Below are 56,948 nucleotides of genomic sequence, written 5' to 3'. Positions count from 1 at the left end.
GGTGTGGGTCGGCTACGCGTGGGCCGACGAGCCCCGGTGCCACGCCACGGTGATCGTCACCGGCGATGACCCCGCCCTGATCTCCCGCGAGGCGGAGCGGCTGGGGCAGCGGTACTGGGACGCCCGCGCGGACTTCGTCTTCGTGGGCCCGACGGCGACGCTCGACGAGGCGCTCGACCAGGCGCTGGCCGACGACGCGCCGCGGCCGTACGTGATCTCCGACTCGGGCGACAACCCCACCGCGGGCGGAGCCGGCGACGTCTCGTGGACGCTCGGCCGCCTGCTCGAGCGGGCAGACCTCGAGGACGCGTCGCGCACCGTGATCGCCGCATCCGTCTTCGATCCGGAGGCGGTGCGCGGCGCGTGCGAGGCGGGGATCGGCGCCACGGTCACCCTGCACGCCGGCGGACGCGTCGACCCCGGCCCGCGCGGACCGGTCGCGCTGACGGGCGAGGTGTTCTCGATCACCGACGGCGATCCCGTGGCGGGCACTCAGGTCGTGGTGCGCCGCGGCGCCGTGCACGCGATCGTGACCGAACGCCGCAAGCCCTTCCACCACCTCGACGACTTCCGCATGCTGGGGCTCGACCCCGCGACGGCCGACGTCGTGATCGTGAAGATCGGATACCTCGAGCCCGAGTTGTACGACCTCGCCGCCGAATGGACGCTCGCCCTCACGCCCGGAGGTGTCGACCAGGATCTGCTGCGGCTCGGCCACTCGCGCCTGCGACCCGGTACCTACCCCTTCGCCACGACCGACGACGAGCCCGACCTCGCAGCGCTGGTCACCCGCCGCCGCGGCATGGAGGCGCGCGCATGAACTTCGAGACCCGCACCGGCCCCGACCTCGGCGCGGCGGCACCCGAGTACCCCGAGACGCCGGTGCCCGAGTGGTATCGCGACGCGAAGCTCGGCTTCTTCGTGCACTGGGGCCTGTACTCGGTGCCCGCGTGGGCACCGGCGCATCCTCCCGGGGGCGTACCGACCGAGGACGCCTACGCCCACCACCAGTACGCCGAGTGGTACGCGAACACCGTGCGCATCGCGGGGAGCCCGACGTGGGAGCGGCACCAGGAGCGGTACGGCACCGGCACGAGCTACGAGGACCTCGCGGACCAGTGGGACGCGAGTGCGTTCGACGCCGACGCCTTCGTCGGCGCGCTCGTCGACGCGGGCGCGCGCTATGTCGTGCCCACGACGAAGCACCACGACGGCTTCTGCCTGTGGAACACCGCGACGACGAGCTTCAACGCCGTCCGCCGCGGCCCGCGCCGCGATCTGATCGCCGAGCTCCACGACGCGACGCGCCGGGCGGGCACGCGATTCGGCGTGTACTTCTCGGGCGCGCTGGACTGGCACGTCAGCGACTACCCGCCGATCGAGTCCGACACCGACCTGTTCCGGTTCCGGCGCGCCGACGAGTGGTTCTCGCGCTACGCCGCCGCGCAGCTCGACGAGCTCGTCGAACGCTTCCGTCCCGATCTGCTCTGGAACGACATCGAATGGCCGGACGGCGGCAAAGGTCGCGACGATCACGCGGTCGCCGCGTTGCTGCGTCGCTACCTCGCCGCCGTGCCTGACGGCACCGTCAACGACCGCTGGGGCGTGCCCCGGCACGGCTTCCTCACGCGCGAGTACACGCACGTCGCCGACATCGTGGACGAGCCGTGGGAGTCGACGCGCGGGCTCGGGTACTCGTTCGGGTACAACCAGGCGGAGGACGCGCGTCATTCGCTGTCGGGCGCCGCGCTCATCCGACTGCTCGCCGACGTGGTGAGCAAGAACGGCAATCTGCTGATCAACGTGGGCCCGCGTGCCGACGGCTCGATCCCCGAGCTGCAGGCGCAGGCCATGCGCGAGCTCGGCGCGTGGCTGCGCCGAGACGGCGAAGCGATCTACGGCACGCGCCCGTGGGTGCGCGCGTACGAGGAGACCGGGGCGCCGCGCGCTTACACCGCCGGCGACGGCGTCGTGAACGTCATCGCGCTGGATCCCGCCGCCGGCGAGATCGACCTCCCCGACGAGCTGTCGCACGGGCGCGGACAGTGGGCGGGCGGCGCGGAGGGGGCGTTCGAGCGGTCCGCCGACGGCCGCGTGCGCGTCGCGATCCCCGCCGCGCTGCGCGCCGAGCCCGCGACGGCGCTGCGGGTCGTGCGGTGACGGCCGCCGTCGTCGAGGTCGCCGTGCAGGACGCCGCCGGCGCCCGCGTCGCGATGGACGCCGGAGCCGACCGGCTGGAGCTGTGCCAGGCGCTCGGCGTCGGGGGCCTCACGCCGTCGATCGGACTCATCGAGGCCGTGTGCGACGCGGTGGGCGCCGCGCGCGTCAACGTGCTGGTGCGACCGCGCGGCGGCGGATTCGTGTACGACGCCGACGAGGTCGCGGTCGTCGCGGCCGACATCCGCGCGTGCGTCGCCCGCGGCGTGGGCGGCGTCGTGGTCGGCGCGCTCGATGCGGACGGCCGCGCGGATCGCGAGGCGCTGAAGCGGTGGCGGGATGCTGCGGGCCCGGCCGCGCTCGTCTTCCACCGCGCGATCGACGCCTCGCCGCGCAGCGCCGAGGTGTTCGAGGCACTCCTCGTGGCCGGCGTCGACCGTGTGCTCACCTCGGGCGGTGCGGCCCGGAGCATCCAGGGCATCGACCGCCTCGAGGCCTACGCGCGGCTCGCGGGAGCGGATCTCGAGGTGACGGCGGGCGGGGGAGTGGCCCCGGCCGACATCCCGCACCTCGTGCACGCCGGCGTCGACGCCGTCCATCTCTCGGCGCGTCGGCGGGCCGGGCTCGGCGCGCCTGCGGGCCCGGGCGGTGGCACGGACGGCCATGACGTGACCGATCCGCGGATCGTGGCGGAAGCGGTGGCCGCCGCTCGTCGCTGATCGCGGCGGGCTCACCCCAGGAGGATGTCTGCGCAGATCGGATGCTGCGCCCCGAGGTCGCCGAGATACGTCGACCATTCTTCGGCGGTGAGCTCGCGGCCCGCGATCCGGCACGCGGCCGCGGCGTGGGCGTCGGGGTCGAGCGTCCAGTGCGCGACGTGGCGCGCCCCCGAGGCGAGGAAGCCGGTGCCGTCCGCGTCGGGCCAGACGATCGTGGCGCTCGCATTGGAGGGGATCCAGCCGCCGAGCTGGCGGCGGGACTCCAGATCGATCACGGCGATCCCCGGATCGCGCGACCACGCGAGGAGGGTGGACCCGGCGGTGCTCAGGTCCATGCCCTGGTTGACGCCCGCGGGAAGGGGGCCGAGCGGCTCGAGGTCCAGAGTGTAGCGGCGCAGTTCGGTCATCGTGTTCGCGACGATCTCGCCGGCGTCGGTGACGGTCGACCGCGACGAGGTCGGCAGGCCGGCGGCGCGCTGCGTGCCGTCGTTGTCGTAGACGGCGGTGAGCCACCCGTCGCCGATCCACATCGTCGCGACGATACCGGAGCCGTCCGGCAGCGGAGTGAGCGTCTGCAGCCCGCCGTCGAGGGCGATCTCGCCGTCGAGTCTCGCCAGCGTGCGGGCATCGATGCGGACGACGTGCTGGGGGCCGTTGGGATCCCCGTCGACGGAGAGGACGAGCCCGTACAAGCTGTCGCCGCCGGGCGCCGGCCAGTACGCGACGATGTCGTCGACCTGGGGAGCATCGAGGATCCGCCGACCGGCCACGTCGAAGACCACCCGGTGCTCGGCGTCGGCGGCGGGGTCGTAGACGATCACCGAGAGGACGCCGGGGCGGATCCAGCTCGTGTCGACGGCTGTGCCGTCGTCGACGCCGGGGAGACGGACGATCTCGTCGAGTCGGCCGACCGGTGCCTCGTTCCGCATGTCCCAGAGCAGCAGGTCGCGCTCGAACACGTCGGCAGCGGCCTGGCTGTTGAGGACGATATAGCGCCCACCGGGGTCGGGCCCCGTGGCGGCGACCATGCGCGGCGGCCCGATCGATCGGCTGACCGGCCCGCCGTCCGCCGCATCGAAGCGCGAGATCATCGGGGTGACCGAGGCCATGACGATGACCTCGTCCTGCGCGGCGGTGAGCGCGATGTCGCCGCCGCCCTGCTGGTGTTGCACGACGCCGCCGACGAAGGCACCCGACTCGAGATCGCGGCGCAGCAGCCTGCCGTCAGGGCTCAAGCAGAAGAGCAGCTGCTGCACCGGGGAAGCCGCCATGCTGCGGCAGTCGTCGGCACCGATGTGGTCTCGTCGCCACAGTTCCGTGCCGGTCGCGGCGTCCACGGCGGCGACCATGCGGATGCCGTCCGTAACGATCACGTCCGGCGTCGCGACCACGCTCCAGCCGCCCGCCTCCGCGGGCACCGTGAAGGACATGGTCGTCGCGAGGGTGGCCGGATCCAGGAGCGCGCCGTGCCCGTCGACATCGGTCACCACGATCCTGCCGTCCGGGGTGAACGACGAGGTCGCCAGCGAGGGAAGGCTCTCGAGCGGCCGGTCCGCCGCGAACGGCACGCGGGTGACGACGCCGTCGCCGGTGCGCACGACGACCACGGTGCCGTTCGATGCCCAGGTCACCAGACGCCCGTCCGGGGAGATCTCCACGCTCTCGCCCCATTCGGGCACGGCGATCGGCCGGCCGATGCGCCGACCCGACTCCACGTCGAAGACGTGCAGCAGCTCGTCGCGCTCCATATCGTCGATCACGTCCTCCGCCGGGATCTCATCGGCGTGCTGCATGACGACGATCGTGCTCCTGTCGGCGCTCACCCTGACCCATGGGCGGACGAGCTGCTTCATGGCCGGGAAGTCGTCCGCGATGGGGCGCATCACCGCTCCGCTGGTCAGGCTGCGGATCTCGAGCACGGACTTGTCGCGCACGACGGCCACCTCTTCGGTGCCGGGGATCGGCCATGCGCCGATGCGCTCGTCGGTGCCCGCGACGAACACGCTGCCCTCGAAGCCGCCGGCAGTGGTCACCGATGCCATCAGCGCATCGCGGGTGCGGGCGTCGTCGGGCCAGCGGTGGTAGGCCTCGACCGCCATCAGCGCGGCGACATCGCGGTCTGTGCCGACCAGGCTCTTCGCGCGGCTCGTGATCGCCTCGACCAGCTGTTCCTGTCCCGCGGCTGCCGCGTCCTGCCCCCGGACGACCGCGATGCCGCCGGAGATGAGGGCGACGACGAGCAGTGCGCCCGCGCCCGACAACGCCCACCGCAGCCGGGTGTTGCTGCGCGACTCCCGCGCCGCGTGGTCGGCGAGCGCGCGCATCTCGTCCTGCTCGTAGGCGGTCGAGGCCGCCACGTACTCGCGCTCCACATCGGTCAGATCCCCGGCGGAGGCCTCGAGCCATTCGGCCGCCGCCTGGAGCCGCGCACCGCGCAGCAGGTCCTCGTCGCGGCGGCCATCGGCATCCCACAGCTCCGCCGCCGTGGCGACCGACGCCATGACACGGGCTCCCTCGACGTCGTCCTCGAGCCAGCCGTCGAGGCGCGGCCACGCCTCGGCGACCGCCTCATGAGCCACGACGACCGTCTCGCCGTCGATCGTGAGCAGGCGCGCAGCGACCAGGCGGTCGAGCACATGGCGTCGTGCGTCGTCGGTGACGAGCGGCTCGAGGTGGGCGACACGGCGTACTGACGCGCCGTCGGGCGGACGCTGGACGAGCCGGAGCAGCAGCGCCCGGCACGCGGTCGCCTCCCGGTCGTCGAGCGAGCGGTAGAGGGTCTCGGCGGACTGCGCGATCCCTCCCGCGATTCCGCCGGATGCCTCGTACCCGGCGACCGTCATCGTCGAGCCCTCGCGCCGCACCCACGTCTCGACCAGGGCATGCGAGACGTGGGGCAAGGTCGCGCGGCGGTCCCCGGCATCCCTCACGATCAGTTCCACGAGTCCTGCTTCGAGGCGGAGCCCCGCGCGTGCGGCGGGGCGCTCGATCGCCTCGCGCAGTCCGTCGGCGGACAGCGGACCGATGGCGTACACCGCTCCGCCCACCAGCGCGCCGACGTGCGGCAGCCCGGTCGCGCGGTCGAGGAAGTCGCTGCGCAGCGTGATGATCACCGCTGCCCCGGCGGCCAGCATTTCCGCGACGAGCAGGCACAGCTGCGCCTGCTCGGGCTCGGCGAGCTGAAACACCGCCTCGGCCTGGTCGACGATCACGAGGTCGGCGATGTCGTGCTCGGCGATCCGCGCCCGGAGGTCGACGGCGGCGTCCCGCCCCGCAGTCACGACGGCGACGCGCCGGCCTTCCGCGGTGCGCGGGAGCACCCCGGCCAGCACCAGAGAGGACTTGCCCGACCCGGACGCCCCGACCACCACGAGCATCTCGCCGGGGCGGATGCGATCGCGGATCGCCTCGATCTCGCGCTCGCGGCCGAAGAAGTCCTCGGCGTCGGCGGGGGAGAAGGCGGTGAGCCCGCGATACGGGCAGGTGTCGCTGACGCGATGGAGCGCTCTGACCGCGGCGAGGGAGGGATCCTGGCGGAGGATCGACGACTCCAGCGCCCGGAGGCGCTGCCCGACGTCGATGCCCAGTTCGTCGGCGAGGCGTTCGCGCGCGGCGCGCACGGTCGCGAGGGCTTCCGCCTGACGCCCGGCGCGGTAGTTGGCGATCGCGAGGATCGCCGCGCGGTCCTCGCGGAGGGGTGCCGCGCGCACGAGGCGCTCGGCGTCGGCGATGACCGCGCGGTGCTCGCCCTCCGCGAGGCACGACTCGAGCAGCTCCTCCTGCGCGCTGTCGCGGATCGCCGCCAGCCGTTCGGCCTCGGCCGCGGCCGGCTCCCATTCGTCGAGCTCGGCATATGGCTCGCCGCGCCACAGCCCGAGGGCACGGCGGTAGGCGTCGACCGCGCGGTCGTGCTCGTCGTGCAGGGCGTGCTCTCTCGCCGCCGAGACCAGACGCTCGAACTCGAACGCGTCGATCGTCGCCGGATCGAGGCCCAGGGTGTAGCTGGAGCCCCGCGTCACCACCGCGGAGCTGCCGAGCCCGGCTCGGATGCGCGCGACCGACGTCTTGACCTGCTGGGGCCAGGTGCGCGGTGCATCCGTGCCCCAGCAGGCCTCCGCCAGTTCCCCCGGCGCGACGGCGCGCCCCGTCCGCACGATGAGTGCAGCCAGCATCACCCGCTCCCGCGGACTCAGCCTGCGCTCGGTCCCCGTGTCGAGCGGCCCCAGGACCCTGATGGCCATGGATGCAGTGTGATGGCCGGGATATCGGGCGTCAACGGTTCGCGCCTCCGACGGATACCGGCTGGATACCGGCAGCCGTGCCCCGCGGATACCGGCTCAGTCGCCGGCGGCCGACCCGAGCGCCGCACAGGTGGCCACCTGCGCCTCGCCGGGGAAATAGGTCGACCACTCGTCGGGGGTGAGTTCTCGACCGGCGAGCGCGCAGGCGGAGCCCGACTGCTGTCGTGTGCGCAGGTCCCAGACACGGATGCCGTTCGGCAGCGCTTCGATGAGCCGTTCCCCGTCTGAGGTGAGGAATCCGCCGGCGATGCGCGTCGCGTCGGCGGTTCCGTCGACCGGGCTGGCGAGCGCGATGTTGCCCGCCACGTCGTACAGCGTGAGGGTGTTGTTGTACCCGACGTTCAGGAGCGTGCGCCCGTCGCCGCTGACCCCGATCCGGTTGCCGCCGCCCGCCGCCCGGGCGAGAGCCGCGATGGGCTCGAGGGTGCGGATGTCGTACGCGCGTGCATAGTCCTCCGCGACGCCGATCACGCGGTCGTCGTCGAGGGCGAGGCTGCCTTCGAGGCCGAAGAGGCCGCGGGCGATGAGCGCTCCCGTGGCGATCTCGAAGACCCCCGTCTCGTAGACGGCGCGCTTCGTACTCCACCAGTTGAGCACGACGCGAGTGCCGTCGGGGGTCTCACTGACCGACTTCACGTCGGTGAAGCCTTCGGGGATCGTCATGATGGGTCCGAGTGCCTCGCCCGTCGACGGATCGAAGGCCACCACGCCGCCCGGCCATGCGGCGAAGGCCGGCATCGCCCAGCCGCCCGGGTAGACGTTCACCGAGTCCGGCAGATCGCGGATGCGCAGCGGGATCTCCTCGCCCGTCGCGACGCGCTCGAGCGTCGGCCGACCCCATTGACGCTCGTACCGCGCGAAGAGCGGACCCGGCTCGCGCTCGGTGAAGCGGGCGACCACCCCGCTGCCGAGCGGCACGATCCGCGCCGACTCCTCGCCGACGGGGACGTCGCGGTCGATGTCCCACAGTTGCATCGGCCCGCCGCCCGACGGCTGCGTCACGACGAGGGGGCTTCCGGCCTCGGGGCCCTCGAGAAGTTCACGTCCTTTCGCGACGACGTCCGCACCGGCACCGCCGCCGTCGATCCGCCAGCGCAGCCACACCGCCGGGACGGTGGGGAAGGCGATCAGCGATTGATCGTCGATGCTGTCGAAGAACGCCTTCCGGTTGTACTGCAGCGGCGCGGCCGGGCCGACGGGCTCGCCGGTGTCGAGATCGAGGATTGACACCCCTCCGTATGATCCGCAGGCGATCGTGTCGGGGCTCGCGAGGTACACGGACACACAGCTCACCGTCCCGTTCACGTGCTGACGCCACACGATGGTCCCATCGGGGGCGATGCGCGCGCTGCCGTCCCACCCCGCCGCCACCAGCCCGCCTCGACCGTCGGTGATGAGCCCCTCGGTCGATCTGTCGTCTTCGAGCGCGATCCTCCGCACCAGCGCGAGCGTCGTCGTGTCGTAGAGCCGGATCTCGCGGCCGGCGCCCACGGCGACGAGCTGGTCGTCGATCACGGCCGGCGGGGCGTAGAACTGCACGTCGTCCATGGGGGACTCGCTGGACGGCGCCCACCCGCTCGATGCGCGAATGGTCCCCGACGTGACGTCGATCGCCAGGAGCTCAGCCGAGTTCGTGTCGGCCACGAAGAGGGTGCGGCCTTGCGCATCCCAGGTGGCCGGGGTGGTCAGCACCGTGGGAACGATGTCGATGGGCGGTCCGGATCGCCCTGTCGCGAGGTCGATGACGGAGAGCTGGGTCCCGCAGCATCCGGCCCCGGTCTGCGGATCGGGTGGGACGAACACGCTGATCGCCGCCATGGTGCCGTCGGGGCTGACGGCGACGCTGCGCTCGGATGCGCCCTCGGCAAGCGGCAACCGGGTATCCAGCGCGCGCAGCGAATCGCCGGTCGCGAGATCGACGATGTCGATCACGGACGCGGTGGGATCGGTGGGAGCCACCGACGCCCGAACCGCCGTGCCGGTGCCCGGGATGACGTCCAGCCACGGCACGGAGGCGCTCTCTCCGTGATGCACGGCGACGACTCCCCCCGAGTTCGTCACGACCCCCCAGAGCGCGGACCGCGTCCTCGGGTCGTCCGGCCAGCGGCGGTACGCCTCGGCCGCGAGCAGCGCGGCGACCTCGCGATCGTTGTCGATCAGCGAGAGGGAGGTCGCCACGAGCGCCTCGACGCTCGCGTTCTCGGCGGCGACCTGTGCCTCCCCACCCCGCACGACCGCGAGGCTTCCGCCGACGACCGCCGCGACGAGCAGCACTCCTGCCCCTCCGACCGCCCATCGCAGCCGCCGGTTGTTGCGCTTCTCGCGGGCGGCGCGCTCGCCGAGCTCGCGCACCTCGTCCTGCTCGCGCTCCGCCGACGCGTCGAGCAGCTCGCGCTCGACAGCAGTGAGATCGGGCCGTGTCTCGTCCCTCCAGTCCAGGGCGGCCTGCAGTCGAGCGCCCCGCAGCAGGTCCTCCTCGCGCCGGCCGGAGCCGTTCCACAGCTCCGCCGCGGTCGCGACGGCCGACACGAGCCGCGCGCCCTCGGCGTCCTCCTCGAGCCAGCCGTCCAGTCGTGGCCACGCCGTCGCGACCGCTTCATGCGCCACCGTCACCTCGTCGCCGTCGGTGGCGAGCAGCCGCGCGCCGACGAGGCGGTCGAGCACTCTGCGGCGTGCCGGATCGGCGATGAGCGGAGCCAGCTGAGCGGTGCGCCGCACCGAGGTGCCGTCCGCACCGCGGTGCACGAGGCGCAGCATGAGGGAGCGGCACGCCTCGGCGGCCTCGGGCTCGAGCGAGCGGTAGAGGCTCTCCGCCGACTGCGCGATGGCGCCGACGATGCCACCGGATGCCTCATATCCGGCGACCGTCAGGGTCGCGCCCTCCCGGCGGATCCAGGTCTCCACCAGCGCGTGCGAGACGTGCGGCAGGGTGCCGCGGCGGTCGTCGGCGTCCCTCACGATCACTTCCACGAGTCCGGGTTCGAGTCGCAGGCCCGCGCGGGTGGCCGGGCACTCGATCGCCTCGCGCAGCCCCTCGAGGGTGAGCGGACCGATGGCGTAGACGCCGCGGCCGATCCGTGTTCCGATGTGCGGCAACCCTGTGGCGTGATCGAGGAAGTCGCTGCGGAGGGTGAAGACCACCGCCGACCCGCGCTCGAGGACGCTCGCCACGAGCGCGCACAGCTCCTCCTGCTCGCCTTCCGTGAGTTGGAACACCGCCTCCGACTGGTCGACGACGACGAGGTCGACGGCGCCCCGCTGCTCGAGCCGCGCCCGCAGCCGCGTCGCGGCCTCGCGCCCGGCGGTGACGACGGCGACGCGACGGCCCTCCGAGGCGTGCGGGAGCAGGCCCGCGAAGACCAGCGACGACTTCCCCGAACCGGACGCCCCCACCACCGCGGTGAGCGTTCCCGGCCGCACCCGCTGCAGCAGCGCCTCGACGTCGCCCTCGCGCCCGAAGTACTCGTCGACGTCCGCGACCGAGAAGGCGGCGAGGCCGCGGTACGGGCACGCGTCGCTCACGCGGTGCAGCGTCTTGACGAGGGTGAGCGTCGGATCCTGCTGCAGCATCGACGCCTCGAGCTCGCGCAAGCGCTGCCCGACGTCGATCCCCAGCTCGTCCGCGAGCCGCGTGCGCGCGGCGCGCACGGTCGCGAGGGCTTCCGCCTGACGCCCGGCGCGGTAGTTGGCGATCGCGAGGATCGCCCAGCGGTCCTCGCGGAGGGGTGCCGCGCGCACGAGGCGCTCGGCGTCGGCGATGACCGCGCGGTGCTCGCCCTCGGCGAGGCGCGCTTCGAGCAGCTCCTCCTGGGCGCTGTCGCGGATCTCGATCAGACGCTCGGCCTCGACCGCCGCGGGGGCCCAGTCGACCAGGTCCACGTAGGGCTCGCCGCGCCAGAGGTCGAGCGCTCGCCGGTAGGCGTCGACGGCCCGGTCGTGCTCGTCGTGCAGGGCGTGCTGTCGCGCGCTCGAGACCAGGCGCTCGAACTCGAACGCGTCGATCGTCGCGGGGTCGATCCCCAGCGTGTACTCCGAACCCCGGGTCACGACGGCGGCGCTCCCCAGCCCCGCCCGGATGCGGGCGACGCATGTCTTCACCTGCTGCGGCCATGTCCGCGGCGGATCCTCGCCCCAGCACGCCTCTGCGAGATCGCCAGGCGCGACGGTGCGTCCCGCTCGCACGATGAGTGCGGCGAGCACCACCCGCTCCCGCGGGCTCAGGGTCTGCTCGGTCCCCGTGTCGAGCGGCCCCAGAACCCTGATGGCCATGGATGCAGTGTGATCTCCGCGCAAACACGCGTCAACGGCATCCGTCCCCGACCAGTACCGGACCAGTACCGGGCGCACCCGATTCCGATACCGGATGCCGCGATTCTGGGTTCACCGGCCCGGCGTATCACCGCACCGCGACCGCGACTCACATCACACAACCCTCGCCAACCCGGGCGAGCATCAGGAAAGGAACGGCCATGGACGGGAGCACCCTGACCTTCACGGCCGACCGGCTCGATCGCGAGCGGGCGGCCGCCCTGGATCGCGAGAATGAGATTCTCCGCAGCATCGCGGACCGCGGTGCGACGGTCACGCCCGAGAGCCCGGCGTCTCATGTCATCGCCGGCCTCGGCGTGTGGTTCCGCCACCTCTTCACGAGGCCGCGGCAGGTGCGATTCTCGTGAATCCTCCGAGACCCGCCGCCCGGGAGCGCGGCGGGTCTCGCCATGTCTGCGGGCGGGTGATCGCCAGGGCTAGGCTCACGACATGCCCGCATCACGCCCTGTCGAGATCGCCGTCCAAGACCCTGCCGGAGCGCGCACCGCGCTCGCCGCGGGAGCGGCTCGTCTCGAGCTGTGCCAGGCCCTGGACGTCGGCGGACTGACCCCGTCGCTCGCGACGCTCGAGGCCGTGCTGGCGGCGGTCGATCCCTCGAACGTGAACGTGCTCGTGCGTCCCCGTGGCGGCGGCTTCGTCTACGCGCCCGACGAGGTCGCTGTCGTATCGGCCGACATCCGGGCGTGCGTGGATCGTGGCGCGGGCGGCGTGGTCGTCGGCGCCCTCACGTCCGCGGGCGGTCTCGATGTCGATTCCCTGCGCAGATGGCGGGATGCTGCGGGCCCGGCGACGCTCGTGTTCCACCGCGCCGTCGACGCCGCCGCCGATCCGTCGGCGGTCTTCGACGCGCTGGTGGCCGAGGGCGTCGACCGCGTCCTCACCTCGGGCGGAGCGCCGCGCTCCATCGACGGCCTCCCGATGCTGACGGCGTTCGCCGAGCGTGCGGGCGACGTCGAGGTCATGGCGGGCGGCGGCGTGCGGGCGGCCGACATCCCGGCGCTGTTCGCGGCCGGTGTCGATGCGGTGCACCTGTCGGCGCGCTCGCGCGCCGGTCACGACGCGCCGTCAGGCCCGGGCGGCGGCTCTGCGGGGCACGACGTCACCGACCCTGCGCTCGTGGCGGAGGCCGTCGCCGCCGCCGGCTGAGGCAACCGTCCTGCAGCTGTACACCGGATGATCGCCGCCGCGCCCGTGCCGGTTCACCTCGCCGGGTCACGGTCGCCTCGTGCGCGCCACGAACCGTGTGACCACATTCCTTGCGGCATCCGTCGTCCTCGTCGGGGTCGCGGTCTCCCTGGGTGGCCCCGCCGGAGCGGCGGCGTCAGCCGCGGCGGCGCCGGCCGCACCCGCGGCGGCGACGACGCGGGTGTCACCTGCGGCGACGGCGTCGGGCACGGTGTCGCTCGTCGAGGTGTCGCCGGCCGGTGTGCGCGGGCGGGACGCCGGCTTCTTCGAGCTCGCGAACCCGGGCGATCGGCCGGTCGACCTCACCGGGTACGGGGTGTTCCGCTGCGACGACGAGGGGCTGCGCGCCCGGTCGACGGATGCCGAGGCCGATCTCGCCGGCGTCATCCTCGCCGCGGGGGAGCGGCGCGCGTTCCCCACTGCCCGCCTCGCGGAGCGCGGGTACGGTCTCATCGTCGTCGCGCCCTCCGGCCAGACGGTCGATGCGCTGGCGGTCTACTCCGACGACCCGGCGCCGACGACGTCGGAGTGCGGCGGCGGGGTGGAGCTTCCGGTGACGACGGCCGCCGCGCTCGGGGAGAGCTGGCAGCGCGTCGGCTCCTCCGACGCCCGGTGGGTGCGGGCGGTCGCGACCCCCGGCGAGGCGAACCGCCTCCCCGAGGGCTCCGCTGAGCTGGTGCGCGTCTCGGAGATCGCCGCGGCGGGCCCGGCCGGCCGCGGCGACGGCCTGGTCGAGCTCGTCAACGACGGCACGGCAGGTGTCGACCTCGCGGGGTGGCGGCTGTATCGCTGCACCGCGAGCGGCGCCGCGCCGACCGAGGCGCTGCAGCACGTGTTCGCCGCGGGCTCCACGCTGGCGCCGGGCGAGCGGCTCGTCATCGGCGGACCGGCGTTCGCCGGCGAGCCCGACGTGCGCGTCGGCACCTCGCTCGCCGACACCGCGTACGGCGCCCTCCTCGTCGACGCCGACGGGCGCCGGGTCGACGGCGTGGGCGTGTCGTCGCGGGAGGACACCGCCTGCCAGAGCGGGCGCGACAAACTCCCCTCGACGCTCGACTACCGCACCGGCCAGAGCTGGCAGCGTCAGGCAGACGGGGGCTTCGCGATCGCACCCCGCACGCCCGGCGAGCCGAACGCGGCGACACCCGCCGACGCCGAGCCCGCCGTCGCCGCCGCGTTCGTGTACGGCGACCGGCCCGGAGTCGCCGTGAGCGAGATCGCGACGGATCCCGAGATCGACGGGACGCCCCGCCGCAACTTCGTCGAGCTCGCGAACTTCGGCTCGCGCGCGGTCGACATCTCGGGGTGGATGCTCATCGCGTGCGGCGCAGACGGCTTCCGCCGGTTCGACGACCTCGCCGTCGTGGCCGAGGGCACGGTGCTCGGCCCCGACGACACGTGGACGGCCGCCCTCGCCGGCACGCCTGCCGCCGGCGGCGCCGACGCCGCGTACGACGAGGCGCTCGAGCTCGAGGGCGCGGGCGTGTGGGTGCAGGACGCCGACGGGCGCCGCATCGACAGCGTCGGGATCTATCACCGCAACGAGATGGACAGCAGCGTCGACCGCGAGAGCGCCTGCACGAAGGGTCTCGCCCTGTCGACGTTCGCGGTCGACAGGCTCCGCGGCGAGACGCTGCAGCGCATCGCGTTCACCGGCGACGACGCGAGCGACTTCGCACCCGCTCCCGCGACCCCTGGCGGTGCCGCCGCACCTCGCTCGCGCTCGACCGGCGACGTCATCGAGCGCGCGCTCGACCGCGCCCGCATGGACGCCGCCGATGCCGCGCCCGGCCGGGCCGCAGCATCCGGAGCCGTTCTCCGAAGCGCGGACGAGGCGCCTCTCGAGGTGATCTCGGCGTTCGCCGGGTCGTCGGTCTCACCGCTCACGAGCCGCACCGCGCGCGGCGAGCGGCAGGTCTCGACCGCGGCGCTGACCGCACGCGACGACGCGTACGACCTGCCGTACGTGCGGATGCGGGTGCGTCTTCCCGATGGCGGCGGCACCGTCGCCTGGACCGGCCGCACCGTCGGGCGCGCCGAAGTGCGTCTGTCGGTGTCGGCTCCGGCGGCGGGGCCCGCCGGCCAGGCGGGGTGGCGCACGCTCGATGACGCGGCAGGCGCCATGACGGCTCCGGATGCTGCGGCCACCGCACAGGTGAGGCTCGAGGGCGTCGTGCGCGGCGAGGAGGTCGCCGGCGGCACCGCCGACCTGCTGGTGCAGGTCGTGCCACGGGCGGCATCGGCGGCCGCGGACGCGGACGGGATCGCCGATCCCGCGGACTACGACATCGCGGTCGGGCACCTCACCGACACGCAGTACTACTCCGAGGCGTACCCGGAGGTCTACGCCGGCGAGGTCGCCTGGCTCGCCGAGAACGCCGACGCCCGCAAGCTCGCGTTCGTCACCCATACCGGCGACCTCATCCAGAACTGGGTCGATCCCGGCCAGACCGAGGAGCGCGCGCGGCGCGAGTACGAGGTGGCGTCGCGGCTGCAGGGCGTGCTCGACGCGAGCGGCGTCGCCAACAGCGTGCTCCCGGGCAACCACGACAACAAGCGCGGCGTGAGCAACGACCTGTTCAACGAGTACTTCGGCCCCGAGCGGTATCGCGACCGGCCGTGGTTCGGCGGATCGCTCAGCCCCGACGACAACAGCGCGAACTGGTCGTCGTTCGAGGCCGGCGGCGCGCGGTTCGTGATGATCTCGCTGCCCTACGCGTACGGCGAGCGTGAGATCGCGTGGGCGGAGAATGTGGTCCGCTCCCACCGTGACGCGAACGTCGTCATCTCGACGCACGAGCACGTCACTCCCGCGACCGCCACCGACGATGCGGAGCGCTCGACCACGTCGCGGTGGCTCTCGCGCGGCGACCTGCTGTGGGAACGCGTCGTCGCGCCGCACCGCAACGTCGTGCTCGTGCTGTCGGGGCACTTCCACGGGCTGGGCGCGATCGTCACCGAGAACGCCGGCGGCATCCCCGGACACACCGTGCTCGAGGCGCTCGCGGACTACCAGGAGTTCCGTACGCCCACGGGCGAGCGCGCGACCGGATTCCAGCGGCTCCTCCAGGTCGATCTCGCCGCGGGCGTGCTGGCCGTCGACACCTTCTCGGTGCCGCTGAACGCGACCGCCAGCCACCCGTACGACTACACGCAGTTCCTTCCCGACGACGGCGACGCGGCAACCCCGTCGAACGAACGTCCGTGGCGCATCCTTGCGCAGGGCCTGCAGCACCGCTACACCGAGGAGGACGACGCCTTCGCCGTGCCGCTCGCACTGCAGTACGCGAAGGCGATCGAGACGGATTCCGTGGCCCTCGTGCGCGGCTGAGGTATCAGGGCGAGGCGAGCGGGCCTCGCACGCGTGAGGGGCCGCGCGCCCCGCACACGACCAGACCAGAGGAGCTGTCATGAACGTCGAACCGTGGAGCACCGTCGGACCGGGATCGTCGGCGGCGATCGTCCCCGGCATCCAGTACCTGCTGCGAGCGCACGGCCATGCCGTGCCGGTGAGCGGCACGTACGACCCGGCCACGACGGCAGCGGTCACCGCGCTCCAGACCGCACAGGGCGTGCCGGCCGACGGCATCGTCGGGCCCGTGACCTGGCTGCACCTCGTCGTCGCGGTGCAGCAGGGTTCGACCGGCGACGCGGTGCGGGCCGTGCAGCAGTTCGGGCTCGCGCGGTCTCCGGGGGAGCCGCCGCTCGTCGTGGACGGGAGCTTCGGCCCGATCACGAAGGAGCGGGTCGAGTTCTTCCAGGAATCGTGGGGGCTCACCCTCGACGGCGTCGCGGGACGGGAGACCTGGTCGTTCTTCAGCACGTTCATGCCGGGCGAGCGGCCGTGGGCGCTCGTGAAGCAGGGCTCGTCGCAGGCCACGAACTGGCGGGTCCTGGCCGCGCAGCACCTGCTGCGCGCCCGCGGTGCGACGATCGCGGCCGACGGCGCCTTCGGCCCGCTGAGCGGCGAGGCCGTGCGGACCTTCCAGCAGACGCTGCGCGCCGTCGAGATCTCGACGACCCTCGGGCAGCTGGACTGGCCGAGCCTCATCCTGACGGTGAAGCAGGGCGACGGCCCCGCGGGGCCGAAGGGCGAGGCGGTGCGCGCCGTGCAGACGCTCCTCGCCGGGCTCTCCGTCGACGGTGACTTCGGCCCGGCCACGAACGCCGCGGTACGCGAGTTCCAGCAGCTGTTCGCGCCGCCGGTCGACGGGATCGTGGGTCCGGTCACGTGGCACACGCTGATGCTGCGCCTCTTCGAATGAGCGACCGCAGCTCGGGCGCCGCGCCCACCGAGGGTGGCGCCCGGGCTCGCCGGGCAGCGGGACTACGCTGAGAACGTGACGACCGGACGCGACGACGACGCCCTCACCTGGGACGGCGACGACGATCCCACGCTCGACCACGGCGCCGCCGGCGAGCCCGATGACACGCCGGGCGACGAGGCCGACGCCCCGGCGCAGTCAGCGCCGGGCGAGCTCCCGAAGGGCTATCGGGCCGTCGGCAAGGGCAGCGAGACGCTGGATTCCGCGCGCGCGCCGGCCGCAGCATCCACGTCCGACACGTCCTCCGCAACGGCAGACCGCCAGCCGATGGGCAACGGCGCGCTGATCGCATTCGGCGTGCTCGGCGGCGTCTACGCGCTGTACGCGATCGGCTGGCTGATCGGCGGGCTGCGCCTGCAGGGCCGGGCGCAGTACCTCGTGACGGACGTGATGTACCAGGGGAGCCTCTGGCTCGCCGTGCTGGCCCCGCTGCTCTGGTTCGCCACGACGCTCCTGCTGACCCGCGCCTCGCGCGCGTGGCTGCGGTTCGTGTGGCTCGCGGCGGGAGTCGTGCTGCTCCTGCCCTGGCCCTTCGTGATGATCGGGGCGATCGGACAATGAGCAACGAGACGATGGATGCTGCGACCCCGGCCGCGAAGCGCGGCAAGACGCCCACCTGGCTCGTGGCCGTGATCTCGGGTGCGGCCGGCCTGTTCTACGCCTACGCGGTGTGGAACGCGATCGGCAACCTCGTGATCACGCTCCAGACGTTCGCGGGCGCGGGGGTCACGCTCAACGCCCTCGGGTGGTTCATCTGGATCTTCGCCGCGGTGTTCCCGCTGCTGGTGTGGGGCGCCGCGTTCGCGATCGGTTACCGCCGCGCGCCGCACGAGATGCTCCTCGTGATGCTCACGGGCCTCGCGCTCGTGGCGGTGTTCTGGCTGAACGTCGTCGCGTACACGACGCTCAACTCCGCGTCGTTCCTGGGCTGAGGCCGCCTCCGGCCGTCACACGGTCGGGGGCGTCGTCGTGCGGGCGGTAGGCTGGCACAGGCCTCGCCCCCCCGACGGCGTGCGGCGCGGCATCCGGTTCTGCTCCGCGCGTTCGCGCACCGCCCCATGAAGGAACACCCGTGCCGAAGCCTGTCGTCCTGATCGCCGAAGAGCTCTCTCCCGCCACGATCGATGCCCTGGGTCCCGACTTCGACGTGCGCAACGTCGACGGCACCGACCGCCCCGCGCTGCTTTCGGCCCTCGCCGACGCCAACGCGGTGCTGATCCGCTCGGCGACCAAGATCGACGCCGAGGCGATCGCCGCGGCGCCCGTCCTCAAGGTCGTGGCGCGCGCCGGCGTCGGCCTCGACAACGTCGACATCAAGACCGCCACCACCGCGGGCGTCATGGTCGTGAACGCGCCGACCTCCAACATCATCTCGGCGGCCGAGCTCACGGTCGGCCACATCCTGAGCCTCGCGCGCCGCATCCCCGCCGCGCACGCGTCGCTCGCGGGCGGCGCATGGAAGCGCAGCTCGTACACCGGCACCGAGCTCTTCGAGAAGACCGTCGGCATCATCGGCCTCGGCCGCATCGGCGCGCTCATCACGGCACGTCTGCAGGCCTTCGACGTGCGCGTCATCGCGTACGACCCCTACGTCACGAGCGCCCGCGCGCAGCAGCTCGGCGTGCAGCTGGTGACGCTCGACGAGCTGCTCGAGCAGAGCGACTTCGTCACGATCCACATGCCGAAGACGCCCGAGACCACGGGCATGATCAGCACCGAGCAGTTCCGGCGCATGAAGCGCTCCGCCTACGTGGTGAACGTCGCCCGCGGCGGCCTCATCGACGAGGAGGCCCTGTTCAAGGCGCTCACGACCGGCGAGATCGCCGGCGCCGGACTCGACGTCTTCACGACCGAGCCCCCGGTCGAAGGCGGCTCGGCGCGCATGCTGCTCGACCTGCCGAACGTCATCGTCACGCCCCACCTGGGCGCGTCGACCGAGGAGGCGCAGGAGAAGGCCGGCGTGTCGGTCGCGAACTCGGTGCGCCTCGCGCTCGGCGGCGACCTCGTCCCCGACGCGGTCAACGTCGCCGGCGGCGTCATCGACCCGTACGTGCGCCCCGGCATCCCGCTGGTCGAGAAGCTCGGCCAGATCTTCTCGGCGCTCGCGCGCTCGCCCCTCACGAGCCTCGACGTCGAGGTGCACGGCGAGCTGCAGGGCTACGACGTCAGCGTGCTCAAGCTCGCCGCCCTCAAGGGCGTCTTCACGAACATCGTCAGCGAGACCGTGTCGTACGTGAACGCACCGCTGCTCGCCGAGCAGCGCGGCGTCGAGGTGCGCCTGCTCGTCGACGACGACAGCCCCGAGTACCGCAACGTCATCACGCTGCGCGGCGCCCTGTCGGACGGATCGCAGCTCGCGATCTCGGGCACGCTCACCGGCCCGAAGCAGGTCGAGAAGCTCGTCGGCATCAACGAGCACGCGATCGAGCTGCCGATCGAGACCAACCACGTCGTCATGCTCTACACCGACCGTCCCGGCATCGTCGCGATCTACGGCCAGAAGTTCGGCGAGGCGGGCATCAACATCGCCGGCATGCAGATCGCCCGTCAGACCGCCGGTGGCCAGGCGCTGTCGGTGCTCACGGTCGACTCGCCGGTTCCCGACGCCCTGCTCGACGAGGTGAGCACGGCGATCCAGGCCGACCTGTTCCGCCAGATCGAGATCACCGAGTCCTGATTCCACGGTGGATGCCGCGTTCCTGAGCCCCCGCAGCGGGCAGGGGACGCGGCATCCGTCGTCTTCGTGAAGCTGACGTCACGGACGCGCGGCGCGCTCGACGAGCGCGACCAGGGCGTCGAGGGCCTCGCCCTGCGGGACGGGGCCCGGGATCGAACCGCCTGACAGGGCGTTGTTGAAGTAGAGGCCGTCGCTCACGAGCATCACGAGGTCGAGCGCCGTCGCGTCCTTCGTGTGGGGCTCGAGCACGGCGGCCCAGTCGTCGCGGATGTGCCGCAGCGCGTCGCTCGCGACCGCGTTGCCGCCCTGCGCGAGGCGCGACGTCGCCAGGATCGCTCGGTCGATCGGGTCGTTCGCCATGACCGACGTGTGCAGGAAGTAGGCGATCGGCCCCTCCGGGGCGGCCGCCATGAGATCGACGTCGGCCTGCACGAGCGCGCGCAGCCGTTCGATCAGCGCGGACTCGAGCACCTCCTTCGTACCGAAGTGGTACAGCAGGCCGCCTTTGGAAACGCCGGCGACCTTCGCTGTGGCGTCCATCGTGGCCGCGCGCTCGCCCTCGTCGATGAGGATCTGCTCGAAGGCGTCGAGCACCTTCTCACGGGCCAGGGGAGGACGACTCATGGCCTCGATGGTATCGACGGATGTCCGGGCATCCTGTTACTATACCGGCTGGACGGTATAGAAATGATGACTCTCACTCAAGAACTCTCGCTCGCCGACGCCCAGGGCCGGAAGGTCGGCTGGCGCGGCTGGGCGGCGCTGGTCGTGCTCATGCTGCCGGTGCTGCTCGTCTCGGTCGACAACACGGTGCTGAGCTTCGCGCTGCCGTCGATCGCCCTGGAGCTCGGCCCGTCGAGCGCCCAGCAGCTGTGGATCATCGACGCGTATCCGCTCGTCCTCGCGGGCCTGCTCGTCACGATGGGCACGCTCGGCGACCGATTCGGACGGCGACGGATGCTGCTCATCGGCGCCACCGGATTCGCCGCTGTCTCGGTGCTCGCGGCCTTCGCGCCGAGCGCCGCATGGCTCATCGCCGCCCGCGCGGCGATGGGCGTGTTCGGTGCGATGCTGATGCCGTCGACGCTGTCGCTGCTGCGCAGCATCTTCACCGACCGCGACCAGCGGCGTCTCGCGATCGCCGTGTGGGCGTCGATGTTCTCCGCCGGCGCCGCGCTCGGCCCGATCGTCGGGGGCCTCCTGCTCGAGCACTTCGAGTGGGGCTCGGTCTTCCTCATGTCGGTGCCGGTGCTCATCCCGCTGCTGGTGCTCGCGCCGCTCCTCGTGCCCGAGAGCCGAGACCCGAAGCCGGGCCGTATCGACCCGATCAGCATCGCCCTGTCGATGGCCACGATGATCCCGATCGTCTACGGCATCAAGGAGCTCGCGGTGCACGGGTTCACGGTCGCGGCATGGCTGCCGGTGCTTCTGGGCCTCGGCTTCGGCGTGCTCTTCGTGCGCCGGCAGCTGCACGCCAAGACCCCCATGCTCGACATGCGGCTGTTCGGGCTCGGCACGTTCAGCGGTGCGCTGCTGGTGAACCTCTTGAGCGTGATCGCCCTCGTCGGCTTCCTGTTCTTCGTCGCACAGCACCTGCAGCTCATCGTCGGGCTGTCGCCGATGCAGGCCGGGCTCGCGCTCGTGCCGGGACTCGCGATGATGATCCTGGCGGGGCTCGCTGTCGTGCCGATCTCGAAGAAGTGGCCTGCGCGCATCGTCGTTCCGGCGGCGCTGGTCTTCTCAGTGGGCGGTTACATCGCCGTCGCCTTCGCGACGGGCCCCGACAGCGTCGGCACCCTCGTCGCCGCGTTCATCGCGCTCGGCATCGGCATCGGCGCGGCCGAGACCGTGTCGAACGAGCTCGTCCTCTCGAGCGCGCCGCCGGCGAAGGCGGGGGCGGCGAGCGCCGTGTCCGAGACGGCGTACGAGCTGGGTGCCGTGCTCGGCACGACGGTGCTCGGCGGCATCCTGACGGCCCTGTACCGCTCGAATCTCGTCATGCCGGACGGAGTGACGGATGCTGCGGCCTCGGCCGCGTCCGAGACGCTGGCGGGTGCCGTGCACGCGGCCGACCAGATCGGCGGGGTGACCGGCGCGGCGCTGTTCGAAGCGGCGGCGACGGCGTTCGATGCGGGTGTGACCGTCACGGCGCTCATCGGCGCGGGCCTCGTGGTCATCGCGGGGGTCATCGCGGCCACTACCCTGGGAGGGTCCCGCAAGAAGTCGTAGGAGCACCATGTCGCGTGTCGTGAAGCTGGCCGTCATCCCGGGTGACGGCATCGGTCCGGAGGTCATCGCCGAAGCGGAGAAGGTGCTCGACGCCGCGACCGCGGGCAGCGGCATCCACTTCGAGAAGACGCGGTTCTCGCTGGGTGCCGCGCGCTTCCTCGAGACCGGCGACACGCTCACGCCCGAGGATCTCGAGGCGATCAAAGCGCAGGACGCGATCCTGCTCGGAGCCGTCGGGGGAGTCCCGGGCGACCCGCGCCTGAAGGACGCGAACATCGAGCGCGGGCTGCTGCTGAAGCTGCGCTTCGAGCTCGACCACTACGTGAACCTGCGCCCCTCGAAGCTGTACCCGGGCGTTCCCGGGCCGCTGGCTGCACCGGGTGACGTCGACTTCGTCGTGGTGCGCGAGGGCACCGAGGGCCCGTACGTCGGCAACGGCGGATCGATCCGCACCGGCACGCCGCACGAGGTCGCCAACGAAACGTCGGTCAACACTGCCTTCGGTGTGGAGCGCGTCGTGCGTTACGCGTTCGAGCTGGCCGAGCGCCGCCGCAAGAAGCTCACCCTCGTGCACAAGACGAACGTGCTCGTGCACGCCGGCGGCATCTGGAAGCGCCTCGTGGACGAGGTGGCGCTCGAGCACCCGGACGTGACCGTAGACTATGTGCACGTCGACGCGGCCACCATCTATCTGGTCACGAACCCGGGTCGTTTCGATGTGATCGTCACCGACAACCTCTTCGGCGACATCCTCACAGACCTGGCCGGCGCCGTCACCGGTGGCATCGGCCTCGCAGCCTCGGGCAACATCAACCCCGACGGCGCGTTCCCCTCGATGTTCGAGCCCGTGCACGGTTCGGCGCCCGACATCGCAGGACAGCAGAAGGCCGATCCCACGGCCGCGATCCTCTCCGTCTCGCTGCTGCTCGATCACCTCGGGCTCCCTGGCGAGGCCCAGCGCGTCACGACCGCCGTCGAGGAGGATCTCGCCGCACGCGGCTCGGCGTCGCGCACCACGGCGCAGATCGGCGACGACATCGCCGCCCGGCTCCAGGCGTAACCTGGAACCCGCAAGCGCCTCCACCCTCGCGGAGAGATCCGCACGAAAGCACAGGCCGTCATGACCCTCATCGATTCCGACCCCGACACCGGACTCGCCCCGCTCGAGTTCACCGTCAACCGCAACCTGCAGGCGAAGACCGCCGTCGAGCGCGAAGCGATCCTCGCGAACCCCGGCTTCGGCACCAGCTTCACCGACCACATGGTCGACATCTGCTGGTCGACCGGGGGCGGATGGCACCGCCCGCGCGTGCAGCCGTACGGCCCGCTGTCGCTCGACCCCGCCGCGGCGGTGCTGCACTACGGCCAGGAGGTGTTCGAGGGCATCAAGGCCTACCGGCACGCCGACGGCTCGATCCACACCTTCCGCCCCGACCAGAACGGCCGGCGCATGCAGCGCTCCGCGCGCCGCCTGGCGCTGCCCGAACTGCCGGTGTCGTACTTCATCCAGTCGCTGCGCGAACTCGTCGCCATCGACGGCGCGTGGGTGCCGTCGGGGGACGACCAGAGCCTGTACCTGCGGCCGTTCATGTTCGCCAAAGAGGCGTTCCTCGGTGTGCGCCCGGCGCACAAGGTCGGCTACTACGTGATCGCCTCGCCCGCGGGCGCGTACTTCAAGGGCGGCGTGCAGCCGGTGTCGATCTGGCTCAGCGAGGACTACGCCCGCGCCGGCAAGGGCGGCACGGGTGCGGCCAAGACCGGCGGCAACTACGCCGCGAGCCTGCTGCCGCAGTCCGAGGCCTACGAGAACGAGTGCGACCAGGTCGTCTTCCTCGACCAGGACCGCAACGTCGAAGAGCTCGGCGGCATGAACGTCGTCTTCGTCTACAAGGACGGCACGATCGTGACCCCGCAGTCCGACTCGATCCTCGAGGGCATCACCCGCGACTCGATCCTGCAGCTCGCCGCCGACCGCGGTCACAAGGTCGAGGGCCGTGCGGTGTCGTTCGACGAGTGGCGCCAGGGCGTCGCGTCCGGCGACATCGTCGAGGTCTTCGCGTGCGGCACGGCAGCCGTGGTCACCCCGATCGGCGCGCTCAAGGGCAAGGACTTCTTCGACGCGCAGCCCACCGGCGAGCTCGCGCTGTCGCTGCGCGAAGAGCTCACCGACATCCAGTACGGCCGCCGGGAGGACAAGCACGGCTGGCTCGTGCGCCTCGACGGATAGGGTGAGCGGGTGAGGATCGCGCGCTTCAGCCACAACGACGCCATCAGATTCGGGATCGTCGACGAGGGCGAGCTGGTCGTCCTCGCGGGCGACCCGATGTTCGCGGGGTACGAGACCACGGGGGAGCGCGTGCCGCTCGCCGACGTGGCGCTGCTCGCGCCGGTGATCCCGCGCTCGAAGATCGTGGCGGTCGGCCGCAATTACCGCGACCACGCGGCGGAGCTCGGCAACGACGTGCCCACGTCGCCGATGCTGTTCTTCAAGCCGAACACCTCGGTGATCGGGCCGGGCGACGCCGTCGTGCTGCCGCGCGGCTCGGACTTCGTCAGCTTCGAGGGCGAGCTCGCCGCCGTCATCGGGCGCATCGCGAAGAACGTCCCGGTCGAGAACGCCCTCGACTACGTCTTCGGCTACACGATCGCCAACGACCTCACGGCGCGCGACTGGCAGAAATCCGACGGCCAGTGGGCGCGCGCCAAGGGGTTCGACACGTCGTGCCCGCTGGGCCCTGCCATCGAGACCGACTTCGACGTGAACGGCCCCGCCGTCATCACGACGCGGCTCAACGGCGAGGTCCGGCAGCAGGGTCCGATCAGCGACATGATCTTCTCGCTGGCCGACGTCATCGCGTTCGCCTCCGCCGCCTTCACGCTGCTCCCCGGCGATGTGATCCTCACCGGCACCCCCGCCGGCGTCGGTCAGATCAGCGCCGGTGACACCGTCGAGGTCGAGATCACCGGGCTCGGGACGCTCCGCAATCCCGCCCGCGATGCCTGAGACCGGATCCGATCCGGAGGTCGACCTGGCGCCGACCGCGCACGAGGTCGCTCGCGTCCAGCGACGCACCGTGTGGGTGCTCTCGGGCGGGCAGGTGCTCGGCGGGCTCGCGTTCGGTGCGACGCTGTCGCTGGGCGCGGTGCTCGCGGCCGACCTGTCGGGCGAGGATGCGTTCTCGGGGCTCGCGGCGGCCGCTGTCACGTTCGGCACGGCGCTGACGGCGGTGCCGCTGGCGGCGATCGCCCGCCGCCGGGGCCGGCGCCTGTCGCTGACCACGGGCATGGCCGTCGCCCTCATCGGCGTCGGCCTCGTGATCCTCGCCGTCGCGCTGCGCTCGTTCCCCGTGCTGCTCGCCGGGTTCCTCGTCATCGGCTCGGGGCAGGCCGCGAACCTGCAGTCCCGTTTCGCCGCAGCCGATCTCGCGACGGATGCCTCGCGCGGACGCGACCTGTCGATCGTCGTGTGGGCGACCACCATCGGCGCCGTGCTCGGCCCGAACCTCACCGGTCCCGGCGAGATGCTCGGCGGTGCGATCCGGATGCCGCCGCTGACCGGGGCGTACCTGTTCACCCTCGTCGCACAGGGCCTCGCGATCCTGCTGTACCTCGTCGCGATGCGGCCCGACCCGCTGCTGCTCGCGCAGCGCGTGGTGGCCTCCGCCAAGGCGGGCAGCCGCGCGATCGCCAAGGCTGATCGTCCCGTGGCCGCGCGGTACGCGATCTTCGCGGTGGCCGCGGCGCACGGCACGATGGTCTCGATCATGGCGATGACGCCCGTGCACCTCGCGCACCTGACACACGAGTCGTCCGAAGCGGCGACGCTGTCGATCATCGGCCTCACGATCAGCCTGCACATCGCCGGCATGTACGTTCTCTCTCCGGTGTTCGGCATCCTCGCCGACAAGGTGGGGCGCGTGCCGACGATCCTGATCGGTCAGGCACTGCTCGCCGCGGCCCTCCTCACCGCCTCGTTCGGGCAGGAGTCGACGACAGCCGTGACCGTCGCGCTCGTGCTCCTGGGGCTGGGATGGAGCGCGTCGACGGTCGCCGGCTCCACACTCCTCACCGAGTCGTCGTCGGAGGAGCTGCGCACGCGGCGACAGGGCATCAGCGACTTCACGATGAGCATCGTCGGCGGCGTCGGCGCGATCACCGCCGGCGCGCTGCTCGGCTGGATCGGCTACGGCGGCCTCGCGCTCGTCGTCATGGTGCTGGTCGCCGCCTCGGTGCTGCTGTCGCCGCTCGGCTGGCGTGCGTCGACCGCGCGATCGCCCGAACCCGCGTCGGGCGCCTGACGCGCGGCACGCGGTTCGCCGTCGCGCCGAAGGTCAGTGACCCAGCGCCGCGAGCGCGAGGTCGACGTCGTCGACGTCGTTGAACACGTGGAACGCCACCCGCGCGCGGCCCGACCGGCCCGACGCCGTGATGCCGGCCGCGGTGAGCCGCGCAAGGTCGCATCCCTCAGGGTCGTCCCACGTGACGATGGCCGACGCCCGCTCAGGACGTGCCAGGCCGAGGCCGGTGCGGAACGCCGCGGCGAGACCCGTCGCGTGGGCGTACAGCTCGGCCGGATCGAGGGCGGCGAACAGTTCGAGGGCGGGCGCGGCCCCGACGAACGCCTGCCACGCCGGCGACACGTCGAAGCGGCGCGCATCGGGGGCGAGTTCGACCTCGGCGCCGTAGCACGACGACCACGGGTCGTCGCCGGCGTACCAGCCGGCGTTGAGCGGTGACATCCGTGCGGCGAGCCGCTCCGACACGGTCAGGAACGACACGCCCCGCGGCGCGCACAGCCACTTGTACGCGTGGCACACGACGGCATCGAAGAGGGATGCCTCGACCCGCAGCCAGCCGACCGCCTGGGTCGCATCGCACAGCGTGAGCGCGTCGTGCGCGGCCGCCGCGGCGGCGATGGCCGCGGCATCCGCCACCTCTCCGGTGGCCGACTGCACGATCGAGAAGGCGACGAGCGTCGTCGACGGCCGCACATGCGCGGCCAGGTCCGCCAGCGGTGCCGTGCGCACCACGAGCCCCCGCCCGGAGTGCACGAACGGCAGCACGAGGGACGAGAACTCGCCCTCGGGGACGAGCACCTCCGCGCCGTGGGGGAGTGCCGACGCCACCATGCCCGCGGCCACCGAGGTCTGCGAGCCGATGGCCACGCGCTCGGCTCCCACTCCGACGAGCGACGCGAACAGCGCCCGCGAGCGCTCGACGGCCGCGCAGTACGCGGCGAGGTCGGGTCGCCCGGCGGCTGACGCGTCGAGGTCCGCGAGGACGGCGCGACGCGTCGCACGGGTCGGCAGGCCCACGGTGCACGCGGCGAGGTAGTCGCGGCCGCCGTCGAACTCGCCCCGCGCGGCGGCGAGGCCGGAGGAAGCGGCGATGGTCGGCATGTCTCCAGGATGCCCCGCGCGAATGCGGCTGTCTACGGCGGGTGTTTCATGCTTCACATAACGGCGGCTTATGATTCACTCATGACCGACGCGTGGGACGAGGATCCCGGCTTCGACGCGCGCGAGCTGCGGGTCGTCAAGGCGATCGCCGACGAGGGCTCGATCACGGCGGCCGCGCTCGCCCTCGGCTACAGCCAGCCGGCGGTGAGCCAGCAGCTGAAGCGGCTCGAACAGCGCGTCGGCGTGGCGCTCGTCGAACGGGTGGGCCGGAGCGTACGCCTCACCGACGCCGGCCGTATCCTCGCGCGCCACGCCACGGTGGTGACGACGGCATTGGATGCTGCGGCCGGCGAGCTCGCTGAGCTCCGGGGCCTCCGCTCCGCACGTGTGCGGCTGGTCGGCTTCCCGTCCGCGTCGCCCACGATCGTGCCGCGGCTCCTCGCGGACCTCGCGCAGCGGCATCCGGGAATCTCCCTCACGTACGTCGAGGCCGAACCGCCCGAGGCCGTCGAAGCCGTGCGCGAGGACCGCACCGACATCGCGCTCACCTTCAGCTACCCCGGCGATCGCGACGACCCGCACGGCTCCAGCGCGCGCGGGCTCGCCGTGCACACCGTCGGCGCCGACGAACTGCTCGCCGTGCTGCCCGTCGGGCACCCCGCAGCGGCCACCGGCACGCTCGAGGTCGCGACGCTCGCCGACGACGACTGGATCGCCGGCTGCCCGCGCTGCCGCGGCCACCTGCTCGAGCTGTGCGGGCGCGCCGGGTTCGCGCCCCGGATCGCGTTCGAGACCGACAACTTCGTCGCCGTCGAGGGGCTCGTCGCGCAGGGGATCGGCGTCGCGACGCTGCCGCGCATGGCGGTCGAGTCCTTCCCGCAGCTGCCGGGCGTCGCCGTGGTGCCACTGCCGGCGGGGGAGCAGCGGCGCATCCACACCGTGACCGCGCGCGGCGCCGACCGCGTGCCGGCCGTGCGTGCCACTCTCGATGCCCTCGCGCGGCTCATCGCCGGCGCCGCGGACGAGCCCGGCGGCGCAGCATCCCGCAACTAGACTTACGGGCGATGTCTTCTTCGCCTGATCCCCGCACCACGACTGCCACCGGCACCGACGTCCGCGTCCGGTTCTGCCCCTCGCCGACGGGTCTTCCGCACGTCGGTCTCATCCGCACGGTGCTGTTCAACTGGGCGTACGCGCGTCACACCGGCGGCAAGCTGGTGTTCCGCATCGAAGACACCGATGCGGCGCGCGACAGCGAGGAGAGCTACCACCAGCTGCTCGACGCCCTCCGCTGGCTCAAGATCGACTGGGACGAGGGCGTCGAGGTCGGCGGCCCGCACGCCCCGTACCGCCAGTCGCAGCGCCACCACATCTATCGCGAGGTGCTCGACAAGCTCGTCGCCGCGGGCGCCGTGTACGAGAGCTACTCCACCGCCGAAGAGATCGACGCCCGCAACGAGGCGAACGGCCGCGCGAAGCAGCTCGGCTACGACAACTTCGACCGCGACCTCACCGACGAGCAGAAGGCCGCGTTCCGCGGCGAGGGCCGCGAGCCCGCCTGGCGCCTGCGCGTGCCCGACGAGGACCTCACCTACGTCGACCTCATCCGCGGCGAGGTCACGTTCCCCGCGGGTTCGTTCCCCGACTTCGTGCTCGTGCGCGCGGGCGGCGTGCCGCTGTACCCCTTCGTGAACCCCGTCGACGACGCGCTGATGGGCATCACTCACGTCATCCGCGGCGAGGACCTCATGCCCTCGACCGCGCGGCAGCTCGCGCTCTACAGCGCCCTGGTGGATGCCGGCGTCACGACGTTCATCCCGCGCTTCGCGCACATGCCGCTCGTGCTGGGCGAGGAAGGCAACAAGAAGCTCTCCAAGCGCGACCCGAAGGCCGACCTCTTCCTGCAGCGCGACAAGGGCTTCATCCACGAGGGTCTGCTCAACTACCTCGCGCTCCTCGGCTGGTCGATCGGCCCCGACCGCGACGTCTTCTCGCTCGAGGAGCTCGTGGCGGCGTTCGACATCGTCGACGTCAACCCGAACCCCGCCCGCTTCGACCAGAAGAAAGCTGAGTCGATCAACGGCGACCACATCCGGATGCTGCAGCCCGGCGATTTCGCCGACCGGCTGGTGCCGTACCTGGCCGCGGCCGGGGTGGTCGACGCGGAGCCGACGCCCGCGCAGCAGGCGATGCTCGTCGCGGCCGCGCCGCTCGTGCAGGAGCGCATGCAGCTGCTCGGCGACGCGCCGGGCCTGCTCGGCTTCCTGTTCTCCGACGTCGTCGCGTATCAGGACGACGCCCTCGCGTCGCTCCCCGCCAACGCGAACGAGGTGCTGGTCGCCTCGGTCGGCGCGCTCGAGCTGGTGCCCGATACCGAGTTCACCGCCGCCGCGGTGCAGGACGCCCTCGCCGGCGCCCTGATCTCGCCGGTGGAGGAGGGCGGTCTCGGCCTCAAGCCCCGCGTGGCCTACGGACCGCTGCGCGTCGCGCTGAGCGGCCGCCGGGTGTCGCCGCCGCTCTTCGAATCGATGGAGCTGCTCGGCAAGTCCGAGTCGATCCGCCGCCTCGGAGCACTGCTCGACGCGCGCGGGTGACTGCTCGGTTTGGAGCAGGTGCCGGGGTGACGTAGACTCTATCCTCGGCACCGCTTCGGCGGAAACGCCTTGGGGTATGGTGTAATTGGCAACACGGCTGATTCTGGTTCAGTTGTTCTTGGTTCGAGTCCAGGTACCCCAGCCAACGAAGAAACCCCCGCTGAGCGGGGGTTTTTCGTTTTCTCCCACGATGGATGCCGCGGCCTCATGCCTTAGCGACGACCTCGGTCGCAGCATCCCGTCCCAGCGCGAAGTAGGCGGGATTGTCGTCGCTGTGGGCCAGCAGTATGAGCACGACGGCGGCCGCCCACGCCCGGGCGCGGACCCATGTGCCGGCGTCGTACCGTGCGCCGGTCGCGGCGATGAAGCGCTCACGCCCGGCCGGGTCGAATGCGAGCCACGCGACGGCCAGGTCGTAGGCGGGGTCGCCGGCGGTGACGTCGCCGAAGTCGATGATCCCCGCGAGTGCGCCCTCGTTCGCGACGAGGTTGCCCGGGTGGAGGTCGCCGTGGATCCAGACCGGCCCGTGATCCCAGGGCTCCGCCCGGAGGCCGGCGCGCCACACCGCGTGCAGGGCATCGGCCGACTCGTCGTCGAGGAGGCCGCCGCGCAGTGACTGCAGCCGCTCCTCGACGGCGTCCGCGCGGGCGGCGAGGGGAACGCCGCGGAACGGATTGACCGGGTGGTCGACCGGCGCATCCGTGTGCAGCGCCATGAGGGCGCGGGCCAGCGTGCCGGCCCACACGCCGCGTTCGGCGGGCGACTGGTCGAGCGCGCTCATGCCGTCGATCCACGGAACGACCGACCATGCCCAGGGATAGCCGCTGCTCGCGACGCCGGCGACCAGCGGTGCGGGAACGCGCACGCTCAGCGGTGCGAGCCGCGTGGCTACGCCCGGGAGGACCGCCTGCTCGTGGAGCACCAGCGGCGCGGCCATGGCACGGCGGGGGAGCCGTACGGCGTGCTGGGTGCCGAGCCGCCACACCTCGCTGTCCCAGCCCTCGGCCACCTTGCGCAGCGGGAGGTCCCCGGCGTCGGGGATCGTGTCGGCGGCCTGCGCGGCGAGCAGCCTGCGGATGAGTGTGGCGTCGATCGAGACCTCGGCGGCGGGCTTGTCGGGCATTGTACGAAGCTACTCTCTTGTGTTCATGTTGGAACGTGTTGTAATGTGTGGGAATCCAACGGAGGGTTGTCCACATGTACGCGACGGAGCGCCACGAGCAGATCGAGCTCCTGCTGGCCGCACAGAGCCGCGTGAGCGTCGTCGAGCTCGCCGAGCGGTTCGACGTCACGACCGAGACCATCCGCCGCGACCTCGACCATCTCGAGTCGGCGGGCGCGCTGCGGCGCGTGCACGGGGGAGCGGTGAGCCGCGAGCGCGCCAGCACGCGTGAGCCCTCCCTCGCCGAGCGACTCCAGCACCACGGCAGCGCCAAGGCCGCCATCGGCCGGCGCGCCCTCGACGCGCTCGGCGCCGACTTCACCGGGTCCGTCTTCCTCGACGCCGGCACCACCACCGCGGCCGTTGCCTCGGCGCTGATCCCGCGCCTCGCGACCGCGCGGATCGAGGTCGTGACGCACTCGCTCACGCTGGGCAACACCCTGGCCGGCGTTCCCGGCGCCTCGCTCTCGCTGGTTGGCGGGCGGGTGCGCGGCCTCACCGCCGCGGCCGTCGGCGCCGACACCGTGCGCGCGATCGGCGCGCTGCGTCCCGACGTCGCGTTCATCGGCACCAACGGCGTCTCGGCGACCTTCGGGCTCAGCACGCCCGATCCCGATGAGGCCGCCGTCAAGCGCGCCATCGTCGAGTCGGCGTGCCGGGTGGTCGTCGTGGCCGACGCCGAGAAGCTGGGCGCCGAGCTGCTCGTCGGCTTCGCGCCGCTGTCCGACATCGACGTGCTGGTGACGGATGCTGCACCCGACGCTGAACTCGCGTCCGCGCTCGCGGACGCCGATGTGGAGATCTGGCTCTCATGATCGTGACGCTCACCGCCAACCCGTCGCTCGACCGCACCGTGATGCTGCCCGCCCCGCTGCAGGTCGGCGATGTGCAGAGCGCCGCGTCGGCACGCGAGGACGCGGGCGGAAAGGGCATCAACGTCGCCCGCGCGATCGCCGCGGCCGGCGAGGACTGCGCCGCCGTGCTGCCGCTCGCGCCGGGCGATCCCTTCGATGCCGCACTGCGCGCCGCCGCCCTCGACGCGCGCCGGGTTCCGGTCCGGGGCAACGTCCGCGCGAACATCGCGATCACCGATCCCGCCGGCGTCACGACGAAGCTCAACCTCCCGGGTGCCGAGCTGTCGGCGGACGAGGTCTCGGCCGTCGTCGACGCGGTGGTCGCCGCATCCGTCGATGCACGCTGGCTGGTGCTGGCGGGGTCGCTGCCTCCCGGCGTCGCCGAGGACTTCTACGTGCGTGTCATCCGCGCCGTGCGCCGGGCCCACGGCGCGGACGCGCCGCTTATCGCGGTCGACACCTCGGGCCCGGCCCTCGGCGCGGTCGTCGCCGACGGCATGCCCGATCTCATCAAGCCGAACGACGAAGAGCTCGCCGAGCTCGCGGGCGTCGCGATCGATGGCAGAGACCCGCAGTCCGTGCTCGACGTGGCCCGCGCGCTCGTGCCCACCCGTGTGCGCGCCGCCCTCGTCACACTCGGTGCGTGCGGCGCGATGCTCGTCGATGCCGACGGCGCCTGGGCGGCCACGCCGCCGCCGATCCAGGTCGTGAGCACCGTCGGCGCGGGCGACAGCTCGCTCGCCGGCTACGTGCTCGCAGCGACCCGCGGCGCCGACCAGGGCGAGCGGCTGCGCCTTGCAGTCCGGTACGGGTCGGCCGCAGCATCCCTCCCCGGCACCAAAGCGCCGGCTCCCGCAGACCTGCCGACGGGCGACGTGCCCGTCACGCGTCTCGCCTGAACCCCACCCCACGACCGCAGGAGGTCACCGTGTCCGACACCATCACCCCAGGCCTGGTCAGCCTCGACGTCCCACTGGGCGCCGACAAGGCCGCTGTCATCCGCTCGCTCGCCGCGCGCGTCGTCGCGCAGGGCCGCGCGACCGACGCCGAGGCGCTCTACGCCGACGCGTGGGCGCGCGAGGAGAAGGACGAGACCGGGCTTCCCGGCGGCATCGCCATCCCGCACGCGAAGAGCGCCGCGGTGACGACGCCGTCCCTCGCCTTCGCCCGGCTGAACCCGGGCGTCGACTTCGGCGCGCCCGACGGTGCCGCTGACCTCGTCTTCCTCATCGCCGCCCCGGCCGACGCCGCAGAAGCGCATCTCGCGGTGCTCTCGAAGCTCGCGCGCAGCCTCATGCAGGAGGACTTCACGTCGGGACTGCGCGCCGCCGCGACCGACGACGACGTCGTCGCCATCGTGCAGACGGCGATCGGCGAGCGGGAGGCCGCGCCCGCGGCACCCGCCGCTGCCGCGACGGCTGCACCGGCCGCGGCCGGCCTCGACGTCGACGGCCGGCCCGCCCGCGTCGTCGCGGTGACGGCGTGCGCGACCGGCATCGCCCACACGTTCATGGCGGCCGACGCCCTCACCGCCGCCGGCAAGAAGGCCGGCATCGACCTGGTCGTCGAGCCGCAGGGATCGAGCGGCTACCAGGCGCTTCCCGCCGACGTCATCCGCAACGCCGACGCCGTGATCTTCGCGACCGACGTCGACGTGCGAGAGCCCCAGCGGTTCGCCGGAAAGCCCGTCGTGCGCTCGGGTGTCAAGCGCGGGATCGAGCAGCCCGATCAGCTGATCGCAGAGGCCGTCGTCGCCGCGCACGACCCGTCGGCCACCCGCGTCGGCGGCGACGCCGACGTCGTGTCGGCTGCTCCGGCCGAGACGATGTCGTGGGGTGCCCGCATCCAGCGCATCCTCCTCACCGGTGTCAGCTACATGATCCCGTTCGTCGCTGGCGGCGGTCTGCTCATCGCGCTGGGCTTCCTCATCGGCGGCGTCAACGTCAACGCCGACGGCGCGGCGTTCACCGTCATCACCGACAACGCGCTGTGGGCGCTTCCCGACGGCGGGCTCGCACAGTACTTCGGGTCGGTGTTCTACGTGATCGGCGTGACCTCGATGGGCTTCCTGGTCTCGGCGCTGGCGGGCTACATCGCCTTCGCCATCGCGGATCGCCCCGGCATCGCTCCCGGGTTCGTCGCCGGCGCGATCGCAGCGCTGATGGGGGCCGGCTTCATCGGCGGCATCATCGGCGGTCTGCTCGCCGGGTTCGTTGCCTGGTGGATCGGACGCCTCAACGCTCCGCGCTGGCTGCGCGGCCTGATGCCGGTCGTGATCATCCCGCTCCTGGCGTCGATCGTCGCGTCCGGCCTCATGATCCTGTTCCTGGGCCGGCCCATCGCGACTCTCATGGTCGGCCTGAACGACTGGCTCACGGGCCTCGCCGCAACGGGCGCGATCATCCTCGTCGGCGTGATCCTCGGCCTCATGATGTGCTTCGATCTCGGCGGTCCGGTGAACAAGGTCGCCTACGCGTTCGCCGTCGCGGGCCTCGCCTCGGCCTCGGCGGAGAACACCACGCCGTACCTGATCATGGCGGCGGTCATGACCGCCGGAATGGTCCCGCCGCTCGCGATGGCGCTCGCGTCGACCGTGCTGGCGCGCAACATGTTCCCGCCGGTCGAGCGCGAGAACGGCAAGGCGGCGTGGCTGCTCGGTGCGGCGTTCATCAGCGAGGGCGCGATCCCGTTCGCGGCGGCCGACCCGCTGCGCGTCATCCCGGCGATGATGGCGGGCGGCGCGGTCACCGGTGCGCTGAGCATGGCGTTCGCGGTCGAGTCCCTGGCTCCTCACGGCGGCATCTTCGTCCTCTTCGCGATCAACCCGATCTGGGGCTTCCTGATCGCCCTCGCGGCGGGCACGGTCGTCTCGGCACTCACGGTGATCGCCCTCAAGAAGTGGATCGCCCCGAAGGAGCTCGAAGAGGCCGAAGCGCGCGTACCCGTGGCGGCCTGAGGTCGTCGTCCGCCAGAATCGGAAGCGTCGACCGCCGAGGTCCGACACAGACAGGAGAGAACCATGGCAGAACGTCAGGCCACCATCGCCAGCAGCTCGGGACTCCACGCCCGCCCCGCGAAGCTCTTCGTGCAGGCCGTGCAGGCGCAGTCCGTCCCGGTCACGATCGCGGTCGAGGGCGGTGCCGACCTCAACGCCGGCAGCATCCTGTCGCTGATGGGCCTCGGTGCCTCGCAGGGGACCGTCGTGACGCTCAAGGCCGACGGCGACGGCGCCGAAGAGGCGCTCGACGCCCTGGTCGCCCTGCTCGAGACGGACCTCGACGCCCAGTAAGCCCCGAAGGAGGTGACGACGGATGCCGCGGATCGAAGCTGCCGCGGCATCCGTCGTCCGCGTCCTGCGGGGTCGCCCCGCATCCCCGGATCAGATGTCGGTGCTGTCCCCGGGGTTGAGCATGACGAGCTTCCCGCCGTCCTGCTCGGCCGCCCAGCCCAGGCGCACGCGGCCCATGTCGCGACCGGCGACCGACAGGGTCATGTCGTGGGTGCCGAAGACGCGCCGCGGCGCGACGGCGAGCACGAAGTCCATCGCCTCGCCGATCTTGAGCCACGGGGCGCCGACCGGCGATGCCAGGAGCTTCACCTTCCGGCCCTTCGGCACCGCGTACGAGTCGCCGGGGTAGTAGAAGTCGTCGTTCACGAGCACTCCGACGTTGTCGACGACCGGGATCGACTCGTGGATCACGGCGTGCCGGCCGCCGAAGAACTCGAGGCGGAACGGCTCGACCTCGACGACGTCGCCCGGGTGCACGATCGTGATGTCGTAGCCGGCGGCCGCCTTCGACACGCCCTCGGGCGCGAAGATCGGCGTCCCCGGGAAGGTCCCGAGGATGCGGTCCAGGTGATCGGGCGTCCAGTGGTCGGCGTGCTCGTGCGTGATGACGATCGCGACGACTCCCTCGAGTTCGCCGAGCGGGGCGGTGAACGATCCCGGATCGATGATCAGCGTGCGGCCGGTGTCGACGAGGGTCAGGGTGGCGTGCTCGAACTTCGTGACTCGCATGCGTCGAGTCAAGCGTTCCGGCGGCGCCGGAGCAAGCGAACACCGGCGGCGCGCCGATACCCGTGTCGATTTGGAGAGGGCACGAGGCCCGTGGCATAATCGAACGGTTGCCTGAATGGCCCCATCGTATAGCGGCCTAGTACGCCGCCCTCTCACGGCGGTAACGCGGGTTCGAATCCCGCTGGGGTCACCAGTCAGGCAACAACGTCGCAACCTCGGTTGCGGCGCGCTGTACGGCCCCATCGTATAGCGGCCTAGTACGCCGCCCTCTCACGGCGGTAACGCGGGTTCGAATCCCGCTGGGGTCACACACGCGACAGAGCCCCCGAGTCCACCAGGACCCGGGGGCTCTTCGTCGTTCAGCGCTCGGCGTCGACCGACGAGGGAGGCGGGGTCGCAGCATCCATCCGCCGACGGCGACGATTGCGGACCAGCCGGACGGCTCCCCACACCAAGAACGCGATCACGGCCGCCACGGCGAGCCACGGCAGGAGGAAGCCGAGCGCGACGACGATGCCGTTGAGCGTCGCGACGAGACCGTTCCAGCCGGCGGCGAGGCCGTCGCCGAACCCGGCGGGATCGGCGGTCACCGGCTCGACCTCGGGGACGACCGTGACAGACAGCGTCGACATGGCGACCTGGTCGTCGAGCATCTCGAGCTGCTGCTGGTAGGACTCCAGCGTGGCCTGGCGCTCCGACAGCGCCGATTCCGCCGCGATGAGATCCGCGACGCTCTGCGCCTGGCCCATGAGCTCGGTGAGACGGTCCACGGAGGCCTGCGCGGCGTCGATGCGCGCCTGGAGGTCCACGGTCTGCTCGGTGACGTCCTGACGGGACAGGGTGGTCGCCGTCACCTCGCCCACGTCGTCGAGCTCGTCCACGACGCTCTGCAGCTGGTCGGCGGGAACGCGGACCGTGATCCAGGCGCCGTCGGTCGGGTACGGGGAGGGCATGGTGTCGTAGACGATGCCGCCGTCGGCGGGACGGACCGGGTAGACGGCGCCGTTGCTGCCGACGCTCATCGACTCGACATAGCCGTCGTGGGCGACCGCGGAGTTCGCGACGGCGCGCGTGGCCGCCCCCACGTCGTCGGCGGTGACCGTGGCAGAGGCCGTCGTGATGATGTCGCGGTCGGCCGCGGCGGCGCCGGCGGCTCCCGCGGCGTCTTCGGCGCCGGACGTGTCGCCCGCTCCCGGCACGACGGTGAGGGGGCCGGACTCGCGCGTGTCGGCCCCCGACGAGTTCGTGGAGTACGAATCGGCCGGGGCGACGGGTGCCACCGCGGACTCCTCGCCGGTGCCGCCGGAGGTGCTGACCAGCGAGCCCACCGACGGGGCGATCACGGCCGCGACGGCGATGACAGCCGCGGCGGCGCCACCGGCGATCCAGAGGCGGCCTCGTCGCACGCTCCGCGCGGACTGCCGGCTGCGCTCGCGCGCGATGTCGGCGAAGAGCGCGTCCTCGATCTCGTCGATGCGCTCGGCGCTGAGTTCGGGCAGGCGAGCCGCAGTCTCGGGTGCGGGGGAGTCGGGGCCGGGGGTCCCGGAACCCGGGTGCTGGGTGCTCATGTGCTCTCCTTCACGACGGTCCGCAGGCGTGTGCGGATGCGGGAGAGACGGTTGCGGACGACGCCGTGCGCGACGCCGAGCTCGTCGGCGGCGGCCTGGTAGGCGTAGCCCTCGGTCGCGCACAGCCGGAAAATGGCGCGATCCAGCTCGCCCAGCACCGCGACCTCGTTCAGGATCGCCTCTGCGAGCCGGTCGTCGATCACCTGCTGCTCGACGTCGACGGTCGAGGGCAGCGTCTCGTCGGCGGCCGCAGCGGTGTGCTCGCGGTCGCGCCGCTGCCGGCGTACGCGGTTCGCGGACTGGAACCGGCAGATCGTCGCGAGCCAGGGGAGCAGGGAGTCGCCGGCGAGTTCGAGGCCGGGGAGCTTGCGCCACGCGACGAGGAACGTCTCCTGCGTGACCTCCTCGGCGTCGGCCGGGTTGCCCACGAGCCCGTGGGCGAGCCAGTACACCGGACGCACATACGCCCGGTACAGCGTGCGGAAGGCGTGCTCGCTCCCGCCCGCAGCCAGCACCACGAGTTCGGCGTCGCCCGGCAGGTCCTCGCCCGTCATCCCCATCCTCCGAATTGTCTCTCACGGTGTCAGTGTCCGCACCGCCGGGATCGTCTCACAGGGGCCGATCGCAGCACCCCGGAGGCTGTATTCTGTTGCGAGCGAGAGGGAGTATCCCGACACCGCGCATCCGTCATCACGGGTCCCGACCGAGCGACCCCGGGTGCGCGCCGCGGGCCGATCGGCCGGCGGGGGAGAGACTTTCGGATTCCACCGACCCCGATCGCCCCTTCGAAAGGCCCTGAATGGACCTCGAACTCCCCCTGTGGTTCGAAATCGGATCCCTCGTGATCCTCACCCTGATCCTGGTCGCGGACCTGCTGCTGATCCTCAAGCGGCCGCACATCCCCTCGACGCGCGAGTCGACGCTGTGGGTCGTCTTCTACGTGACCCTCGCGCTGATCTTCGCCGGGATCATGTGGATCGTGGCGGGGCCCGAGTACGCCGGCCAGTTCGTCGCCGGCTGGCTCACCGAGTACAGCCTCTCGATCGACAACCTCTTCGTCTTCGTGCTGATCATGAGCCAGTTCGCGGTGCCGCGGCGGTATCAGCAGGAAGTGCTGATGGTGGGCATCATCATCGCCCTCGTGCTGCGCGGCATCTTCATCATGGTCGGCGCCGCCGTGATCGAGGAGTTCAGCTGGGTCTTCTACATCTTCGGCGCGTTCCTGGTGTGGACGGCCTGGCGTCAGGCCTTCCCGGGCGGCGACCACGACTCCGACGTGAAGCAGGAGAACTTCGTCGTGCGCATGCTCCGCCGCACGATCGACATCAGCGACCACTACGACGGCGCGAAGATCCGAACGATCGTCGACGGCAAGAAGATGTGGACGCCGATGATCATCGTGTTCGCGGCGATCGGCGTCACGGACCTGCTCTTCGCGATCGACTCGATCCCCGCGATCTTCGGCATCACCCAGAGCGCGTTCATCGTGTTCACGGCGAACATCTTCGCGCTCATGGGCCTGCGCCAGCTCTACTTCCTGCTCGGCGATCTGCTCGACCGCCTGCGGTACCTGCACTACGGCATCGCGTTCATCCTCGCCTTCATCGGTCTGAAGCTCGTGTTCCACGCGATGCACGTCAACGAGCTGCCGTTCATCAACGGCGGCGAGCCGATCGAATGGGCTCCCGAGATCTCGACCTGGATGTCGCTCGGCGTCATCGTCGTCTCGATGCTCGTGGCGACGGTGGCGAGCCTCGTCGCCTCCGCACGGGAGAAGAAGATGCCGAACGCGGATGCCGCGGCCGCCGTCGTGGCGGACGAGAAGGGCACCCCGCCCACGGTCGATCAGCCCCGTTCGGACGACGCTCGCTGATCTCCTTCCTCAGCCGTATCCCTCGGACCGCCGACCGTCGTCGGCGGTCCGAGGCGCGAGAGGCGCCGGGGAGACGGCAGATGACGGCGGCGGCACGGGTGCCCGATTCGGCGGTGGTAGCCTGGGCACGTGCGGATCGCTCGCCTTCTCCTTAGCGGCCGCGACGAGTCCTAGTCCCCAGGCCTCCCTCGTCGCGGAGTTCGTCGCGGGCCCCACCCCTTTCGGGCGCAGTCCCACAGAGGAGAACGACTAGCAATGAGCACGACCGATGCATCCGGCATCCCCGACCGTCCCCGTACCCTCGCCGAGAAGGTGTGGGACGACCACGTCGTCGTCCGCGGCGAGGACGGTCAGCCGGACCTGATCTACATCGACCTGCACCTGGTGCACGAGGTCACCAGCCCCCAGGCCTTCGACGGCCTGCGGGCGGAGGGCCGCCCGGTGCGGCGCCTCGACCTGACGATCGCGACCGAGGACCACAACACCCCGACGCTCGACATCGACAAGCCGATCGCCGACCTCACGAGCCGCACGCAGATCGAGACGCTGCGTCGCAACGCCGCGGAGTTCGGCGTGCGCCTGCACTCGCTGGGTGACAAGGAGCAGGGCATCGTCCACGTGGTCGGCCCGCAGCTGGGTCTCACCATGCCGGGCATCACCGTGGTCTGCGGCGACTCCCACACCTCGACGCACGGCGCGTTCGGCGCCATGGCCTTCGGCATCGGCACCAGCGAGGTCGAGCACGTGCTCGCGACGCAGACTCTGCCGCTGAAGCCCTTCAAGACCATGGCGATCACGGTCGAGGGCGAGCTGAAGCCCGGCGTCTCCGCGAAGGACATCGTGCTGGCGATCATCGCCAAGATCGGTGCGAACGGCGGGCAGGGCTACGTGCTCGAGTTCCGCGGCAGCGCGATCCGGTCCCTCTCGATGGAGGGCCGCATGACGATCTGCAACATGTCGATCGAGGCCGGCGCCCGCGCCGGGATGGTCGCCCCCGACGAGACCACGTTCGCGTACGTGAAGGGGCGTGAGCACGCCCCGACCGGTCAGGACTGGGAAGACGCCGTCGCCTATTGGCGTACGCTCCCCAGCGACGAGGGCGCCGTCTACGACGCCGAGGTCTTCCTCGACGCCGCCGAGCTCGAGCCGTTCGTGACATGGGGCACCAACCCGGGTCAGGGCGTCTCGCTGAGCGCGTCCGTCCCCTCGCCCGACGACTTCGCCGACCCGAACGAGCGCGCCGCCGCCGAGCGCGCCCTCGAGTACATGGACCTCGTGCCCGGCACCCCCCTCAAGGCCGTGCCGGTCGACGCCGTCTTCATGGGCTCGTGCACGAACAGCCGCATCGAGGACCTCCGCGCGTTCGCCTCGGTCATCGAGGGGCGCAAGAAGGCTGACGGCGTGCGCGTCATGGTCGTCCCGGGGTCGGCGCGCGTCCGGCTCGAGGCCGAGGCCGAGGGCCTCGACAAGGTCTTCGTCGAGTTCGGGGCCGAGTGGCGGTTCGCCGGCTGCTCGATGTGCCTGGGCATGAACCCCGACCAGCTCGCACCAGGGGAGCGCTGCGCCTCCACGAGCAACCGCAACTTCGAGGGCCGCCAGGGCAAGGGCGGCCGCACGCACCTCGTCTCGCCGCTCGTCGCCGCCGCCACCGCGGTCATGGGCCGCCTCGCGAGCCCGGGCGATCTTCCCGCGCCCGTCGCGGCCGCAGTCGATTCGGAGGTCTGACATGGAGAAGTTCACGACGCACACCGGCATCGCCGCGCCGCTGAAGCGCTCCGCGGTCGACACCGACCAGATCATCCCCGCCGTGTACCTGAAGCGGGTCACCAAGACCGGCTTCGAGGACGCGCTGTTCGCCAACTGGCGACAGGACCCCGAGTTCGTGCTCAACCAGCCGGCGTACGCGGGCGCGAGCATCCTCATCGCAGGCCCGGACTTCGGCACCGGCTCGAGCCGCGAGCACGCGGTGTGGGCGCTGCGCGACTTCGGATTCAAAGTGGTGCTGAGCCCGCGCTTCGCCGACATCTTCCGCGGGAACGCGGGCAAGCAGGGACTGGTCGCCGGGGTGATCTCCGAGGCCGATCTCGAGGCCGCGTGGGCCGCCGTCGAGGCGGATCCGGGCGTGTCGATGACTGTCGACCTCGGGGCCCGCACCGCGCGGATCGGCGCGCTGGAGATCCCTTTCGAGATCGACGATTACACTAGGTGGCGGCTTCTCGAAGGGCTCGACGACATCGGGCTCACACTGCGCGACGCAGACAAGATCGCGCAGTTCGAGGCTCGCCGAGAGGCGTGGCGGCCGCGGACGCTTCCCGTTCCGTGACCCGGGCCGGGCGCCCACACCCCGGGCGCCCGACCGTCGCAAGCCCCCTCTGCACACCAAGTGAGGACCACCGGATGAAGCCGCTCCTGAACGTCGCCGCAAGCGAAAGCACCACTGTCGAAGCGGGAGAACAGGAAGTGACCGGTGAAATCCTCGCCATCCGCGGCGGCCGGCCCCTGACGGGCCGCGTCGAGGTCAAGGGCGCCAAGAACCTCGTCACCAAGGCGATGGTCGCAGCGCTCCTCGGTGAGACGGCCAGTGTGCTGCGCGACGTCCCCGACATCAGCGACGTCCAGGTGGTCCGCTCGCTCCTCGAGGTCCACGGCGTCCGTGTCGTGGACGGCGAGGAGGAGGGCACGATCCACCTCGACCCGAGCGGGGCCGTGGCCGCGCACTTCGAAGAGATCGACGCGCACGCCGGGGCCTCCCGCATCCCGATCCTGTTCTGCGGGCCGCTGCTGCACCTGCTCGGCGAGGCGCTCATCCCCGATCTCGGCGGCTGCCGCATCGGGGACCGCCCGATCAACTTCCACATGGACGCGCTGCGCGCCTTCGGCGCCGTGGTCGACAAGAGCTACGAGGGCATCCGCATCACCGCCCCCAACGGGCTGCACGGCGCGAACATCGAGCTGCCGTACCCGAGCGTCGGCGCCACCGAGCAGGTCCTGTTGACCGCGGTGCGCGCCAAGGGCGTGACCGAGCTGCGCAACGCCGCCATCGAGCCCGAGATCATGGACCTCATCGCGGTGCTCCAGAAGATGGGCGCGATCATCTCGTACGAGCCGAACCGCGTCATCTTCATCGAGGGCGTCGACTCGCTGCGCGGCTACGACCACCGCGCGATCTTCGACCGCAACGAAGCCGCTTCGTGGGCGTGCGCGGCACTCGCGACCGACGGCGACATCTTCGTCGGCGGTGCGCGCCAGCAGGAGATGCTGACGTTCCTCAACGTGTTCCGCAAGGCCGGCGGCTGGTTCGATGTCCGAGAGGACGGCATCCAGTTCCGCCGCGGCGGTGCGCTGAAGCCGGTCGTCGTCGAGACCGACGTGCACCCCGGCTTCATGACGGACTGGCAGCAGCCGCTCATCGTCGCGCTCACCCAGGCCGAGGGCGAGTCGACCGTGCACGAGACCGTGTACGAGAACCGGCTCGGCTTCACCGAGGCGCTGAACCTCATGGGCGCCGACATCGTCGTGCACCGTGACGGCATCGACGCGCCGGGGCGGCGCGTCCCGCGCCGTGCCCTGGAGCAGGCCGCCGTGATCAACGGCCCGACCCCGCTCCACGGGGCGGACGTCGTCGTGCCCGACCTCCGCGGCGGGTACAGCTACGTGATCGCGGCCCTGGCCGCCGAGGGGGAGTCGGTCGTGCGCAACGTCGGGATCATCCGTCGCGGCTACGAGAAGTTCTTCGCCAAGCTCGACCAGCTCGGCGCCGACTTCGACGTCATCGGTTGAGCCGGTGACCACCGATCGCCCGCGCGCCTCGACGGAGAAGACGCGACCGAGTGTCTTCTGGCCGCTGGCCGGGCTCCTCGTGCCGCTTCTGAGCCTGCTGTTCAAGCTCGAGATCGAAGACGGCCGCAAGCTTCCGCGCGACGGCGCCTACGTGCTCGCGCCGAACCACATGAGCGAGATCGACCCGCTCGTGGTCGCCCTGGCAGTGTGGCGCCTGGGCCGCGCGCCCCGCTTCATGGCGAAGGAGAGCCTGTTCAAGGTGCCGGTGCTCGGCTGGGTGCTGCGCTCGACCGGAATGATCCCGGTCGCGCGTGCGACGTCGGCCGCCGCCGCACGCGCCACGCTCGAGGCGTCCGAGACGCTCGTGCAGCACGGCCGCGGTGTGATCGTCTACCCGGAGGGCTCGCTCACGCGCGAGCCGCACCTCTGGCCCATGCGCGGCAAGACCGGTGCGGTCCGCCTCGCCCTGGCCGGCGGCATCCCGGTCATCCCGATGGCGCAGTGGGGCGCCCAGCAGGTGCTCCCGCGCTACGGCAAGCTCAAGCTCTGGCCGCTGCGCCGCCGCGTACGCGTGATCGTCGGCGACCCGGTCGACCTCTCGGCGTATGCGGGAGCGGCCTCGTCGCAGACCGCGCTCGTCGAGGCGACGGACGCCGTCATGGCCGACATCGCCGGCCTGCTCTCGCACCTGCGCGGCGAGCCCGCGCCCGCCCAGCGGTGGAACCCGGCCGATCACGGCCAGAAGGAGACGGGAAGACTTGAGCCGTAGGCAGGATGCCGCGCGCCCGCGCGTCGCCGTGGTCGGCGCGGGCAGCTGGGGAACGACGTTCGGCAAGATCCTCGCCGACGGCGGGGCCCACGTCACCATGTGGGCGCGGCGGCCGGAGCTGGCCAGCGAGATCCAGGAGGGCAAGCGCAACAGCGAGTACCTCCCCGGCATCAACCTGCCGCGCGACATGCACGCCACCCACCACCTGTCCGAGGCGCTCGAGGGCGCCGATCAGATCTACCTGTCGATCCCGAGCCAGGCGGTGCGGCAGAACCTGAAGGCCGTCCGGCCGCTGATCGCGCAGAGCGACGTGCCCATCGTGTCGCTCATGAAGGGTGTCGAGCGCCGCACCGGCCTGCGCATGAGCCAGGTGATCGAGCAGGAGCTTCACTGCGACGCCGCCCGCATCGCCGTCGCCTCCGGCCCCAACCTCGCCCTAGAGATCGCCCGCGAGCAGCCGACCGCCGCCGTCATCTCGTCCACGAGCCAGGAGACCGCGGAGGCGGTCGCGCGCCTTGCGCGCAACCGGTACTTCCGCACGTTCGTGAACACCGACGTGATCGGCACCGAGTTCGGCGGCGTGCTCAAGAACCTCATCGCCGTCGCCATCGGCATCGTCGACGGCGTCGGCTACGGCGAGAACACGAAGGCCTCGATCATCACGCGCGGCCTCGTCGAGATGACCGACTTCGCCGTCGCGTTCGGCGCGCAGCCCGAGACCCTCCAGGGCCTCGCGGGCCTCGGCGACCTCATCGCGACGTGCCAGTCGCCGCTCAGCCGCAACAACACCGCCGGGCGACTGCTCGGCCAGGGCTATCGCTTCGACGACGTCGTCAAGCAGATGAATCAGACCGCGGAAGGGCTCGCGTCCGTCGCGCCCATCCTGCAGCTGGCGCGGGAGGTGGGCGTGCAGATGCCCATCGTCGAGCAGGTGAAGATGGTGCTCGACGGCACCATGAACCCTCGCGACATCGCGCCCCATCTCACGACAGACGACGACACCCCCCAGGGCGAGAGGACGACGAATGGACAAGCCGGCGGTGGCGGTGCTCTTTGGCGGTCGATCCAGCGAGCACTCGATCAGTTCCGCAACGGCGGGCGGGGTGCTGCGGGCGATCGACCGTGACAGCTACCGCGTGATCCCGGTCGGGATCACGCGCGAGGGTGTCTTCGTCCTCGAGGACGACGACCCGGCCAAGTTCGCGCTCGACGCCGAGAGGCTCCCCGAGGTCGTCGACAACGGGACCCGCATCCTGTGGCCCGAGGTCGGCGAGCGCGCGCTCCGCGTCCGCCGCGCCGACGGCACGGTCGACGAGCTGGGCGACCTCGACGTCGTGCTGCCGATCCTGCACGGGGTCCACGGCGAGGACGGCACGATCCAGGGTTTCTTCGACACGCTCGAGATCCCGTACGCCGGCGGTGGCGTGCTCGATTCTGCGCTCTGCATGGACAAGCACTTCATGAAGATCGTCCTGCAGGCGGCGGGCGTGCCCGTCTCCCCGTGGGTGACCGTGACGCAGGAGCGCTGGGAGCGCGACCCGGACGGTGTGCGAACGGATGCCGCGGCCCTCGGTGAGCCGACATTCGTCAAGCCTGCGCGCGCCGGGTCGAGCGTCGGCGTCTCGAAGGTCCACGACGCGTCGGAGCTCGACGCGGCGCTCGCCCTCGCGTTCGCCGAGGACGACAAGGTGCTCATCGAGTCGGCGATCGTCGGCCGTGAGGTCGAGGTCGCGATCCTCGAGGGGCGCGGCGGCGCCGCGCCGCGCGCATCGCTCCCGGGCGAGATCGTGCTGACGACCCGCGAGTTCTACGATTTCGAGGGCAAGTACCTCGGCGGCGACGGCGCGGAGGTGGTGTGCCCCGCCGACCTCACCGACGCCGAGATCGCGGCGATCCAGGAGCTCGGCGTCCGCGCCTTCCAGGCGGTCGACGGCAAGGGCCTCGCGCGCGTGGACTTCTTCCTCGCCGCCGACGGGCTGTACGTCAACGAGCTGAACACGATGCCGGGCTTCACCCCGATCTCGATGTTCCCGAAGTGCTGGATCGCGTCGGGCATGTCGTACCCCGAGCTCATCACCGAGCTCGTCGACACCGCCCTCGAACGCGCAGGGCAGACGACCGGGATCCGCGCCGCTCGCTGAGCGCCGCCGTGCTCGGGCGTCAGGCGGCGGGAGTCGCCTCGCCCCGGTCGAGGCACTGCCCGTCGACAGGCAGCACGCTCACGATCGGCGACAGGGCGTCGAGCACATCGCGGCTCGACACGCCTTCGCCGTTCTCGTCGGCTGTCGTGTCGAGGTAGATCTCCACGGCGGGGGTGCGGCCGAACGTGGTCACGCGGAACCTCGGTGCGTCGGAGTCGTCGATGATCCAGTCGACCCCCGAGACGTCCTGGCAGGGGAGCGTGGTCGGTCCCGGCGGCTCGACGCCGCACGTCAGCAGCACCTTCGAGTCTCCGGGCACGCCCCACGCGCCGGTCGCCTGCGCGTCGGTCCACAGTCGCGCCTGGCCGCTGACCGACCCCGGCAGGCGCGAGGCCACCTCCGCGCACAGCGGGTCGTTCGCCGACGGCGCCGGGTCGAGGTCGACGGTCGTGGTGCAGCCCGTCAGCCCGACAGCGGCCACGATCGTGAGTCCGAACGCGACGAGAGAGGGGAGAGCACGCACGCTTCCAGGCTAACCCGGCCGCGCGGCGGGCGACGCCCGCACCGGTAGCGTGGTCGTGTGGGCGACGAGCGCAGGGATCCGACGGTGGGCGAGCTCAGCGAGGGGCGCATCCTGGCCGCCATCCTCGAACGCCTGGGCGAGTCGAACGCCCTCGTCGGCCCGGGCGACGACGCCGCCGTCATCGCCGCCGCCGACGGCCGTGTCGTGGCGACGGTCGACACGCTCGTCCACGGCCCCGACTTCCGCCTCGCGTGGTCGAGCGCGTACGACCTCGGCTACAAGGCGGCTGCCGTCAACCTCGCCGATGTGGCGGCCATGGGCGCGACGCCCACCGCGCTGCTGGTGGCCCTCGCGATGCCCGATGCGACGCGGCTGTCGTTCGTCACCGGCATCGCCGACGGCCTGCGCGCCGCGTGCCGCGATCTCGCGCCCGGCTGCCGCGTCGAGGGCGGCGACCTCACCGTCTCCGACACGCTCACGATCGCCGTCACCGCTCTCGGGGCGCTGGCCGGTCGTCCGCCCGTGCTGCGCTCGGGCGCCCGGCCCGGCGACCTGGTCGCCGTGGCGGGCGAGCTGGGACGCGCGGCACGGGGCCTCCGGATCCTTTTCGAGCGGTTCACGGATGCTGCGGCCCACCCGATCCCGGTCGACGAGAGCCACCTCGACCAGGCGGAGCTCGCCGATCTCGTCGCTCAGCTGCGTCCGTCGCCGCCGGTGTGGCTCGGCCCCGAGGCAGCGGATGCGGGCGCCACCGCGATGATGGATGTGTCGGACGGCCTCGTGCTCGACGCATCGCGGATGGCCGCAGCATCCGATGTCACGATCGCGCTCGAGTCGGCGGCGCTCGGACGCGACGTCGCCTCGGCGCTCGCGGGCGGCGAGGACCACGCGCTGCTGGCGACGTTCCCGGCGAACCGGGCACTGCCGCACGGCTTCGTCCGGGTGGGGACGGTGCGGGCGCGCGGCGACGTCGCCGTGCTGGTCGACGGCCGGCCCCACGATGGGCGGGGCGGATGGGATCCCTACCAGGACTGGGACGCGGGCACGGGCTGAGCCGCGTGGCTCACTCCGACGTGGTCGCCCACCACATCGCGGTGTCGCCGTAGCGCTTCGAGCGCGTGGCGACGAGGCCGTCGGGCAGGCTCGGCTCGGGGGAGCGCCGGGCGCGTTCGATCACGACGTCCGCTCCCGTCGCGAGGAGCGGCACGAGGAGCGCCAGCGTCGACGACAGCTCCGTCTCGCCGACGTCGTAGGGCGGATCGAGGAAGACCAGGTCGAACGGGCCGCGGGCGGAGCGCAGGAACGCGTCGGCAGCGGCGCGGTGCACGCGGATCGCGGCATCGGCCCCCACGGCTTTCGCCACGCGACCGGCGTTGCGCTGCACGATGGTCGCCGCGCGCGGGGACTTCTCGACGAGGTCGGCGGATGCCGCGCCGCGGCTCACCGCCTCGAGCCCGAGCGCGCCCGAGCCGGCGTAGAGGTCGAGTACCAGGGCACCGCGCAGCGCGTCGGCGGACTCCAGCGCCCCGAAGAGGGACTCGCGCACGCGGTCGCTCGTCGGCCGGGTGCCGGCGTCCGGCACGTCGAGCACGAGCGAGCCCGCACGGCCGGCGATGATGCGCGTCACCCTCTCACGATAACGGTCCGCCGCGGTGCGGCCCCGTCGGGGGCGCCCCTGACACCGAGGAGATGATCGTCGCCCGCGGCGGGGTGCGGATCCACCTCTCCACGTGAACTGCAACGGGCGTGCGTTCCTCTCCGAGATCGTGGAGTCGATCTTCGCCTGAGGAACGGGACGTCGCCGGTCGCTCCTAGACTCGTGGCGTGGCCTCCTTCACCCTCGACTCGAGCCTGGGCGGCGCGATCGGCGGAAAGACGGCGGCGGCACTCGAGCGCGCCTTCGGCATGAAGACGGTGGGCGACCTGCTCGTCCACTATCCGCGGCGCTACGCGCGCCACGGTGAGCTGACGCCGATCTCGACCCTGCCGCTCGGCGAGCCGGTGACGATCGTCGCCGAGGTGCGCCGCGTCAGCGAACGCCGCATGAAGAACCGCAACGGGTCGCTGCTCGAGGTCGTGATCAGCGACGGCAACGGAGAGATGTCGCTCACGTTCTTCAACCAGTCGTGGCGGGTGCGCGACCTGCAGCCCGGGCGGCAGGGCATCTTCGCGGGCAAGGTGGGCATCTACAAGGGCGCGCAGCAGCTCGCGCACCCCGACTACGAGCTCTTCGACGACGCCGACACCGCGCGACTGAAGGTCCAGGCGAACGCGAACCTGCCCATCCCGATCTATCCGGCGACGAGCACGGTCGCCAGCTGGCAGATCCAGAAGATCGTCGAGCTCGTGCTCGACGGCCTGGGGGAGGTGCCCGAGCCGTTCCCCGACGACCTGCGCGCGCGGCACGGGCTGATCGACGCCCGCACCGCGATCGAGCACATCCACCGTCCGACCGACTTCGCCGAGATCGAGCCGGCGCGCGCCACGCTGCGCATGCAGGAGGCCTTCGTCCTGCAGGTGGCGCTGCTGCAGCAGCGCCAGTTCGTTCGGGCGCTCTCGGCGACCAGGCGCGCGCCCGGTCCGCTGCTCGAACGGTTCGACGAGGCGCTGCCGTTCCCGCGCACCCCCGACCAGATCACGGTCGGCGACGACGTCACGCGCGACCTCCAGGGCGACTGGCCGATGAACCGGCTTGTGCAGGGCGAGGTCGGCTCGGGCAAGACGCTGGTGGCGCTGCGCGCAATGCTCCAGGTCGCCCAGTCCGGCGGCCAGTCGGCGCTCATCGCGCCGACGGAGGTGCTCGCCGCCCAGCACGTCCGGTCGATCGCACGCATGCTGGGGCCGAAGCTCGCTCCCGAGCTCATGCCCACGCTCCTCACCGGGCAGCTCCCCGCCGCCGAGCGCCGCAAGGCGGCGCTGCGCGCCGCGTCGGGGCAGGCGCTCATCGTCGTCGGCACGCACGCGCTCCTGAGCGAGAGCACGACGTTCGCCGATCTCGGACTCGTGGTGGTCGACGAGCAGCACCGCTTCGGCGTCGAGCAGCGCGAGTCGCTGCGCGCCAAGGGATCCTCGCCGCACGCCTTGGTGCTGACGGCGACGCCCATCCCGCGCACCGTCGCGATGACCGTCTTCGGCGACCTCGACGTCTCGACCATCCGCACGATGCCGGCCGGCCGTGCCGGCATCGAGACCCACGTCGCGCCGCTGGCCGAGCACTCGAGCTGGTTCGCCCGTGTGTGGGAGCGCATCGCCGAAGAGGTCGCGCAGGGGCGTCAGGCCTTCGTGGTGTGCGCCGCCATCGACGCCGAGAAGCTCACCAAGGACGACACCGCCGACGAGCCCGCCGGTGCCACCGGCGGCGAGGCGAGCCGCACCCGCTGGGGCGTCGTGCAGGTCGCGGACCTGCTGTCGAGGCATCCGTCCTACGAGAGCATCAGGGTCGAGATCCTGCACGGCAAGATGCCGTCCGACGAGAAGGACGCCGTCATGCAGGCCTTCGCCCGCGGCGACGTCGACGTGCTGGTCGCGACGACCGTGGTCGAGGTGGGCGTCGATGTGCCGAACGCCTCGACGATGGCGATCCTCGAGGCGGACCGGTTCGGTGTGTCGCAGCTGCACCAGCTGCGGGGGCGCGTCGGGCGCGGCGGAATCCCCGGGCTCTGCCTGCTGGTGACCGAGGCGCCGCGCGGCACTCCTGCGCGCGATCGTGTGGATGCCGTGGCCTCCACCCTCGACGGCTTCGCGCTCGCGGAGGTCGACCTCGAGCTGCGCGGTGAGGGCGACGTGCTGGGCGACGCGCAGTCCGGCGCGCGGTCGTCGCTGCGTCTGCTGCGGGTCGTGAAGGACGCCGACATCATCGCCGAGGCCCGGGTGGAGGCCGAGCGGGTGCTGGCCGACGACCCCGCGCTGCTGAAGCAGCCGGGTCTGGCGGCAGCGCTCGAGCGCAACGTCGGGATAGCCGAGCGCGCGGCTCTCGCCAAGAACTGACGCGTCGGGCCGCCCTCGCGCGTCCCACTAGGCTGGACCGCATGAGCAGCCGGATCGCCGTCGTCCCGGGATCGTTCGATCCGCCGACCCTCGGTCATCTGGACGTGATCCGCCGCGCCGCGTCGTTGTACGACCAGCTCCACGTGCTCGTCGTGCACAATCCCGGCAAAGAGGCGCTGCTGCCGATCGCGCAGCGTCAATCGCTCCTGGAGCAGTCGATCTCCGAGGGCGAGATCGAGGGCGACGTCATCGTCGCCTCGTGGAGCATGGGCCTGCTGGTGGACTACGCGACGGAGGTCGGCGCGGGCGTGCTGGTGAAGGGCATCCGCTCGCAGGTCGATGTGGCGTACGAGACGCCGATGGCGATCGTGAACCGTCACCTGGCGCACGTCGAGACCGTGTTCCTGCTGCCCGACCCCGCTCACGCGCTCGTGTCGAGCTCGCTCGTGCGTCAGGTCGCATCGCTCGGCGGCGACGTCTCGCCGTACGTGCCGCCCGCGGTGGCGCGGTTCCTCGACACCGGCGCGCGCGGCATCTGACCAGGAACCGCGGCTAGGCTGGAGCCGTGGTCAGAAAGCATGTGACGGGTCCGTTCGTCCTCCCGGTCCGAGACATCGTCCACCGCTCCGGCGAGATGCGCGAGCACACCCTCGACGTCCCCGCTCCCGCGAAGTGGGGCGAGGGTCTCGTGGCCGTCCCCGAGGGCGAGCCCGTCGTCGTCGACGTCCGCCTCGAGTCGGTGCACGAGGGCATTCTCGTCTCCGGAGAGGTCGACACGGAGTACACCGGCATCTGCAGCCGGTGCCTCATCGACATCGCCGAGGGGCTCAAAGTCGAGTTTCAGGAGCTTTTCGCGTATCCTGGGGAGGAAGAAACTGACTTCGAGGTTCAAGACGACCACGTGGATCTTGAAACTCTGGTCAGGGAAGCGGTCGTCCTGTCGCTTCCGTTTCAGCCGGTGTGCCAGCCGGATTGCCCCGGACTCGATCCGATGACGGGTGAGCGTCTGGCCGAGAACGCCGGAACGCCGCAGAGCGAGCCCCTCGATCCACGATGGGCCGCGCTCCAGGACTTCACCACGAGCCACGACGACGAATCACCGCGCCCCCGCGGCTGACAGCGGCGTCGAGAACACAGAAGAGAGCTAGCCATGGCAGGTAACCCCCCGAAGCGGAAGGTCTCCCGCTCCAACACTCGCTCGCGTCGCGCGCAGTGGAAGGCCGAGGCCCCCACGCTCGTCAAGACCGTCGAGAACGGCAAGACCGTCTACAGCCGTCCGCACCAGGCGAAGGTCGTCACCGACTCGCAGGGCACCGAGCTGTTCCTCGAGTACAAGGGCCGCAAGGTCGCCGACGTCTGATCGTCGCGCACGGTCTGACGTGACTGACGTCGCAGCCGAGCGCTCCACGCTCGCAGACCTCACACAGAAGCTCGGAGTCGTCATCGACCCCGAGCTTCTGTCGCTGGCGCTGACGCATCGTTCGTGGGCGTACGAGAACGGGCAGGTCCCGCACAACGAGCGTCTCGAGTTCCTCGGCGACTCCGTGCTGGGCCTCGCCGTGACGGTGCGCCTGTTCACCGGCCACCCCGAGCTCGAAGAGGGCGCCCTCGCGAAACGGCGCGCCAGTGTCGTCTCGACGGTGGCCCTCGCCGAGATCGCACGGGGGATCGGCCTCGGTGCGCACCTCAAGCTCGGCCGCGGCGAGATCCTCACCGGCGGGCGCGACAAGGACTCGATCCTCGCCGACACCATGGAGGCGATCTTCGGCGCGACCTACCTGTCGACGGGACCGGATGCCGCGACCGGCCTGGTGCTGCGGCTCGTGGAGCCGCTGCTCGCCGACCCCGAGCGCTACGGCGCGGCGATGGATCCGAAGACGGCACTGCAGGAGCTCGCCGCCCACGGCGGCCTGCTGCCGCCGGCGTATGAGGTCACCTCGACCGGACCCGACCACGATCGCCGCTTCACGGCGACCGTGACGGTGGGGGAGCTCACGGCGGAGGGCGCGGGCACCAGCAAGAAGCACGCCGAGATGGCCGCCGCGCTCACGGCCTGGCGCGCACTCAGCGGGCGTGCCTGAGCTTCCCGAGGTCGAGGTCGTCCGCGCCGGCCTCGCCCCCGCTGTCACCGGCGCCCTCGTGATCGGCGTCACCGTCCTCGACGACCGGGCGCTGACCCGGCACGGCGGAGGCGGTGACGACTTCGAGGCGCGCCTCACCGGACGCGTCATCACATCGGCCGCGCGGCGCGGGAAGTTCCTGTGGCTCCCGCTGCAGACAGGCGTCGCCGACGCGCCGGCGTCCGAGGCGGTGGTCGGCCACCTCGGCATGAGCGGCCAGATGCTCCTGCGCGCTCCGGGGGCGGCGCCTGAGCGGCACGAGCGCGTGCGCATCGATCTCGCGCACCCCGCGCACGGCGAGCTGTCCGTCGTCTTCGCCGACCAGCGCACCTTCGGCTCGCTCGCGATCGACGAGCTCGTGGCCACGCCCGACGGCGCGCCCGGCGGTTACGGGTGGGACGAGGCATCCGTCCCCTCTCAAGTGGCGCACATCGCGCGCGACCCGCTCGATCCGGCGTTCTCGGATGCCGTCTTCCGGCGCACGCTCGCGCGCAAGGACTCGGCGATCAAGCGCGTGCTGCTCGACCAGACGGTCGTGAGCGGGGTCGGCAACATCTACGCCGACGAGTCGCTGTGGGCCGCGCGCATCCACCCCGAGACGTCGGCCCGCGCTCTGCCGACCCGCGCGGTGAATCGCCTGCTCGGCGAGGTGCGGCACGTGCTCGACAAGGCGCTGGCCGAGGGCGGCACCAGCTTCGACGCGCAGTACGTCAACGTCAACGGGCAGGCCGGATACTTCGCTCACTCGCTCAACGCGTACGGGCGCACGGGCGAGCCATGCCCCCGGTGCGGCCGTCCGATCGTGCGCGTGTCGTTCACGAATCGCTCGAGCCACTTCTGCGCCCATTGCCAGCGAGTGCCGCGCCCGAGTGTGGACGGATCGGGCGCGGCACGCGGCTGAGTGATCTCCGGCGCGGGACCGGGATCAGAGGTCGAGCACCTTCTTCCACGCGCCGGCGTACGAGGCCGGCACGAAGCCGATGGTCTCGTTGATGTCGAGCATGTGCCGGTTCTCCTCGGCGTTGAACGTCGAGACCCGCGGCGACTCGGGCACCAGGTCGCGCCAGCGCAGCAGGTTCGCGCACTTGACGATCGTGCCCAGACGGTGACCGCGGTGCTCCTTCACGACGAGCGTGCCGTACTGCTGCGTCGCGCCGGAACGGTCCTCGCCGATCACGAGCTCGTTGTACGCGGCGACCCGCCCCGTCGGCACGTGGAGCACAGCCGCGACCGACACCGTCATCCCCTGTGCCTTCAGGCGGGCGTCACGACGCTCGACGCGCGCGGCGTCCCAGTGCTGCTCGTCGATGACGAGTCCGCCGGCCGGCGCGTCGGTCGACATGCGCGAGAGCGCGTAGGCGAATCCGTCGACGTGCTCCGGCGGTGTCGGCGACGTCCACTGGATCGGGCGGTACTCGTCGCCCGCGGCTGCGACGGCATCGGCGAGCATGCGCTCCACGAGCGCGAAGTCGCCGGTCAGGTCGAACACGCTGTTGCGCTCCACCTGCTCGAGCGTGAAGCCGCTCGCCAGCTGGAACCTCGTCTGCGCGTCGTCGGCGGGGATCGCGCCCCAGCCCGTGGAGGGCTGCAGACGCGGGCCCGCGGCATCCGGTCGGTGCAGCGTCCAGGTCTGGATCGTGGCGAGTGCACGTTCCCGGGCTTCGCGCTCGACCTCGGCGAGCAGGAGCTCCTCGAGGCCCTGACCGCGGTGCGGCGGATCGACCATGAGGTCGAACTCGACCGTGCTGGCATCCGACTCGTTCGAGATCATGAGCTTCACCGCGCCCAGCACCTCGTGGCCGCGGAGCGCGGCGTACCCGAGCTGGGTCCAGTCGGTCTGGTCCTGCCAGAACCCGAGCATCTCGTCGGGCTCCTCGTGCAGGTAGTCGTGACCGGCGTCCTCGAGGCAGACCGCGTTCGCGATCCGCACCATCTCGAGGAACACACGGGCATCGGCGCTGTCCGTCTTCTCGGGGACGACGATGCGCTGAATGGTCGGCGCGCCCGGCTCGGCCGGCGCGGCCGGCGCAGCGGTCTCGGTCAGGTCAGTCATCGAGCACCTTCTTCCATGCGCCCTCGTAGGCGATGGGCGCGAAGCCGATCGCCTCGTTGATGTCCAGCATGGGCCGGTTCTCCTCTGCGTTGTAGGTGATGACGCGCGCCGAGTCCGGCGCGATCTCGCGCCAGGACAGGAGTCCGGCGCACTTCACGAGCGTTCCGAGCTTGTGCCCGCGGTGCTCTTTGAGGACGAGGGTGTCCTCCTGGTGGCTCGCCTCGGTGCGGTCCTTGCCGATCACCAGTTCGTTGAATGCGCACAGTTCACCGGTCTCGATGTGCTGTGCGGCCGTGACCTGGATGGTGCGTCCCGACGAGGTGTACCGCTCGTCGTGCTCGGCGATCCGCGCGGCATCCCACGTCTCCTCGTCGAACTCGAGCGCAGCCGCGGGTGCGTCGGTCGACATGCGGGACTTCATCCACGCGTAGCCGGCGACGTACTCGTCGGGGGTCGGGGCGGACCACTGGAGGAGGCGGTAAGCCGATGATGCGGCCCGGGCTTCGGCGAGCAGTCGCTCGACATCGTCGAACGACCCGGTCAGATCGAAGGCGCTGTTGCGCTCGACCTGTTCGAGCTTGTAGCCGTGGCGGAGGTAGAACCGTGCCACATGGTCCTCGGGGATCGCGCCGAAGCCGGTCGGCGGTGCGAGCTGCGGCCCCGGCGCCGCCGGGTGCTCGGCCCACGACTGGAGCACCGTGCGACCGTGCTCGCGCGCCGTGCGCTCGACCAGCTCGTAGGCGGCCGAGCCGATGCCGCGTCCCCACGTCTCGCGGAGCAGCTCGATCAGCCAGAAGGCGGCGGTGGAGCCGTCCTCGTGCGGGAAGTCGATGCCGATGCGCCCGACGATCGCGCCGTCGTCGACGACCACCCAGCTGAGCCGGGTCTCGTACTCGGAGGGCCGATAGTGGGGGAGCAGTTCGTCCGCGGTGATCCCGTGGTCGTCGTGACCCGAGATCTCGCGGTAGATGAGGTTGCGCACCCGGACCATCTCGACGAAGTCAGCGGCGTCCGGTGCGTCGATGGTGGCGGGTACGACGAGGGGGCGGAACTCCAGCCCCGTGATGGTGTCCATGTCGTTGCGTCCTTGCGGTGTCGATGCGTGCGGGTGAGGAGGGGGGTCCGCCGCCCGGGTGCGGGCGGCGGCCCCGGTGGCCGTCACGGCCGGGGTGCGAGGCTGGCCTCGCGGAGGTACGCGCGTTCACGCTGCGCGGTGGACTCCTGGTGCCGGTACGACTCGGCGTGCCGGCGGCGGTCGTCCGCGAGCCGCGGGGTGCGGGTGCTCCACAGCAGGAGCCGCAGGCCCAGGTGCAGGGCGAGGCGGTCCAGGAGCGAGATGCGGGTGTCGCGGCTCGGGAGCCGCAGCGTATCGGGAAGGCCCGAGGGGCGCTGCGGCGCAAGGAGAGTATTCATGATCGATTGCTCTTTCAGATGGGAGTGATGCCTCAGGCGGCGCCGAGAGGCGGAGATGCCGTGCCGCAGCACGACGGGACGGGGATGCAGGGGGAGAGCGCTCAGCACCGCGAAGCGGGTGCGGCGCAACAGACGGTCGTCGCCCGGAAACGGGCAGACTCGTCCCCTGCGGGGATCAGATGGCGGCGGGGAAGCGGCCGTTCAGCACTGCGCCGAAGGAGACGGTCCCCGACGCGACGGCACGGTTCGCTCCGCCATCACGGGCGGCGATTCCGGTTGGAGTCATCAGCATCATCGGGGGACCTCCTTTCTCGACTTCAGACGCAGAGAGTGACGTTAGCGGGTGAGGGATACCCGCGTCAAGCTTTCTCGCAGATTCGGTGATCTCATGGCGTGTCGCGACGTCTGTCCGCCCCGCGGCCGGTCGTCCGGGCGCGGGCGCCGCGCTCCGGTAGCGTAGGCGGGTAAACGACCGGGGTGGAGGGCGTGTTCATGCACCTCAAGAGCGTGACGCTCAAAGGGTTCAAGTCGTTCGCGCAGCCGACGACCTTCGCCCTCGAACCCGGCGTGACGTGCATCGTCGGTCCCAACGGCTCCGGAAAGTCGAACGTCGTCGACGCGCTCGCCTGGGTGATGGGCGAGCAGGGGGCGAAGACCCTCCGCGGCGGCAAGATGGAGGACGTCATCTTCGCCGGCACCGCGACGCGCGGCCCGCTCGGCCGTGCCGAGGTGCAGCTCACGATCGACAACAGCGACGGGGCGCTGCCGATCG

The 56,948-nt window shown here is 71.7% G+C and carries 49 protein-coding genes and 3 tRNA genes (2 of these 52 cut by a window edge); 39 read left to right on the top strand and 13 right to left on the bottom strand.

What is annotated here, in order from left to right; translation table 11 throughout:
- The 3 genes in view from ACFC1I_RS04340 to ACFC1I_RS04330 are tightly spaced (each overlapping or abutting the next) and all read left to right on the top strand, a layout consistent with a single transcriptional unit that may run on beyond the window.
- Positions 1–820 carry the 3' portion of a M81 family metallopeptidase gene (locus ACFC1I_RS04340; RefSeq protein WP_376006776.1) on the top strand. It extends 731 nt beyond the left edge of the window, so 820 of the gene's 1,551 nt are visible here — the last part of the coding sequence; the start codon falls outside the window, past its left edge; it ends in the stop codon at positions 818–820.
- On the top strand, positions 817–2,160 hold the full coding sequence (locus ACFC1I_RS04335; RefSeq protein ID WP_376006613.1) for an alpha-L-fucosidase: 1,344 nt from the start codon (positions 817–819) through the stop codon (positions 2,158–2,160). The genes ACFC1I_RS04340 and ACFC1I_RS04335 overlap by 4 nt, the downstream gene beginning before the upstream one ends.
- On the top strand, positions 2,157–2,876 hold the full coding sequence (locus ACFC1I_RS04330; RefSeq protein WP_376006612.1) for a copper homeostasis protein CutC: 720 nt from the start codon (positions 2,157–2,159) through the stop codon (positions 2,874–2,876). Before ACFC1I_RS04335 ends, ACFC1I_RS04330 begins: the two co-directional genes overlap by 4 nt.
- Before the next feature lie 11 nt (positions 2,877–2,887).
- Here ACFC1I_RS04330 and ACFC1I_RS04325 read toward each other — a convergent pair whose 3' ends face one another.
- Together ACFC1I_RS04325 and ACFC1I_RS04320 are read right to left on the bottom strand one after the other, a co-directional pair.
- Positions 2,888–7,117, bottom strand: a complete 4,230-nt coding sequence (locus ACFC1I_RS04325) for a BTAD domain-containing putative transcriptional regulator (protein ID WP_376006611.1) — start codon at positions 7,115–7,117, stop codon at positions 2,888–2,890.
- 96 nt (positions 7,118–7,213) lie between these two features.
- Positions 7,214–11,446, bottom strand: a complete 4,233-nt coding sequence (locus ACFC1I_RS04320) for a BTAD domain-containing putative transcriptional regulator (RefSeq protein WP_376006610.1) — start codon at positions 11,444–11,446, stop codon at positions 7,214–7,216.
- A gap of 200 nt (positions 11,447–11,646) precedes the next feature.
- Between ACFC1I_RS04320 and ACFC1I_RS04315 the strand changes: the two genes are divergently transcribed.
- The 7 genes from ACFC1I_RS04315 to serA all read left to right on the top strand — a co-directional run bounded on the left by ACFC1I_RS04315 (position 11,647) and on the right by serA (position 19,693).
- A complete protein-coding gene (locus tag ACFC1I_RS04315) occupies positions 11,647–11,853 on the top strand; it encodes a hypothetical protein (protein WP_376006609.1) in 207 nt (68 codons plus the stop codon).
- A gap of 82 nt (positions 11,854–11,935) precedes the next feature.
- Complete coding sequence (locus ACFC1I_RS04310) at positions 11,936–12,652, top strand: copper homeostasis protein CutC (protein ID WP_376006608.1); 717 nt, start codon at positions 11,936–11,938, stop codon at positions 12,650–12,652.
- 97 nt (positions 12,653–12,749) lie between these two features.
- Positions 12,750–16,022, top strand: coding sequence for a lamin tail domain-containing protein (locus ACFC1I_RS04305; protein ID WP_376006607.1), 3,273 nt, complete (start codon positions 12,750–12,752; stop codon positions 16,020–16,022).
- 79 nt (positions 16,023–16,101) lie between these two features.
- On the top strand, positions 16,102–16,956 hold the full coding sequence (locus ACFC1I_RS04300) for a peptidoglycan-binding protein (protein WP_376006606.1): 855 nt from the start codon (positions 16,102–16,104) through the stop codon (positions 16,954–16,956).
- 75 nt (positions 16,957–17,031) lie between these two features.
- Positions 17,032–17,577 carry a DNA polymerase III subunit gamma/tau gene (locus ACFC1I_RS04295; RefSeq protein ID WP_376006605.1) on the top strand — a complete coding sequence of 182 codons (546 nt, stop codon included), beginning with the start codon at positions 17,032–17,034 and terminating at the stop codon, positions 17,575–17,577.
- Positions 17,574–17,948 carry a bacitracin resistance protein gene (locus tag ACFC1I_RS04290; protein ID WP_376006604.1) on the top strand — a complete coding sequence of 125 codons (375 nt, stop codon included), beginning with the start codon at positions 17,574–17,576 and terminating at the stop codon, positions 17,946–17,948. The genes ACFC1I_RS04295 and ACFC1I_RS04290 overlap by 4 nt, the downstream gene beginning before the upstream one ends.
- A 140-nt stretch (positions 17,949–18,088) precedes the next feature.
- Positions 18,089–19,693 (top strand): phosphoglycerate dehydrogenase, encoded by a 1,605-nt coding sequence (gene serA, locus ACFC1I_RS04285; protein WP_376006603.1) that lies wholly within the window; start codon positions 18,089–18,091, stop codon positions 19,691–19,693.
- Positions 19,694–19,771: 78 nt separating this feature from the next.
- On the opposite strand, the gene ACFC1I_RS04280 is transcribed toward serA, so the two are convergent.
- Positions 19,772–20,317, bottom strand: a complete 546-nt coding sequence (locus tag ACFC1I_RS04280) for a TetR/AcrR family transcriptional regulator (RefSeq protein WP_376006602.1) — start codon at positions 20,315–20,317, stop codon at positions 19,772–19,774.
- Positions 20,318–20,380: 63 nt separating this feature from the next.
- Here ACFC1I_RS04280 and ACFC1I_RS04275 point away from each other — a divergent pair, with 63 nt between their 5' ends.
- The 5 genes from ACFC1I_RS04275 to ACFC1I_RS04255 are packed head-to-tail and all read left to right on the top strand — an operon-like array spanning position 20,381 to position 26,220.
- Positions 20,381–21,922, top strand: a complete 1,542-nt coding sequence (locus ACFC1I_RS04275) for an MFS transporter (RefSeq protein ID WP_376006601.1) — start codon at positions 20,381–20,383, stop codon at positions 21,920–21,922.
- 7 nt (positions 21,923–21,929) lie between these two features.
- Entirely contained in the window at positions 21,930–22,982 is a 1,053-nt protein-coding gene (locus tag ACFC1I_RS04270) for a 3-isopropylmalate dehydrogenase (RefSeq protein WP_376006600.1), read from the top strand.
- Positions 22,983–23,042: 60 nt separating this feature from the next.
- On the top strand, positions 23,043–24,149 hold the full coding sequence (locus tag ACFC1I_RS04265) for a branched-chain amino acid aminotransferase (RefSeq protein WP_376006599.1): 1,107 nt from the start codon (positions 23,043–23,045) through the stop codon (positions 24,147–24,149).
- Positions 24,150–24,158: 9 nt separating this feature from the next.
- Positions 24,159–24,926, top strand: coding sequence for a fumarylacetoacetate hydrolase family protein (locus ACFC1I_RS04260; RefSeq protein WP_376006598.1), 768 nt, complete (start codon positions 24,159–24,161; stop codon positions 24,924–24,926).
- Positions 24,919–26,220 (top strand): MFS transporter, encoded by a 1,302-nt coding sequence (locus tag ACFC1I_RS04255; RefSeq protein ID WP_376006597.1) that lies wholly within the window; start codon positions 24,919–24,921, stop codon positions 26,218–26,220. The genes ACFC1I_RS04260 and ACFC1I_RS04255 overlap by 8 nt, the downstream gene beginning before the upstream one ends.
- A gap of 33 nt (positions 26,221–26,253) precedes the next feature.
- Here the strand turns inward: ACFC1I_RS04255 and ACFC1I_RS04250 are convergent, their stop codons facing one another.
- On the bottom strand, positions 26,254–27,321 hold the full coding sequence (locus tag ACFC1I_RS04250; protein WP_376006596.1) for an aminotransferase class V-fold PLP-dependent enzyme: 1,068 nt from the start codon (positions 27,319–27,321) through the stop codon (positions 26,254–26,256).
- Between the two features lie 81 nt (positions 27,322–27,402).
- Here ACFC1I_RS04250 and ACFC1I_RS04245 point away from each other — a divergent pair, with 81 nt between their 5' ends.
- From ACFC1I_RS04245 to ACFC1I_RS04235, 3 genes are all read left to right on the top strand, one after another.
- On the top strand, positions 27,403–28,374 hold the full coding sequence (locus ACFC1I_RS04245) for a LysR substrate-binding domain-containing protein (RefSeq protein ID WP_376006595.1): 972 nt from the start codon (positions 27,403–27,405) through the stop codon (positions 28,372–28,374).
- Between the two features lie 11 nt (positions 28,375–28,385).
- On the top strand, positions 28,386–29,915 hold the full coding sequence (gene gltX / locus ACFC1I_RS04240; RefSeq protein ID WP_376006594.1) for a glutamate--tRNA ligase: 1,530 nt from the start codon (positions 28,386–28,388) through the stop codon (positions 29,913–29,915).
- Positions 29,916–29,985: 70 nt separating this feature from the next.
- A tRNA-Gln gene (locus ACFC1I_RS04235) sits at positions 29,986–30,060 on the top strand.
- Positions 30,061–30,120: 60 nt separating this feature from the next.
- Here the strand turns inward: ACFC1I_RS04235 and ACFC1I_RS04230 are convergent.
- Positions 30,121–31,038 (bottom strand): aminoglycoside phosphotransferase family protein, encoded by a 918-nt coding sequence (locus ACFC1I_RS04230; RefSeq protein ID WP_376006593.1) that lies wholly within the window; start codon positions 31,036–31,038, stop codon positions 30,121–30,123.
- A gap of 74 nt (positions 31,039–31,112) precedes the next feature.
- Here ACFC1I_RS04230 and ACFC1I_RS04225 point away from each other — a divergent pair, with 74 nt between their 5' ends.
- From ACFC1I_RS04225 to ACFC1I_RS04210, 4 genes are all read left to right on the top strand, one after another.
- On the top strand, positions 31,113–31,892 hold the full coding sequence (locus ACFC1I_RS04225; RefSeq protein ID WP_376006592.1) for a DeoR/GlpR family DNA-binding transcription regulator: 780 nt from the start codon (positions 31,113–31,115) through the stop codon (positions 31,890–31,892).
- A complete protein-coding gene (gene pfkB, locus ACFC1I_RS04220) occupies positions 31,889–32,830 on the top strand; it encodes a 1-phosphofructokinase (RefSeq protein ID WP_376006591.1) in 942 nt (313 codons plus the stop codon). Before ACFC1I_RS04225 ends, pfkB begins: the two co-directional genes overlap by 4 nt.
- Positions 32,831–32,859: 29 nt before the next feature.
- Complete coding sequence (locus ACFC1I_RS04215) at positions 32,860–34,887, top strand: fructose-specific PTS transporter subunit EIIC (RefSeq protein WP_376006590.1); 2,028 nt, start codon at positions 32,860–32,862, stop codon at positions 34,885–34,887.
- Between the two features lie 63 nt (positions 34,888–34,950).
- Positions 34,951–35,220 carry an HPr family phosphocarrier protein gene (locus ACFC1I_RS04210; protein WP_308866973.1) on the top strand — a complete coding sequence of 90 codons (270 nt, stop codon included), beginning with the start codon at positions 34,951–34,953 and terminating at the stop codon, positions 35,218–35,220.
- Between the two features lie 90 nt (positions 35,221–35,310).
- Here ACFC1I_RS04210 and ACFC1I_RS04205 read toward each other — a convergent pair whose 3' ends face one another.
- Positions 35,311–35,949: an MBL fold metallo-hydrolase gene (locus ACFC1I_RS04205; RefSeq protein WP_376006589.1), complete on the bottom strand. Its 639-nt coding sequence runs from the start codon at positions 35,947–35,949 to the stop codon at positions 35,311–35,313.
- A gap of 117 nt (positions 35,950–36,066) precedes the next feature.
- Here ACFC1I_RS04205 and ACFC1I_RS04200 point away from each other — a divergent pair.
- A tRNA-Glu gene (locus tag ACFC1I_RS04200) sits at positions 36,067–36,142 on the top strand.
- Positions 36,143–36,184: 42 nt separating this feature from the next.
- Positions 36,185–36,257: transfer RNA gene (locus ACFC1I_RS04195), tRNA-Glu, on the top strand.
- 51 nt (positions 36,258–36,308) lie between these two features.
- On the opposite strand, the gene ACFC1I_RS04190 is transcribed toward ACFC1I_RS04195, so the two are convergent.
- Together ACFC1I_RS04190 and ACFC1I_RS04185 are read right to left on the bottom strand one after the other, a co-directional pair.
- A complete protein-coding gene (locus tag ACFC1I_RS04190) occupies positions 36,309–37,517 on the bottom strand; it encodes a DUF4349 domain-containing protein (RefSeq protein ID WP_376006588.1) in 1,209 nt (402 codons plus the stop codon).
- A complete protein-coding gene (locus ACFC1I_RS04185; protein ID WP_376006587.1) occupies positions 37,514–38,071 on the bottom strand; it encodes an RNA polymerase sigma factor in 558 nt (185 codons plus the stop codon). The genes ACFC1I_RS04190 and ACFC1I_RS04185 overlap by 4 nt, the downstream gene beginning before the upstream one ends.
- A gap of 245 nt (positions 38,072–38,316) precedes the next feature.
- On the opposite strand from ACFC1I_RS04185, the gene ACFC1I_RS04180 reads away from it, so the two are divergent.
- The 7 genes from ACFC1I_RS04180 (at position 38,317) to ACFC1I_RS04150 (ending at position 46,080) form a co-directional block, all read left to right on the top strand.
- Positions 38,317–39,390 carry a TerC family protein gene (locus ACFC1I_RS04180; RefSeq protein WP_376006586.1) on the top strand — a complete coding sequence of 358 codons (1,074 nt, stop codon included), beginning with the start codon at positions 38,317–38,319 and terminating at the stop codon, positions 39,388–39,390.
- 255 nt (positions 39,391–39,645) lie between these two features.
- Entirely contained in the window at positions 39,646–41,115 is a 1,470-nt protein-coding gene (gene leuC / locus ACFC1I_RS04175; protein ID WP_376006585.1) for a 3-isopropylmalate dehydratase large subunit, read from the top strand.
- 1 nt (position 41,116) lies between these two features.
- Positions 41,117–41,713 carry a 3-isopropylmalate dehydratase small subunit gene (gene leuD / locus ACFC1I_RS04170; RefSeq protein WP_376006584.1) on the top strand — a complete coding sequence of 199 codons (597 nt, stop codon included), beginning with the start codon at positions 41,117–41,119 and terminating at the stop codon, positions 41,711–41,713.
- A gap of 74 nt (positions 41,714–41,787) precedes the next feature.
- Positions 41,788–43,170: a UDP-N-acetylglucosamine 1-carboxyvinyltransferase gene (gene murA, locus ACFC1I_RS04165; protein WP_376006583.1), complete on the top strand. Its 1,383-nt coding sequence runs from the start codon at positions 41,788–41,790 to the stop codon at positions 43,168–43,170.
- A 4-nt stretch (positions 43,171–43,174) separates the two neighbouring features.
- The gene (locus tag ACFC1I_RS04160) at positions 43,175–43,939 is read left to right on the top strand and encodes a lysophospholipid acyltransferase family protein (protein WP_376006582.1); all 765 of its coding nucleotides are present in this window, start codon (positions 43,175–43,177) and stop codon (positions 43,937–43,939) included.
- Positions 43,929–45,065, top strand: a complete 1,137-nt coding sequence (locus ACFC1I_RS04155) for an NAD(P)H-dependent glycerol-3-phosphate dehydrogenase (protein ID WP_376006581.1) — start codon at positions 43,929–43,931, stop codon at positions 45,063–45,065. The genes ACFC1I_RS04160 and ACFC1I_RS04155 overlap by 11 nt, the downstream gene beginning before the upstream one ends.
- Complete coding sequence (locus ACFC1I_RS04150; protein WP_376006580.1) at positions 44,965–46,080, top strand: D-alanine--D-alanine ligase family protein; 1,116 nt, start codon at positions 44,965–44,967, stop codon at positions 46,078–46,080. The genes ACFC1I_RS04155 and ACFC1I_RS04150 overlap by 101 nt, the downstream gene beginning before the upstream one ends.
- A gap of 19 nt (positions 46,081–46,099) precedes the next feature.
- On the opposite strand, the gene ACFC1I_RS04145 is transcribed toward ACFC1I_RS04150, so the two are convergent.
- Complete coding sequence (locus ACFC1I_RS04145) at positions 46,100–46,603, bottom strand: DUF3515 family protein (protein WP_376006579.1); 504 nt, start codon at positions 46,601–46,603, stop codon at positions 46,100–46,102.
- Between the two features lie 57 nt (positions 46,604–46,660).
- Between ACFC1I_RS04145 and thiL the strand changes: the two genes are divergently transcribed.
- Positions 46,661–47,656: a thiamine-phosphate kinase gene (gene thiL / locus ACFC1I_RS04140; RefSeq protein ID WP_376006578.1), complete on the top strand. Its 996-nt coding sequence runs from the start codon at positions 46,661–46,663 to the stop codon at positions 47,654–47,656.
- A 10-nt stretch (positions 47,657–47,666) separates the two neighbouring features.
- Here thiL and rsmD read toward each other — a convergent pair whose 3' ends face one another.
- Positions 47,667–48,230, bottom strand: a complete 564-nt coding sequence (rsmD, locus tag ACFC1I_RS04135) for a 16S rRNA (guanine(966)-N(2))-methyltransferase RsmD (RefSeq protein ID WP_376006577.1) — start codon at positions 48,228–48,230, stop codon at positions 47,667–47,669.
- Positions 48,231–48,427: 197 nt separating this feature from the next.
- Between rsmD and ACFC1I_RS04130 the strand changes: the two genes are divergently transcribed.
- Genes ACFC1I_RS04130 through mutM form a run of 6 tightly spaced genes read left to right on the top strand, consistent with a single transcriptional unit; the run spans position 48,428 to position 53,611 of the window.
- A complete protein-coding gene (locus ACFC1I_RS04130) occupies positions 48,428–50,590 on the top strand; it encodes an ATP-dependent DNA helicase RecG (RefSeq protein WP_376006576.1) in 2,163 nt (720 codons plus the stop codon).
- Positions 50,591–50,631: 41 nt separating this feature from the next.
- The gene (gene coaD, locus ACFC1I_RS04125; protein ID WP_376006575.1) at positions 50,632–51,129 is read left to right on the top strand and encodes a pantetheine-phosphate adenylyltransferase; all 498 of its coding nucleotides are present in this window, start codon (positions 50,632–50,634) and stop codon (positions 51,127–51,129) included.
- A 41-nt stretch (positions 51,130–51,170) separates the two neighbouring features.
- Entirely contained in the window at positions 51,171–51,707 is a 537-nt protein-coding gene (locus ACFC1I_RS04120) for a DUF177 domain-containing protein (protein ID WP_376006775.1), read from the top strand.
- A gap of 33 nt (positions 51,708–51,740) precedes the next feature.
- Positions 51,741–51,950: a 50S ribosomal protein L32 gene (rpmF, locus tag ACFC1I_RS04115; RefSeq protein ID WP_045297913.1), complete on the top strand. Its 210-nt coding sequence runs from the start codon at positions 51,741–51,743 to the stop codon at positions 51,948–51,950.
- Positions 51,951–51,969: 19 nt separating this feature from the next.
- Positions 51,970–52,671 carry a ribonuclease III gene (rnc, locus tag ACFC1I_RS04110; protein WP_376006574.1) on the top strand — a complete coding sequence of 234 codons (702 nt, stop codon included), beginning with the start codon at positions 51,970–51,972 and terminating at the stop codon, positions 52,669–52,671.
- A complete protein-coding gene (mutM, locus tag ACFC1I_RS04105; protein WP_376006573.1) occupies positions 52,664–53,611 on the top strand; it encodes a bifunctional DNA-formamidopyrimidine glycosylase/DNA-(apurinic or apyrimidinic site) lyase in 948 nt (315 codons plus the stop codon). Before rnc ends, mutM begins: the two co-directional genes overlap by 8 nt.
- Positions 53,612–53,635: 24 nt before the next feature.
- Here the strand turns inward: mutM and ACFC1I_RS04100 are convergent, their stop codons facing one another.
- The 3 genes from ACFC1I_RS04100 to ACFC1I_RS04090 form a co-directional block, all read right to left on the bottom strand.
- Positions 53,636–54,763, bottom strand: coding sequence for a GNAT family N-acetyltransferase (locus tag ACFC1I_RS04100; RefSeq protein ID WP_376006572.1), 1,128 nt, complete (start codon positions 54,761–54,763; stop codon positions 53,636–53,638).
- Positions 54,756–55,838 carry a GNAT family N-acetyltransferase gene (locus ACFC1I_RS04095; protein WP_376006571.1) on the bottom strand — a complete coding sequence of 361 codons (1,083 nt, stop codon included), beginning with the start codon at positions 55,836–55,838 and terminating at the stop codon, positions 54,756–54,758. Before ACFC1I_RS04095 ends, ACFC1I_RS04100 begins: the two co-directional genes overlap by 8 nt.
- 83 nt (positions 55,839–55,921) lie before the next feature.
- Positions 55,922–56,176 carry a hypothetical protein gene (locus tag ACFC1I_RS04090; protein ID WP_376006570.1) on the bottom strand — a complete coding sequence of 85 codons (255 nt, stop codon included), beginning with the start codon at positions 56,174–56,176 and terminating at the stop codon, positions 55,922–55,924.
- A 492-nt stretch (positions 56,177–56,668) separates the two neighbouring features.
- On the opposite strand from ACFC1I_RS04090, the gene smc reads away from it, so the two are divergent.
- On the top strand, positions 56,669–56,948 hold the beginning of the coding sequence (gene smc / locus ACFC1I_RS04085; protein WP_376006569.1) for a chromosome segregation protein SMC. The gene runs 3,266 nt beyond the window's last position; the window shows 280 of its 3,546 coding nt (coding positions 1–280); it begins with the start codon at positions 56,669–56,671; its stop codon lies off the right edge, out of view.

Source organism: Microbacterium sp. NPDC056044, assembly GCF_042267145.1.
Taxonomy (GTDB): Bacteria; Actinomycetota; Actinomycetes; order Actinomycetales; family Microbacteriaceae; genus Microbacterium.
This window is presented reverse-complemented; position numbering and strand designations above follow the sequence as displayed.

Bases quoted from the DNA above. Each gene is read 5' to 3' on its own strand.
- gltX (WP_376006594.1), top strand. From the start codon at position 28,386: ATGTCTTCTTCGCCTGATCCCCGCACCACGACTGCCACCGGCACCGAC.
- ACFC1I_RS04230 (WP_376006593.1), bottom strand. From the start codon at position 31,038: ATGCCCGACAAGCCCGCCGCCGAGGTCTCGATCGACGCCACACTCATC.
- ACFC1I_RS04310 (WP_376006608.1), top strand. From the start codon at position 11,936: ATGCCCGCATCACGCCCTGTCGAGATCGCCGTCCAAGACCCTGCCGGA.
- coaD (WP_376006575.1), top strand. From the start codon at position 50,632: ATGAGCAGCCGGATCGCCGTCGTCCCGGGATCGTTCGATCCGCCGACC.
- ACFC1I_RS04210 (WP_308866973.1), top strand. From the start codon at position 34,951: ATGGCAGAACGTCAGGCCACCATCGCCAGCAGCTCGGGACTCCACGCC.
- ACFC1I_RS04270 (WP_376006600.1), top strand. From the start codon at position 21,930: ATGTCGCGTGTCGTGAAGCTGGCCGTCATCCCGGGTGACGGCATCGGT.
- ACFC1I_RS04090 (WP_376006570.1), bottom strand. From the start codon at position 56,176: ATGAATACTCTCCTTGCGCCGCAGCGCCCCTCGGGCCTTCCCGATACG.
- ACFC1I_RS04275 (WP_376006601.1), top strand. From the start codon at position 20,381: ATGATGACTCTCACTCAAGAACTCTCGCTCGCCGACGCCCAGGGCCGG.
- ACFC1I_RS04280 (WP_376006602.1), bottom strand. From the start codon at position 20,317: ATGAGTCGTCCTCCCCTGGCCCGTGAGAAGGTGCTCGACGCCTTCGAG.
- ACFC1I_RS04335 (WP_376006613.1), top strand. From the start codon at position 817: ATGAACTTCGAGACCCGCACCGGCCCCGACCTCGGCGCGGCGGCACCC.
- ACFC1I_RS04255 (WP_376006597.1), top strand. From the start codon at position 24,919: ATGCCTGAGACCGGATCCGATCCGGAGGTCGACCTGGCGCCGACCGCG.
- ACFC1I_RS04150 (WP_376006580.1), top strand. From the start codon at position 44,965: ATGGACAAGCCGGCGGTGGCGGTGCTCTTTGGCGGTCGATCCAGCGAG.
- rpmF (WP_045297913.1), top strand. From the start codon at position 51,741: ATGGCAGGTAACCCCCCGAAGCGGAAGGTCTCCCGCTCCAACACTCGC.
- ACFC1I_RS04300 (WP_376006606.1), top strand. From the start codon at position 16,102: ATGAACGTCGAACCGTGGAGCACCGTCGGACCGGGATCGTCGGCGGCG.
- pfkB (WP_376006591.1), top strand. From the start codon at position 31,889: ATGATCGTGACGCTCACCGCCAACCCGTCGCTCGACCGCACCGTGATG.
- murA (WP_376006583.1), top strand. From the start codon at position 41,788: ATGAAGCCGCTCCTGAACGTCGCCGCAAGCGAAAGCACCACTGTCGAA.
- ACFC1I_RS04225 (WP_376006592.1), top strand. From the start codon at position 31,113: ATGTACGCGACGGAGCGCCACGAGCAGATCGAGCTCCTGCTGGCCGCA.
- ACFC1I_RS04100 (WP_376006572.1), bottom strand. From the start codon at position 54,763: ATGACTGACCTGACCGAGACCGCTGCGCCGGCCGCGCCGGCCGAGCCG.
- ACFC1I_RS04180 (WP_376006586.1), top strand. From the start codon at position 38,317: ATGGACCTCGAACTCCCCCTGTGGTTCGAAATCGGATCCCTCGTGATC.
- ACFC1I_RS04290 (WP_376006604.1), top strand. From the start codon at position 17,574: ATGAGCAACGAGACGATGGATGCTGCGACCCCGGCCGCGAAGCGCGGC.
- ACFC1I_RS04315 (WP_376006609.1), top strand. From the start codon at position 11,647: ATGGACGGGAGCACCCTGACCTTCACGGCCGACCGGCTCGATCGCGAG.
- leuC (WP_376006585.1), top strand. From the start codon at position 39,646: ATGAGCACGACCGATGCATCCGGCATCCCCGACCGTCCCCGTACCCTC.
- ACFC1I_RS04245 (WP_376006595.1), top strand. From the start codon at position 27,403: ATGACCGACGCGTGGGACGAGGATCCCGGCTTCGACGCGCGCGAGCTG.
- ACFC1I_RS04325 (WP_376006611.1), bottom strand. From the start codon at position 7,117: ATGGCCATCAGGGTCCTGGGGCCGCTCGACACGGGGACCGAGCGCAGG.
- leuD (WP_376006584.1), top strand. From the start codon at position 41,117: ATGGAGAAGTTCACGACGCACACCGGCATCGCCGCGCCGCTGAAGCGC.
- ACFC1I_RS04265 (WP_376006599.1), top strand. From the start codon at position 23,043: ATGACCCTCATCGATTCCGACCCCGACACCGGACTCGCCCCGCTCGAG.
- ACFC1I_RS04095 (WP_376006571.1), bottom strand. From the start codon at position 55,838: ATGGACACCATCACGGGGCTGGAGTTCCGCCCCCTCGTCGTACCCGCC.
- ACFC1I_RS04185 (WP_376006587.1), bottom strand. From the start codon at position 38,071: ATGACGGGCGAGGACCTGCCGGGCGACGCCGAACTCGTGGTGCTGGCT.
- ACFC1I_RS04320 (WP_376006610.1), bottom strand. From the start codon at position 11,446: ATGGCCATCAGGGTTCTGGGGCCGCTCGACACGGGGACCGAGCAGACC.
- ACFC1I_RS04250 (WP_376006596.1), bottom strand. From the start codon at position 27,321: ATGCCGACCATCGCCGCTTCCTCCGGCCTCGCCGCCGCGCGGGGCGAG.
- ACFC1I_RS04190 (WP_376006588.1), bottom strand. From the start codon at position 37,517: ATGAGCACCCAGCACCCGGGTTCCGGGACCCCCGGCCCCGACTCCCCC.
- ACFC1I_RS04205 (WP_376006589.1), bottom strand. From the start codon at position 35,949: ATGCGAGTCACGAAGTTCGAGCACGCCACCCTGACCCTCGTCGACACC.